The organism is [Phormidium] sp. LEGE 05292, assembly GCF_015207735.1.
Classification (GTDB): Bacteria; Cyanobacteriota; Cyanobacteriia; order Cyanobacteriales; family Aerosakkonemataceae; genus Floridanema.
The window spans coordinates 1-52949 of record NZ_JADEWG010000038.1 but is presented as its reverse complement, the minus strand read 5'-3'; the positions used below and the strand labels follow the sequence as shown (position 1 = coordinate 52949).

58 protein-coding genes are annotated in these 52949 nt (G+C 42.2%); 34 read left to right on the top strand and 24 right to left on the bottom strand.

Translation table 11 applies throughout. The features are described from left to right. A complete protein-coding gene (locus IQ264_RS13205; protein WP_413470325.1) occupies window positions 1-114 on the top strand; it encodes a transposase in 114 nt (37 codons plus the stop codon). Here the strand turns inward: IQ264_RS13205 and IQ264_RS13200 are convergent. Genes IQ264_RS13200 through IQ264_RS13190 form a run of 3 tightly spaced genes read right to left on the bottom strand, consistent with a single transcriptional unit; the run spans window position 95 to window position 2769 of the window. Then, entirely contained in the window at window positions 95-589 is a 495-nt protein-coding gene (locus IQ264_RS13200; RefSeq protein WP_193981242.1) for a pentapeptide repeat-containing protein, read from the bottom strand. The two genes, IQ264_RS13205 and IQ264_RS13200, sit on opposite strands and share 20 nt — an antisense overlap. Before the next feature lie 24 nt (window positions 590-613). Beyond that, window positions 614-1771, bottom strand: coding sequence for a DUF2201 family putative metallopeptidase (locus IQ264_RS13195; RefSeq protein ID WP_193981241.1), 1158 nt, complete (start codon window positions 1769-1771; stop codon window positions 614-616). Next, window positions 1768-2769 carry an AAA family ATPase gene (locus IQ264_RS13190; RefSeq protein WP_193981240.1) on the bottom strand — a complete coding sequence of 334 codons (1002 nt, stop codon included), beginning with the start codon at window positions 2767-2769 and terminating at the stop codon, window positions 1768-1770. Before IQ264_RS13190 ends, IQ264_RS13195 begins: the two co-directional genes overlap by 4 nt. A 161-nt stretch (window positions 2770-2930) precedes the next feature. Here IQ264_RS13190 and IQ264_RS13185 point away from each other — a divergent pair, with 161 nt between their 5' ends. From IQ264_RS13185 to IQ264_RS13165, 5 genes are all read left to right on the top strand, one after another. Next, window positions 2931-5654: a leucine-rich repeat domain-containing protein gene (locus IQ264_RS13185; protein WP_193981239.1), complete on the top strand. Its 2724-nt coding sequence runs from the start codon at window positions 2931-2933 to the stop codon at window positions 5652-5654. Between the two features lie 27 nt (window positions 5655-5681). Continuing rightward, the gene (locus IQ264_RS13180) at window positions 5682-6050 is read left to right on the top strand and encodes a hypothetical protein (protein ID WP_193981238.1); all 369 of its coding nucleotides are present in this window, start codon (window positions 5682-5684) and stop codon (window positions 6048-6050) included. 127 nt (window positions 6051-6177) lie between these two features. Beyond that, entirely contained in the window at window positions 6178-7125 is a 948-nt protein-coding gene (locus tag IQ264_RS13175) for a DNA polymerase beta superfamily protein (protein ID WP_193981237.1), read from the top strand. A gap of 62 nt (window positions 7126-7187) precedes the next feature. Next, on the top strand, window positions 7188-7943 hold the full coding sequence (locus IQ264_RS13170; protein ID WP_193981236.1) for a DNA polymerase beta superfamily protein: 756 nt from the start codon (window positions 7188-7190) through the stop codon (window positions 7941-7943). Between the two features lie 22 nt (window positions 7944-7965). Beyond that, on the top strand, window positions 7966-8502 hold the full coding sequence (locus tag IQ264_RS13165; RefSeq protein ID WP_193981235.1) for a nucleotidyltransferase domain-containing protein: 537 nt from the start codon (window positions 7966-7968) through the stop codon (window positions 8500-8502). A gap of 14 nt (window positions 8503-8516) precedes the next feature. On the opposite strand, the gene IQ264_RS13160 is transcribed toward IQ264_RS13165, so the two are convergent. After that, complete coding sequence (locus IQ264_RS13160; protein WP_193981234.1) at window positions 8517-9425, bottom strand: SDR family oxidoreductase; 909 nt, start codon at window positions 9423-9425, stop codon at window positions 8517-8519. A 102-nt stretch (window positions 9426-9527) separates the two neighbouring features. Further along, window positions 9528-10403 (bottom strand): helix-turn-helix domain-containing protein, encoded by an 876-nt coding sequence (locus IQ264_RS13155; protein ID WP_228061509.1) that lies wholly within the window; start codon window positions 10401-10403, stop codon window positions 9528-9530. 163 nt (window positions 10404-10566) lie between these two features. On the opposite strand from IQ264_RS13155, the gene IQ264_RS13150 reads away from it, so the two are divergent. Together IQ264_RS13150 and IQ264_RS13145 are read left to right on the top strand one after the other, a co-directional pair. Further along, on the top strand, window positions 10567-11199 hold the full coding sequence (locus IQ264_RS13150; RefSeq protein WP_193981233.1) for an FMN-dependent NADH-azoreductase: 633 nt from the start codon (window positions 10567-10569) through the stop codon (window positions 11197-11199). Between the two features lie 4 nt (window positions 11200-11203). Further along, a complete protein-coding gene (locus tag IQ264_RS13145) occupies window positions 11204-11410 on the top strand; it encodes a hypothetical protein (RefSeq protein WP_193981232.1) in 207 nt (68 codons plus the stop codon). A 2-nt stretch (window positions 11411-11412) separates the two neighbouring features. On the opposite strand, the gene blaOXA is transcribed toward IQ264_RS13145, so the two are convergent. Then, window positions 11413-12282, bottom strand: coding sequence for a class D beta-lactamase (gene blaOXA / locus IQ264_RS13140; RefSeq protein WP_228061508.1), 870 nt, complete (start codon window positions 12280-12282; stop codon window positions 11413-11415). Window positions 12283-12494: 212 nt separating this feature from the next. Here blaOXA and IQ264_RS13135 point away from each other — a divergent pair, with 212 nt between their 5' ends. From IQ264_RS13135 to IQ264_RS13105, 7 genes are all read left to right on the top strand, one after another. Further along, window positions 12495-12845: an ArsR/SmtB family transcription factor gene (locus IQ264_RS13135; RefSeq protein WP_193981231.1), complete on the top strand. Its 351-nt coding sequence runs from the start codon at window positions 12495-12497 to the stop codon at window positions 12843-12845. 32 nt (window positions 12846-12877) lie between these two features. Then, window positions 12878-13390 (top strand): SRPBCC domain-containing protein, encoded by a 513-nt coding sequence (locus tag IQ264_RS13130; RefSeq protein WP_193981230.1) that lies wholly within the window; start codon window positions 12878-12880, stop codon window positions 13388-13390. Between the two features lie 60 nt (window positions 13391-13450). Continuing rightward, complete coding sequence (locus IQ264_RS13125; protein WP_193981229.1) at window positions 13451-14188, top strand: class I SAM-dependent methyltransferase; 738 nt, start codon at window positions 13451-13453, stop codon at window positions 14186-14188. A 59-nt stretch (window positions 14189-14247) separates the two neighbouring features. Then, window positions 14248-15153: a transglutaminase-like domain-containing protein gene (locus IQ264_RS13120; RefSeq protein ID WP_193981228.1), complete on the top strand. Its 906-nt coding sequence runs from the start codon at window positions 14248-14250 to the stop codon at window positions 15151-15153. Window positions 15154-15304: 151 nt separating this feature from the next. Continuing rightward, window positions 15305-15724 (top strand): VOC family protein, encoded by a 420-nt coding sequence (locus tag IQ264_RS13115; RefSeq protein WP_193981227.1) that lies wholly within the window; start codon window positions 15305-15307, stop codon window positions 15722-15724. A gap of 161 nt (window positions 15725-15885) precedes the next feature. Further along, window positions 15886-16992 carry a hypothetical protein gene (locus IQ264_RS13110; protein WP_193981226.1) on the top strand — a complete coding sequence of 369 codons (1107 nt, stop codon included), beginning with the start codon at window positions 15886-15888 and terminating at the stop codon, window positions 16990-16992. 55 nt (window positions 16993-17047) lie between these two features. After that, complete coding sequence (locus IQ264_RS13105) at window positions 17048-17581, top strand: nucleotidyltransferase domain-containing protein (RefSeq protein WP_193981225.1); 534 nt, start codon at window positions 17048-17050, stop codon at window positions 17579-17581. Window positions 17582-17641: 60 nt separating this feature from the next. On the opposite strand, the gene IQ264_RS13100 is transcribed toward IQ264_RS13105, so the two are convergent. After that, window positions 17642-18094 (bottom strand): MarR family winged helix-turn-helix transcriptional regulator, encoded by a 453-nt coding sequence (locus tag IQ264_RS13100; protein WP_193981224.1) that lies wholly within the window; start codon window positions 18092-18094, stop codon window positions 17642-17644. Window positions 18095-18294: 200 nt separating this feature from the next. Between IQ264_RS13100 and IQ264_RS13095 the strand changes: the two genes are divergently transcribed. Together IQ264_RS13095 and IQ264_RS13090 are read left to right on the top strand one after the other, a co-directional pair. Then, window positions 18295-19221: an EamA family transporter gene (locus IQ264_RS13095; protein WP_193981223.1), complete on the top strand. Its 927-nt coding sequence runs from the start codon at window positions 18295-18297 to the stop codon at window positions 19219-19221. A 23-nt stretch (window positions 19222-19244) separates the two neighbouring features. Then, the gene (locus IQ264_RS13090; RefSeq protein ID WP_193981222.1) at window positions 19245-19859 is read left to right on the top strand and encodes an FMN-dependent NADH-azoreductase; all 615 of its coding nucleotides are present in this window, start codon (window positions 19245-19247) and stop codon (window positions 19857-19859) included. Window positions 19860-19917: 58 nt separating this feature from the next. Here IQ264_RS13090 and IQ264_RS13085 read toward each other — a convergent pair whose 3' ends face one another. The 3 genes from IQ264_RS13085 to IQ264_RS33865 form a co-directional block, all read right to left on the bottom strand. Beyond that, the gene (locus IQ264_RS13085) at window positions 19918-20784 is read right to left on the bottom strand and encodes an SDR family oxidoreductase (RefSeq protein ID WP_228061507.1); all 867 of its coding nucleotides are present in this window, start codon (window positions 20782-20784) and stop codon (window positions 19918-19920) included. Between the two features lie 94 nt (window positions 20785-20878). Further along, window positions 20879-21421 carry an SDR family NAD(P)-dependent oxidoreductase gene (locus IQ264_RS13080; protein ID WP_413470349.1) on the bottom strand — a complete coding sequence of 181 codons (543 nt, stop codon included), beginning with the start codon at window positions 21419-21421 and terminating at the stop codon, window positions 20879-20881. Beyond that, the gene (locus tag IQ264_RS33865; protein ID WP_193981220.1) at window positions 21415-21669 is read right to left on the bottom strand and encodes an SDR family NAD(P)-dependent oxidoreductase; all 255 of its coding nucleotides are present in this window, start codon (window positions 21667-21669) and stop codon (window positions 21415-21417) included. The genes IQ264_RS13080 and IQ264_RS33865 overlap by 7 nt, the downstream gene beginning before the upstream one ends. A gap of 211 nt (window positions 21670-21880) precedes the next feature. Here IQ264_RS33865 and IQ264_RS13070 point away from each other — a divergent pair, with 211 nt between their 5' ends. Then, on the top strand, window positions 21881-22336 hold the full coding sequence (locus IQ264_RS13070) for an Lrp/AsnC family transcriptional regulator (protein ID WP_193981219.1): 456 nt from the start codon (window positions 21881-21883) through the stop codon (window positions 22334-22336). A gap of 6 nt (window positions 22337-22342) precedes the next feature. Here IQ264_RS13070 and IQ264_RS32965 read toward each other — a convergent pair whose 3' ends face one another. The 3 genes from IQ264_RS32965 to IQ264_RS13055 all read right to left on the bottom strand — a co-directional run bounded on the left by IQ264_RS32965 (window position 22343) and on the right by IQ264_RS13055 (window position 24637). Beyond that, on the bottom strand, window positions 22343-22819 hold the full coding sequence (locus IQ264_RS32965) for an EamA family transporter (protein ID WP_228061506.1): 477 nt from the start codon (window positions 22817-22819) through the stop codon (window positions 22343-22345). A 634-nt stretch (window positions 22820-23453) separates the two neighbouring features. Then, on the bottom strand, window positions 23454-23939 hold the full coding sequence (locus tag IQ264_RS13060) for a GNAT family N-acetyltransferase (protein WP_228061505.1): 486 nt from the start codon (window positions 23937-23939) through the stop codon (window positions 23454-23456). 26 nt (window positions 23940-23965) lie between these two features. Then, on the bottom strand, window positions 23966-24637 hold the full coding sequence (locus IQ264_RS13055; RefSeq protein WP_193981217.1) for a glutathione S-transferase: 672 nt from the start codon (window positions 24635-24637) through the stop codon (window positions 23966-23968). 226 nt (window positions 24638-24863) lie between these two features. On the opposite strand from IQ264_RS13055, the gene IQ264_RS13050 reads away from it, so the two are divergent. The 8 genes from IQ264_RS13050 (at window position 24864) to IQ264_RS13020 (ending at window position 32431) form a co-directional block, all read left to right on the top strand. Further along, window positions 24864-25421 (top strand): GNAT family N-acetyltransferase, encoded by a 558-nt coding sequence (locus IQ264_RS13050; protein ID WP_193981216.1) that lies wholly within the window; start codon window positions 24864-24866, stop codon window positions 25419-25421. Between the two features lie 259 nt (window positions 25422-25680). Then, window positions 25681-27696, top strand: coding sequence for a LuxR C-terminal-related transcriptional regulator (locus IQ264_RS13045; RefSeq protein ID WP_193981215.1), 2016 nt, complete (start codon window positions 25681-25683; stop codon window positions 27694-27696). A gap of 92 nt (window positions 27697-27788) precedes the next feature. After that, the gene (locus tag IQ264_RS13040; protein ID WP_228061504.1) at window positions 27789-28250 is read left to right on the top strand and encodes an MAPEG family protein; all 462 of its coding nucleotides are present in this window, start codon (window positions 27789-27791) and stop codon (window positions 28248-28250) included. 14 nt (window positions 28251-28264) lie between these two features. Beyond that, a complete protein-coding gene (locus IQ264_RS13035) occupies window positions 28265-28822 on the top strand; it encodes a GNAT family N-acetyltransferase (protein WP_193981214.1) in 558 nt (185 codons plus the stop codon). A 30-nt stretch (window positions 28823-28852) separates the two neighbouring features. Next, window positions 28853-29554, top strand: coding sequence for a methyltransferase family protein (locus IQ264_RS13030; protein WP_193981213.1), 702 nt, complete (start codon window positions 28853-28855; stop codon window positions 29552-29554). A 19-nt stretch (window positions 29555-29573) separates the two neighbouring features. Then, the gene (locus IQ264_RS32960) at window positions 29574-30221 is read left to right on the top strand and encodes an FAD-dependent monooxygenase (protein WP_228061503.1); all 648 of its coding nucleotides are present in this window, start codon (window positions 29574-29576) and stop codon (window positions 30219-30221) included. Further along, the gene (locus IQ264_RS32955) at window positions 30222-30587 is read left to right on the top strand and encodes an FAD-dependent monooxygenase (RefSeq protein WP_322744681.1); all 366 of its coding nucleotides are present in this window, start codon (window positions 30222-30224) and stop codon (window positions 30585-30587) included. It begins immediately after the preceding gene. A 530-nt stretch (window positions 30588-31117) separates the two neighbouring features. Beyond that, the gene (locus IQ264_RS13020; protein WP_193981212.1) at window positions 31118-32431 is read left to right on the top strand and encodes a TnsA endonuclease N-terminal domain-containing protein; all 1314 of its coding nucleotides are present in this window, start codon (window positions 31118-31120) and stop codon (window positions 32429-32431) included. Between the two features lie 204 nt (window positions 32432-32635). On the opposite strand, the gene IQ264_RS13015 is transcribed toward IQ264_RS13020, so the two are convergent. The 5 genes from IQ264_RS13015 to rsgA all read right to left on the bottom strand — a co-directional run bounded on the left by IQ264_RS13015 (window position 32636) and on the right by rsgA (window position 40165). Next, window positions 32636-34354 carry an IS1634 family transposase gene (locus IQ264_RS13015; RefSeq protein ID WP_193981211.1) on the bottom strand — a complete coding sequence of 573 codons (1719 nt, stop codon included), beginning with the start codon at window positions 34352-34354 and terminating at the stop codon, window positions 32636-32638. Between the two features lie 116 nt (window positions 34355-34470). Then, window positions 34471-34980 carry a DegT/DnrJ/EryC1/StrS family aminotransferase gene (locus IQ264_RS13010; RefSeq protein WP_228061502.1) on the bottom strand — a complete coding sequence of 170 codons (510 nt, stop codon included), beginning with the start codon at window positions 34978-34980 and terminating at the stop codon, window positions 34471-34473. Between the two features lie 7 nt (window positions 34981-34987). Beyond that, window positions 34988-35827 carry an SWIM zinc finger family protein gene (locus tag IQ264_RS13005; protein WP_193981209.1) on the bottom strand — a complete coding sequence of 280 codons (840 nt, stop codon included), beginning with the start codon at window positions 35825-35827 and terminating at the stop codon, window positions 34988-34990. Between the two features lie 16 nt (window positions 35828-35843). Continuing rightward, the gene (locus tag IQ264_RS13000; RefSeq protein WP_193981208.1) at window positions 35844-39017 is read right to left on the bottom strand and encodes a DEAD/DEAH box helicase; all 3174 of its coding nucleotides are present in this window, start codon (window positions 39015-39017) and stop codon (window positions 35844-35846) included. Between the two features lie 92 nt (window positions 39018-39109). Continuing rightward, entirely contained in the window at window positions 39110-40165 is a 1056-nt protein-coding gene (gene rsgA, locus IQ264_RS12995; RefSeq protein ID WP_193981207.1) for a ribosome small subunit-dependent GTPase A, read from the bottom strand. A 405-nt stretch (window positions 40166-40570) separates the two neighbouring features. Between rsgA and IQ264_RS12990 the strand changes: the two genes are divergently transcribed. From IQ264_RS12990 to IQ264_RS12970, 5 genes are all read left to right on the top strand, one after another. After that, on the top strand, window positions 40571-41545 hold the full coding sequence (locus IQ264_RS12990) for a CobW family GTP-binding protein (protein ID WP_193981206.1): 975 nt from the start codon (window positions 40571-40573) through the stop codon (window positions 41543-41545). 86 nt (window positions 41546-41631) lie between these two features. After that, entirely contained in the window at window positions 41632-42378 is a 747-nt protein-coding gene (gene nthB / locus IQ264_RS12985) for a nitrile hydratase subunit beta (protein WP_193981205.1), read from the top strand. 28 nt (window positions 42379-42406) lie between these two features. After that, window positions 42407-43027 carry a nitrile hydratase subunit alpha gene (gene nthA / locus IQ264_RS12980; protein ID WP_193981204.1) on the top strand — a complete coding sequence of 207 codons (621 nt, stop codon included), beginning with the start codon at window positions 42407-42409 and terminating at the stop codon, window positions 43025-43027. Between the two features lie 45 nt (window positions 43028-43072). Beyond that, a complete protein-coding gene (locus IQ264_RS12975; protein WP_193981203.1) occupies window positions 43073-43414 on the top strand; it encodes a nitrile hydratase accessory protein in 342 nt (113 codons plus the stop codon). A 185-nt stretch (window positions 43415-43599) separates the two neighbouring features. After that, window positions 43600-44145, top strand: a complete 546-nt coding sequence (locus IQ264_RS12970) for a HEAT repeat domain-containing protein (RefSeq protein ID WP_193981202.1) — start codon at window positions 43600-43602, stop codon at window positions 44143-44145. A 10-nt stretch (window positions 44146-44155) separates the two neighbouring features. Here the strand turns inward: IQ264_RS12970 and IQ264_RS12965 are convergent, their stop codons facing one another. Together IQ264_RS12965 and IQ264_RS33860 are read right to left on the bottom strand one after the other, a co-directional pair. Then, window positions 44156-44446, bottom strand: coding sequence for a hypothetical protein (locus tag IQ264_RS12965; protein ID WP_193981201.1), 291 nt, complete (start codon window positions 44444-44446; stop codon window positions 44156-44158). Continuing rightward, window positions 44406-44558 carry a hypothetical protein gene (locus IQ264_RS33860; RefSeq protein ID WP_413470348.1) on the bottom strand — a complete coding sequence of 51 codons (153 nt, stop codon included), beginning with the start codon at window positions 44556-44558 and terminating at the stop codon, window positions 44406-44408. Before IQ264_RS33860 ends, IQ264_RS12965 begins: the two co-directional genes overlap by 41 nt. A gap of 132 nt (window positions 44559-44690) precedes the next feature. On the opposite strand from IQ264_RS33860, the gene IQ264_RS12955 reads away from it, so the two are divergent. From IQ264_RS12955 to glnT, 3 genes are read left to right on the top strand one after another with little or no spacing between them, the layout of a single operon-like run. Next, on the top strand, window positions 44691-45671 hold the full coding sequence (locus IQ264_RS12955) for a fatty acid desaturase family protein (RefSeq protein WP_193981200.1): 981 nt from the start codon (window positions 44691-44693) through the stop codon (window positions 45669-45671). Continuing rightward, window positions 45668-46684 (top strand): alpha/beta fold hydrolase, encoded by a 1017-nt coding sequence (locus IQ264_RS12950; protein ID WP_193981199.1) that lies wholly within the window; start codon window positions 45668-45670, stop codon window positions 46682-46684. Before IQ264_RS12955 ends, IQ264_RS12950 begins: the two co-directional genes overlap by 4 nt. Further along, window positions 46638-48023: a type III glutamate--ammonia ligase gene (gene glnT, locus IQ264_RS12945; protein WP_228061501.1), complete on the top strand. Its 1386-nt coding sequence runs from the start codon at window positions 46638-46640 to the stop codon at window positions 48021-48023. Before IQ264_RS12950 ends, glnT begins: the two co-directional genes overlap by 47 nt. Window positions 48024-48131: 108 nt before the next feature. On the opposite strand, the gene IQ264_RS12940 is transcribed toward glnT, so the two are convergent. The 4 genes from IQ264_RS12940 to IQ264_RS12925 are packed head-to-tail and all read right to left on the bottom strand — an operon-like array spanning window position 48132 to window position 52655. Continuing rightward, window positions 48132-48911, bottom strand: a complete 780-nt coding sequence (locus tag IQ264_RS12940) for a DNA polymerase beta superfamily protein (RefSeq protein ID WP_193981198.1) — start codon at window positions 48909-48911, stop codon at window positions 48132-48134. A 15-nt stretch (window positions 48912-48926) separates the two neighbouring features. Next, window positions 48927-49670, bottom strand: a complete 744-nt coding sequence (locus IQ264_RS12935; RefSeq protein WP_193981197.1) for a tRNA(His) guanylyltransferase Thg1 family protein — start codon at window positions 49668-49670, stop codon at window positions 48927-48929. After that, entirely contained in the window at window positions 49663-50673 is a 1011-nt protein-coding gene (locus IQ264_RS12930) for a DNA polymerase beta superfamily protein (RefSeq protein WP_228061500.1), read from the bottom strand. The genes IQ264_RS12935 and IQ264_RS12930 overlap by 8 nt, the downstream gene beginning before the upstream one ends. A 44-nt stretch (window positions 50674-50717) precedes the next feature. Then, window positions 50718-52655, bottom strand: coding sequence for a DNA methyltransferase (locus tag IQ264_RS12925; RefSeq protein WP_265583034.1), 1938 nt, complete (start codon window positions 52653-52655; stop codon window positions 50718-50720). Between the last annotated feature and the right edge of the window lie 294 nt (window positions 52656-52949).

Below are 52949 nucleotides of genomic sequence, written 5' to 3'. Positions count from 1 at the left end.
ATTAATAATAAATTGAAATTACTCAAACGTTGTGGATTTGGCTTTAGGAATTTCCGCAATTTTGAATTAAGAGCTTTATTGTTCTGGCACTTCCCTAATAATTTAGCACAGTAAGTACGGAAGAACCATAGAACTTAACCTTAGTTAGGTTGGAATGGCAGAAGTTAACCCCACGCAGACAAGTACCGCTAAAATCGTACTCACTCAGGTCTGTTCGACTCAGGTTGGCTTGTTCTAACCTGGCTCCAGCAAAGTTAACTTTCTTCAAAACAGCACCATTCAAGTTAGCTTTGTAGAGGTTTGCGCCACTTAAGTTTGCGCCTCGTAGATTGGCGCGATAAAGCTTGGCTTCGCTTAAATCTGCGCCGCTCAAATTGGCACCCTGCAAGTTACAATCTCGAAAATTTACCCGACGTAAATCAGCACCCTGTAAGTCGATCGCTTGTAATGATGGTTTCTCCTTGTCATTAACTATCCCCTTTTCTTTGGAGGTACTCAAACGCTGATAGTCGATCGCTCGCCTTTCATTCCAGGCGGACACTCCTAATGCTAAAAGTTTCAGACAATCGGCAGAAGATAGTTGGGACATAAGGGTGCTGTTAGAGTATTTCTGTTACCTAGACAAAAGTCTAACTGCTTCTCCAAAGGGAAACTGTTTTAAGTCTAATCCACCCGGAGTCACCACCCACAACACAGGAAGTTCAGGTATATCGGTGGGAAAACTGCCGTAACCATCTGTAAGATACACACAAATACCTGTTTGGTACTCAAACTGCTGTCGATTCTTCACCTGCTGAAAAAAGGGGATAAAAGAGGTGCCACCACCACCGAGAGGTTTAGGTATGGCGCTGTCTGAATCCAGTTTATACGGGCCGTAAGCATCGGCATCGGCGTAGTAGAGTTCTCCTACTAGATGGGGATAAGATTGGAGGATTCCCCGCACTTCGCCTAGAAATAAGCGCAACTCTCGATCGCCCACAGAACCACTAGTATCAACAGCAATATAAACTTTAACGGACTCTCCCTCTAATGCCTCTAGATAAAGTTTTCGACCGATGAAACGGCGATCGAATCCAGTAAAATCTGTAGGCGTTCTGACAAGATAGCGCCAAAGATAGGTACGCCAATCAATTTGGGGTTGAGTTAGGTAGCTCAACTCTCGCCCAAAGCCCGCTGGAATGCTTCCCTGATTTTGGCTAGACTGGGCAATGGTTATGGCTTGCTGCATGGCATCACGCCAGTGCGTTTCTAAAGCCGTCTTTCTGTTGCTCCCTAAGCAGTCTCTATTGCTTCCTAAGCAGTCTTCTCCATCATCTGAAGACTCCCATAAGTCTAGAAGCGTTAAAGAATGGGGGCAAGAATGTTTTTGAAGGATTTCATAAATCTCTTCAACGCTGAGGAGTTCTAATTTTGGATCTCGAATGCTGCCTTTGGGAAGCGTCATTCCTTCTTGTTGTGCCACCATGCCATTGACAACAATATCAGCAGCAATATTCCACAACTGATATTCCCGTGCTTGACGACGCACAACATGGAGCAATGCGGCATGGAGGACTTCATGCAATAGTAAGCCATCGAGGTCGGAGCTAGAAAGCGAGCGCACAAATTTCGAGTTAATAAAGATATCCTGCCCATCCGTAGCAGCAATGGGAACTTGTTCTGTAATGCGGATATGGGTAAACAGTGCTAGTGTTGCAAAAAAGGGAGACCTAGTTTGCAAGCGGAGTAAAGAAGCACTAATCCGTTTCTCTAATTCTATTTCTTTACTCATGCTGCCGTTAGCTCTTGAAAATCTTTGAGAAATTTTTGCAGTTCGGGATCTTTTTGGATGAGTATGGCTATTTCCGCTATTTGTTTTTTGCGCCGCATACTACGGAACATATCAACGGCAAACAGTTGTACCCATTCGGCACCAGCAACGTTAGTTAACCAGCGGAAAGCTTCATAAGCTTGGGTGGCATCTGCGGCGCGTACTGCTAGAGCGATCGTAGTGGCATAACGCACAGAAGGTTCTTTAGGAAAGTCAATTGATTTACCTTCACCCGTCAAAATCTGGGCGATATTGGGCAAGTTTGCATAGAGTTTCAAAAAGGCAGCAAACTCAGCTGCTGCTCCTTTGCCGATCGCGGGAGCAACATCAAGCTTGATTCTATGCAACTGACTTGCCATCATCCAAGAACGGGGCGAACACCAAGCAACTTCTTGGGGATCGGGCTTGTGCAAAAGCGTGCTACGAAAAGACAAAAATGCCAGAATTTGCTCGTGGATGCCATTTTCTAAGGCGTAGCTCTTAAAGCTGTCAAAATCAGACTCTACCTCCAGATGAAGAAATCGATTTGCTAAGGGTGCAGGCATTTCAAAAACGGCGGCGCGGTCTTCCTTACGGTTTCCGGCTGCCCAAACAAACCAACCCGGTGGGACAATATATGAGCCGACACGCCGATCGAGAATTAACTGTTGCGCCACCCCTTGCATTGCAGGTGGAGCCATATTAAGTTCATCAAGGAATAAAATTCCTTGCCCATCGCGTGGCAAAAATTCCGGTGGATACCATTTGGAGATGCCGTCCTCTGCCACTGGTAGCCCGCGCAAGTCAGTAGGTGCCAGCTGAGAAAGCCGAACATCAATGCAAGCGATTTCCTGCTGGTGGGACACTTGAGCCACAATACTGGATTTTCCAATGCCTGGTGGCCCCCAAATCATTGTACTGAGTTTGATATTTTTGCTCACTAAATTTTCAAGGTAGCGTTGCAGTTCTGTTGGGGTCATGATAATTGGATTAAATTTTAGTATAAATATTCAGTATTATAATTGTAGTATGTATTATTACGTTTGTCAAACCAGCAAGTTATTGTTGAACATTAATACTACACAATGTAGTATTAATGGAGAGGATGATATCCCACCTTGGAGAAAAGTAGGCTACCGCAATGAATGACGAACTTGATTGCTCCATGTTTACCCGCTTCACTGATTGGTGTCGCGCCAAAGATAGCCTACCACCAGAAGCGAAGCGTACCGTTGAGGCATTGAAAGAAACGATTGAATTGGGATATTTATTGAATTGGACACCTGGAGAAGTCGAGACAGAAGAGCAGCGTGTAGTTACAGAAAGTATCTTTTTAGCCTGCACAGAATTAGGTCTTAGGGACTACTATGACGAATTTCCCTTGGCGGAGGTATGGAGTTTGATACCTGATGAAGTCAGGACAGAACTAGAAATTGAGATTACAGAAAGCATCCTTTTAGCTAGTACAAAATTAGATCTTAGCGACATTTGCGGGTATTCCTTTCAGCTTACCGATCTGCGCCCATTGGCATCGTTCACCCATCTAACGAGCCTGGATCTGAGGGGCGCTTTTAAGGATCAGGATCGCAGCAAATTGTCCGACATTAGTATTCTTTCAACCTTCACAAATCTCACTGAACTCAATTTGAGCAGTAACAGCATTACCGATCTCAGTCCTTTGTCCACCTTGACTGAGTTGAGGGAGTTAAATCTCTCACGAAATTTCATCACCGATCTAACGCCTCTCAAAGCTTTGAAGAATTTGACCGTGCTTAGTCTTTCTGGCGATTTCGGCGATCGCGCTTATCGACTAACAGAATCAATCGATTTGAGCCCTTTGCTTGCCTTGACTCAATTGAAAGACCTCGATCTGTCGAGCAATGAGATTAGCGATCGCTCCTTAGAAACGATCGCCCAACTTACCACACTGGAAAGGCTATGGATTAGCTACAACCGAATTACTGACATCAGCCCTCTGGCAACCTTGCAGAACTTGAAATACTTAAGTATTCATGACAACGACATTACTGATTTAAGTACCTTAGAGCGCCTTCCCTGTTTGGACAAGCAGCAGTATAAGCCAGAGCCTCAACTCACGATCCGACAGCCTGCGGATTTAGAGCGGTTAGCCACCTTAACTAATTTGAACTCCTTAAAACTTGCGATCGACTATTCAGTTAAGAATGAACCCTGGCTCGATTTAACGCCTCTGAGTCGGCTGACTCGGTTGACTCGTCTGGATCTGCGTGGCTATGAAATTGGCGATTTAAGTCCGCTACAAACGCTAACTCGTTTGACTCGGCTGGAACTGGATGGCTGTGGAATTAATGATTTGACTCCGTTGCAAACGCTAACCGAGTTAACCTATCTTCAGATTGGAAGTAAATGTCTCGCAGATTTGAGTCCACTGAAGTTTCTCATCAATCTGACTGAATTACAAATCTGGGGTCGGGAAACCTCGATTACTGATTTGAGTCCGCTTGCCTCCTTAACGAAACTCACGAAGTTGTATCTTTCAAGTGGATTAATTTCAGATCTGAGTCCGTTGCAAAGGCTAACTGAACTGACTTATATAGATTGTCGAAGTGCAAAAATTACCGATGTTAGTCCCCTAGCATCTCTAACTAAGCTAGAACACTTGAATTTAGTTGGCAATCAAATTACTGACATCAGTCCCTTGCGATCGCTGGTGAATCTGCGCGACTTGTACATCAACAACAATCCGATCGAAGATACCAGTCCTTTACTCTTTTTACCCAAACTGGAGTATTGTTCGGTCAGAATCCAGCGCCTCACCGTTTTTGCCCCAACTCACGACCCCGCTAACCCTCTGACACCACTCCCGATATTGCAACAGCAATATCGGGAGTTGTTAACCCAACCAATAGATCGCTCTCAAGCTACTGCTGCCGTAACATCAATGTATGCAGCGATGGGACTGCCAAGCCCTGAAATTTACTTCTTTGAAAGTCCCTTAGCAGGTGTAGAACGGTACGATCGGGAGCAGAAAACTCAAATTCCTCAAGATGCTTTAGGCGATGCGATCGTGGCGCAGTTGGTGCAGTCTGCCATGCCAGTCGGGTCAGCAGCCTGGAAAGCTGGGTGGCAGATGATGCAGTTCCAACCCGGAGAGGCCATTCGCGCCAGTTTGGGCAGTCAAATTTGGCAAGATGCCGCCCAAACCTATCTATGGCTTTATGTTCATGAATCTAAGCAGATGGTGGCTTGTGGGTCAGATTTTGATGCCATCAAAGGACGGGCGTACCTGACTCCAGAAGATCTGGTTGAGTTAATCAGTGTCAGCCAGATGTATGTAGAGCAAGAAGCGTCTCACTATGCTGCTCAAGAAGCGATGCAACAACTACTAGCAACTTGTGGCTGGATTATTCCTTACGAAAAAGTCTGCATAGTTTGCGATCGCCCCCGCCATGTTCGCTTGGATGAGGAGAATCAACTTCATGGGATTAACGAACCTGCGATTGAGTTTGCCGACGGTTGGCACAGTGGCTATTACCAGCATGGGCAACAGTTACCGCCTGAAGCGATTGCCATTATCAAAGGCTGGCGTTTGCTTGAAGAACATAACTACAGCACGGCTTTGTCCCATTGCCAGGACTGTATTGCAAAATTCTCCAAGCAATCTGGGTTTTTCACGATTCGCGGTGTTGCTCTGATGAAACTAGGATCGCTTGAGTCGGCAATGGCAGCCTTCGATGAAGCCATTCAATTGGAGCGAAACGACGCGAATGCTTGGTATAACCGCGCTTGTTTGCGTGTTGATTTAGCTGACAGTTTGTTGTCTGATACTGATACTAGTGGCAAAATCTCAACTGAGGAGTTATTACGATTGATTCAAGAAAGTTAGTTTTTCTGGGTTGATGTGGTAAAAAATATGAAATTATCCGATTTGTCCGATGAGACTTTGAATAAGATTAAATCCCGGCGCTGGGACAGAATTATTGAGAAGCATGAAGGCCCAGAAGACTGGAAATGGGTATTGGAATATGAAAACCCTGAATTCTTGGAAATTGAGGGGCGTTGGGTACTTTTACCAGTAGCAGGCGAACAGCATTCAAACATTACTATTTTACGCACAATTTGGAGTGCAGATGGTAATTCGCTAACGCTGTTTTTGAAGGATACAACATTTGGTGATGGGAAATTTTTAGCTGGATTTATGGCTGTATGCGATCGACTTAAAGGAGAGGAATTTTTTCTAGCAATTTTGTATCATGAATGGTTCATAATTAAACCCGAATGAGTTTTGGCTTCATGAACTAATTAAGGATTTAACAACTTTCTGGGCTACTTGCTTTTCCGGTGGTATTAGCGATATTGTATTATATGTACTACAATAGTAAAAATGGGAATACAGGAGCAATGCCAGCTTGAAACAGATAACCAACTACAACTTAATCTTGCCAGTAGGTACGCAGGTAGTGACTCGTGTGGAAGTCAAAACTTCTAATTGTGAGGTTTCCTGTTTACGAGGAGCAGTAGGTGAAATTGTGCGCTCGCCAACAGATAATTCGCATACTTATCAAATTCAATTGCCGACAGGAGTGCAGGTTAATTTGCGGCGACATGAATTTAGTATTCGCAAACATTATCAACGGGAAGGATTGGAGCAATCCCATCTGTTAGCTGATTATAATTTATATGATTCAGTGATTTATCGTTGTGTCGTCGGTTCTAGAGCTTATGGATTAGAGAATGAGGATTCAGATGTCGATCGCAGAGGGATTTATCTACCACCAGCAGATTTACATTGGTCGCTTTATGGAGTTCCAGAACAATTGGAAAATAATGCTACCCAAGAGTGCTATTGGGAGTTGCAAAAGTTTATTGTTTTGGCATTAAAAGCAAATCCTAATGTATTGGAATGTCTGTATACACCCTTAGTAGAAACAGCGACACCATTAGCTAAAGAGTTGTTAGAACTACGTCATATTTTCCTCTCACAATTGGTGTATCAAACCTACAATAGCTATGTGTTATCTCAGTTTAAAAAGATGGAGCAAGATTTGCGAAATCAAGGTGAAGTTCGCTCCAAACACGCCATGCACTTAATCCGGTTATTATTATCAGGGATTACGATTTTAGAAGCTGGGTTTGTGCCAGTGCGAGTAGAAGAATATCGGACTAAATTATTGGCGATTCGTAATCAAGGAATGAGTTGGGAAGAAGTAAATGAATGGCGATTGAGTTTGCATCAAAAGTTCGATTCTGCTTTTGCTAATACTTCGTTACCTGAAAGACCAAATTACGAAAAAGCGAATGCTTTTTTACTGCGGGCTCGTCGTTTCATGGTTAGTAATGAGATGAAAGATGGATAATCAAGATGAAAGAAGAATATCGGGAATTTATTGCTCAATTCCTTTAATTGGTGTTTATGGTTATGGATACGATTAATACTCAACTTTTATTGATCGTTCAAAATCAACCTTACCCCCTATTGTTTGCAACAATTAGTGGTTCGCATTTGTATGGTTTTCCTTCTGCTGATTCTGATTACGATTTGCGGGGAGTACATATTTTACCGCTTCCAGATGTAATTGGATTGATTGAAGGGGAGGAAACAATTGAATGCTCGCAAATCCAAAATGGTTTACAACTGGATTTAGTAACTCATGATATCAAGAAGTTTTTTGGGTTATTACTTAAGAAAAATGGTTATGTTTTAGAGCAACTTTACTCGCCGCTAGTTGTGTATACTACGCCGGAATATGAAGAGTTAAAGCAAATTGCTCGAGGTTGTATTACACGGTTTCATGCTCATCATTATCAAGGTTTTGCTCAGACGCAGTGGCAATTATTCCAGAAAGAGCAACCCCCACGAGTGAAGCCGTTGCTTTATTTTTATCGAGTTTTATTAACGGGAATTTATTTGATGCAAACGGGAGAAGTTCAAGCGAATTTAGTAACTTTGAATCAGCATCTTCAGTTAACACAAATTCCTGATTTGATTGCTTGTAAATTAGCTGGTGCAGAGAAATCTGCTCTCACGGATAGTGATTTGGCGTTTCATGAACAAGAGTATCAGCGGTTGTTTCAGGAATTAGAACAAGCAAGTAACAACAGCCATTTGCCTGATACACCTTCTGCAAAAGATGCTTTACATCAGTTGTTGGTAAGAGTACGGTTAGCAATTTAATAATTTTAAATTGATCTGAACTATGTATGATGTTCAAATTGAATTGATCCACCAGTTATTTTTGGAAGCAGACAAGATCGATCTGCCACTGTGGTTGCAGGGTGGTTGGGCGATCGATGCTAAATTAAATCGAATTACCCGTAAACATGAAGATATTGATATTGTCTATCCGAGCGATCGCACTACAGATTTCCTAACATTACTACATTCTCTTGGTGGCGCAATTACTGAACAAACGAATTATGGTTTTTTAGCACAGATGCAGGGGGTTCTCCTAGACTGCGAACCGTGCATTCGGGTTGGAGAAAGTTACGAGTTAGAAGACTTACCACCAGGAACTTGTCCGTTAGAACCTACGGGAAGTCTTGGTGGTAAACTGCTTCGTTGCACAAGTTGGGAAGCCATACTTTGGGATTATTTTTACTACATTGAAGAAGTTCCACAAAGTCAATGGCGAGCGAAAGACTTTTCTAGTTTTGCTCTTGCCAAAGAGTCGTTTGGGGAAAGTGCAACACAAGAGTTACATGAGCAATTCAAACGACAGTATACAGTTGAATAACGTTATTGGTAATCTCATCTGTATCCGGTCGTATCAGCAGGTTTACCCATCTCTGTTATCTCCTGGATGTAGCGCCAAGCATCCGGTTGCGAACCATCGAGATCTGTAAACCCGTAAACCTTGGCAAGTTGACCACTGGAGAGAGATTGACCGTTCCAGCGAGTCACATCTGGATCGCTAGCTAAATGGGCAACAGCACGCCCAACATAACGTGGGGTTTCAGAAATGATAAAATGCGGTTCTGTAGCTGTGGCATCCTGCCAATTGGCTTCACTCACGCCAAAACTATCGAGCATCATTTCTGAGCGTAACCAGCCTGGAGTCAGGCACACAGCCGTACAGTGATGGGGTTGGAGCTCTTGTGCTAATGCCCACGCCATGCGAATGATGGAATTCTTTGCCAGATCGTAGATCAATGCTTGCCGATAGTGTCGATTATTATAATCAGCGGTTCCATCGGTGAGTTCAACGACTAATCCTCCAGGTTTTTGAATCAGCAATGGAAGGGCAAAGTGGCTGGTGATTAGATGAGTGTCGATCGCTAATCGTAACAAGCGTAGCCCCCGCTCCAAATCAACTTCCCAAATGGGTTTATCAAACTCTGCAAAATGTTCTGCACCAATATCATTAATCAAAATATCTAACTGTCCTTGCTCTCGCTCCACACGAGCAACGAGCGAGAGCACCTGTTCTGGATCTAAATGATCCACTTGTACTGCAATTCCCTTTCCGCCTGCTTGATTGACTAATTCCGCTGTTTTTTCAATGGTTTCCGGGCGATTGTATTCCGAGCGCTCAGTAGATGTGGTGCGTCCTGTCACGTAAACGGTTGCTCCGGCTGCACCCAGTTCTACCGCAATGCCTCGACCTGCGCCGCGAGTTCCTCCGGCAACGATCGCAATCTTATCCTTTAATGGTTGCATAATTGCCTCCCAAAATCATTCTAAATAGGGATAAATCGAGAGTTAATTCCTAATTCATCTATTTGTTATATTCCAACAGTAGTTCCGATTAGACTTCTTTTATTAATGCAGTCTATAAACTCTTGGTGTCATTCCGGTAAGCTGACGAAATTGTTTACTCAAATGACTATGACTATTAAACCCACACATTAAGGCAATGTCTGTAATTGAACGATTAGTTTGTTTTAATAATTGCTTTGCCCGTTCGATTCTTTGTTGCAGTAAATATTGATAAGGAGTCGTGCCGAGCGCTAACTTAAATTGATGGCTAAAATGAAATTGACTCATCCCCAGTAAAGCCGCTAAATCAGCAAGTGTAATTTCTTGATGCAGATGTTCATTAATGTAATCTAAAACTGGCAAAACTTGACGCTGTGTTAATCCCCCTTGATAAATCGTCACTACAGGTTTATCTACTGCGTAATTTCTGAGTAAATGCACCGCCAAAACATTTGCCAAAGATTCAATATAAAGTTTGTTCCCTGTATTTCCCTGTTTTAATTCTGTTAGTAACATCATACCGATCGCTTCCAGTTGTGGATCGCGAGTTTTAAATTCAGGAAGTAGTTCCAACCGATCTGGATTCATGGACAATGCAAGTTGTGCAACTTGTTGAATAAATCGAGAAGTAATGCGAATTTGCAAATAATTATCTTCTGCATCCCAACGGGCGAAAAATGGCACTTGAGCAGGTGTAATCGAAATATCTCCTTTCCCGTAAAGTCCGGTATAAGTTTTACCTCCCCGGATTTGCAACAAGCGCACTGGACGAGGTGCTAAAGACAGACAAATTGTGTGTTCATTACTGTAATGACAACTTCCTTCTCCAGGCGGATGTTGAAATTGTTCAACCAATATGTTTTCCCAACCTTGCGCTTCACTTGACAAGATAGGTAAGTTCAGAGTTTCAACTTGATGGGTAGTGGGATTTTTCATCATGCTTTTCTGGAGAGCATCTTGTTTTGATTGTATTCACTTTCGGATTGTAGGTAACAAAAAGCCGGAAAACTGAGCGCAAGATTTTGATAGTTGCACAAGAATCAGATAGTTTCATCCCTTGAACTTCCCTAAGCTGAAAGGGTAATTGATTCAAGGGGGAACTATGGCTCATCTATTGCACATTGATTCTAGTCCGCGTGGTCAAAGGTCGCACTCTCGCCGCCTCAGTAGAGAATTTGTGGAACAATGGAAACAAACTCATCCTGGTGATATTGTTACCTACCGAGATGTTGGGCGCAATCCGGTTCCTCATGTCGATGAACCTTGGATTGCAGCGGCATTTACTCCACCCGAACAACGTACACCCGAATTGTGGGAAGCTATTAGGATTAGCGATCGCTTAGTAGACGAATTCCTAGCAGCTGATATCTACGTTATTGGCGTTCCCATGTACAATTTCAGCGTTCCTAGTACCTTTAAAGCTTACATAGATCAAATTGTACGACTCGGACGAACTTTTGCCTTTGAACCAGATGATTCTGCACATCCTTATAAACCGCTGGTGCAAGGTAAGAAAATGTATATCATTGAAGCACGAGGAGATTCCGGTTTTCAACCTGGTGGACGCTACGAAAAAATGAATCATCATGACCCTTATCTTGTTACCGTTTTTGGATTTATTGGAATTACAGATATCACCTTTGTTCATGTAGAAAATGATGAGTATGGGGGACAAAAATTAGCCGATTCGATCGCTGAAGCTCGGACTCAAATTGTGCAATTAGTTGGAGGATAAGCCGATGTTTGCATTAAAGCTGTTCTCAGCGATCGGTTGCGGATTAATTGCTGGAGTTTTCTTTGCCTTTTCAACTTTTGTCATGAATGCCTTGAGCCGACTTGGGCCCCTCAAAGATTGGACATTTTGGAATCATATTCGGACAGTTGCAGCACTTGTGGCAGCAGTATTGTTGACTTTTGCTTTGTGCGATCGATCTTTAAAACTGTAAGCTTAAAGTAACCCCAATGCTTTGAGACTGCGACGAGTAATTTCTAATCTTTTAGGAGCATCATTAGCACTCGACATGGCAAGGTTTGTAGCAAAGAAATAAACGTTATTATTTTGCTGCAAATAACCGACAAACCAGCCAATGTTCGGGTTAACACTATTAGCCCAACCTGTTTTCCCCCTTAAAGTATATGTTGGTGTGCGCTCGACAATCATGATATCTTTGACTAAATCCAAAGTGCGTTCTGAAAAGGGAAGATTGTTACCTTCCAATTGTTGCAGAAATTCGATTTCTTGTTTTGGTGTAATTTGCAAAGGGCCTTCTAACCAAAAGCGATCGATCTTTTCTTCTATCCCAATTTGGCGATTACCATATCCTACTCTATCAATAAATTGCAGCATTCGCTGATCACCAATTTTCCGAGCTAAAATTTGGTAAAACCAAACAGTTGAATCCTTAAATGCTTGGCGCAAATTTGTATCTCGATTCCAAGCTGGTATTTCACGTTTAATTCCATCCCAGGTTAAAACTGCAACATCATCTGGAATTACACCAGTTTCTAGTGACACCAGTGCATTGAAGATTTTAAATGTGGAAGCGGGGAGAAAAGGTGTTGTATTCCGAGATGGGTTGTGTTCGTAGAAACGGGCATTATTTTTGTCATAAATTAAGATTGAACCATCAACACCTAAATCTCGAAATGATTGTCCCAAATCAATCTGTTGAGCTATCTTTAAATCTGATGAGGCTGAATGTATCGGCATTCTGTATCCACTGACGATTAGTAGAACAAAGCAGACTAAAATCACCATTAAATTTCTCAGCAAACTTTTCGAGAATTGTTGCCGAAATTTACGAATGATTGACCCCATAAATCATCTCCTCACCAAAATATCCGCAAGAACCTGTGGTAATACAAACTGAACCACGAGCGTTTCGGAAAATCTGCCCCCATAACCCGATCGCTCCCAGATGGTTCTAATTTCTTGCCCTCTCCACCTCAATTAGTACTTGACATTTCCCACTAGTACATTTAACCTAGTGGTTAATTAACTGCGCGGTTAAATACAATTCTCATTCCAAAATGTCCACCGATCGATTAAGCGTCACCCTAGCTGCCCTTGCAGATCCGACGCGGCGTGCCATCCTCGCTCAACTCAGACAAGGCGAAGCATCAGTCACAGAGTTAGCCCAGCCTTTCGGAATGAGCCTACCCGCCATTTCCAAACATCTCAAGGTGCTAGAGCGTGCTGGATTGATCGTCAAAAGTCGAGAAGCGCAATGGCGACCCTGCCAAATCAAAGCTGAACCGCTCAAGGAGGTAGCAGACTGGCTGGAGCAATATCGCCAATTTTGGGAGGAGAGTTTCGATCGCTTGGACGACTATCTACAACAACTACAAGCCGAAGAAAATCAACAAGATACTGAGAATTAGCCTGCAATCGCTACATTTACAGGAGAAATACAATGTTGAAACCACAGGGTTACAGTCAAACAGGGTCCGATCGCGAAATCATCATCACTCGCATCTTCAACGCACCAAGAGAACTGGTGTTTCAAGCATGGACTCAAGCAGAACATATCGAGCAATGGTGGGGTCCCAAAGGCTTTACCACTCGTGTCACGGAACTAGACTTGCGTCTGGGTGGTCGATCGCGCTATGTCATGATTAGCCCAGATGGTACAGAGTATCCAGTTAAAGGAGTTTTTCGTGAAGTCTTGCCACCAGAACGCATTGTTAGCACTGATGAATTTGATGAAGGTTTCGAGCAGGTGAGCAACTTTGACTTACCACAGGGAATTGTGATTACAGTATTATTTGAAGATCTCAACGGCAAGACTAAACTCACCCTTGAAATTGTGCATGAGTCGGCACAAGAACGCCGCAAGCATGAAGAAATGGGTGTTGTTGCTGGATGGAATTCTACCTTCGATTGCCTTGAGGAGTTTCTGGCAAAGCAAGTTGAAGATCGACACTGAACCGTCTCGAAGAACTCCTGCAATCAGTAACATGATAGTGTTGGGCTGATTGGGAAAAGAATGCCTGGAAACCAAGAGTTTTTCGACAACCCAGAAGTGTTAGCTAGGTATCTTGCACATCGCGATCGACCTGATAACCCCAATGATACGCTCGAACGTCCAATATTTTTGGGACTAGCAGGAAATCTCAGCAATCTAGACATTGTTGACCTGGGATGTGGGAATGCTGACTTTGGTAAACAAGCTCTGCTTCAAGGGGCGCACTCTTACACAGGTATCGAAGTTTCTAGGGCAATGGTTAATCTTGCCCTAGAAACACTAGCAAACACATCAGGAAAAGTACATCACCAAAGTATAGAAACATGGAAAGCGCAGAGCGAACAAGCTGATTTGGTATCGTCGCGGTTAGCTTTGAACTACGTTGAACACCTCAAACCCGTGTTTCAACAAATGTATCAGGCACTTCGTCCGGGTGGGCGATTAGTTATCTCGGTAGAGCATCCTGCAATTACCTCTAACTTTGCCAGTTTAGCCGAAGGTCGCCGTACTAACTGGTTAATAGATAATTATTTTCGACCGGGTGCTAGAGTACACACTTGGCTGGGACAGGAAATTACCAAGTATCACCGTACTTTAGAAGAGTATTTTGATTTGGTAATAGACACTGGTTTTGAGCTAGTGCGTATCCGAGAATCACGTCCTCAAAAAGACAATTTCTGGAGTGAGTCAGAATATCAGCGACGCTTACGCATTCCGCTATTTCTGTTTATTTCGGCACGTAAACATAAGGCAAATTAATTGCACAATGAAAACTAAAACGAAGTATATCTATCAAATCCAATGGTAGAAGAAAAGCCATGAAGCAAATTGGTACAACAACACCACCACAAATTCTCGACTACTATTCCTGTCCTACGGCAATGACATCTGTTGGCAAGTACGCTGCTTTATTTGATGAGTTGCCATGCGATGTTGGCGAACTAACTCAGATAATTCAAGGTATTGTCATATATGAATATGTGGCATCTGACTTTTACGGCTTCACTATTCCAGATGAGCGCCAGCATGAAACCCATATTCGCCCAGTAGCGCAGATGTTAGATTGTTTAATTGCGATCGACGATCAACCACTTTCGATCGCTCGACCCGTCAATCAACGTCTAATCGGGATTTGTCATCACTTTGCGCTGTTGCTCGTAGCAATGTTACGTGCTAAAGGTATTCCGGCTCGATACCGTTGTGGATTCGGTTCTTATTTCAATCCGCCTTACTTTGAAGAGCACGTTGTCTGCGAGTATTGGAATGCTGCACAAGCAAGTTGGGCGATCGTCGATCCTCAATTTGATGCAGTTTGGCGAGAAAAATTGAAAATTGCCCATGATGTCCTGAATGTGCCGCGCGATCGCTTCATCATTGCAGGTGATGCCTGGATAAAATGCCGCACTGGTGTTTCCGATCCATCCAAGTTTGGTATTTTTAAAGGTGAGTTGCGTGGACTTTGGTTTATTGCTGGGGAAATAATTCGCGATCTGGCTGCACTCAACAAAATGGAAATGCTGCCTTGGGATATTTGGGGAGCTATTCCCCGTTCTAACGAACCGCTCAGTGATGAGCAACTGATGTTCTTTGATCGACTTGCCGCACTCACGCGATCGCCTGATACCTCATTTTCAGAACTGCTTTCGCTTTATGAAAATGACGATCATCTGCGCGTACCTACAACGGTCTTCAATGGCGTATTGAACACTTTAGAAACGCTTTAACAAATTCATTGTACTTTCTAATCTTTCTTAAGATGGATTTTGTCAGTCAAAAACTTTAGTATATTTGTACTATTGAGAACTAGTGACTTGGCATAACGACTAGCTTTTCGCACTAATCGCATTCCTGAATAATTCACTCAAGGAGTAGATCATGCAACTGAATCCTTACTTGATGTTCAATGGTCAATGTGAAGAAGCTTTTAAGTTTTATGAACAATGTTTGGGTGGAAAAATCACAGATATGATGACTTACGCAGAGTCACCAGAGCCAGCAACCGAAGAAGAGATTCCATCTGATTGGCACAATAAAATTATGCACACTAGCTTAATGATTGGCAACCAAGAGTTGATGGGTTCTGATAGCCCTCCAAAATACCATCAAGAAACAAAAGGTTTTTCCGTAACCATTACTCTTGACGATCCGCTAGAAGCCGATCGCATCTTTCACACTTTGGCAGAAAACGGCAAGGTGCAAATGCCTTTTGAGAAAACTTTTTGGGCTTACCGTTTCGGAATGTTGATCGATCGCTTTGGTATTCCTTGGATGATTAACTGTAATCAAGCTGCATAAGTTCGATCCCTGTTTCCTCTTGTGATCTAAAATGTTTTTTCATTTAGCGATCGCTTCTCCAAAACCAAGTCAGGAATCGAAACAGGGATTGATACGCCAGCACTACATCACTTATTTAACATAGTTAATAAACCTCCGATTGCAATTTTGGTCAGAAATTAATGTCTAACAATTCTATAGAAGTTAGAAGAAAGAAATACTTCCATCTTAGTTCCCAAATTGCTCAATTGGATAATACACAATTGCATTCTCTGTTTGACAATAGTGGGTCGAATGAGTCCACAGGTGGGGCAACGAATCAAGTTATCATTCTTGGTCAATCTCAGGTTTTTGTCAAGCATATCCCAGTTACAAACATTGAGTATGAAAACCTTTTTTCCACTAGAAATTTCTATAACCTGCCGACTAATTATAATTACGGCTGTGGTTCCATTGCTTTAGGGGTTTTCCGCGAACTCATCACCCATATCAAGACAACTAATTGGGTATTGGAGGGAGTAATTGCCACTTTCCCATTGATGTATCATTATCGAATTATTCCCTTGTCTGGGCGACGTATAAATATAGATCTGGATTTGCAGCACTGGGGAAATAATCCCAACGTCAGAAACTATGTGTTAGATAAAGCTCATGCTAATTATGAGTTGGTTTTATTTTTAGAGTATATTCCAAATCTTCTGGAAACATGGCTGCGGGAAAATCTTAATCAACTGGAAAAATCTCTTAATGAGTTATGGAGGACGATCGCCTTTTTAGGAGAAAAGGGAATCATCCATTTTGACGCGCATTTTCGCAACATTCTCACCGATGGTAAGCAAATCTATTTGACTGACTTTGGTTTGGTACTCGACAAGAGTTTTGCCTTAACTAAAGAAGAAGAGTCTTTTTTTGAGCAAAACAGGTTTTACGACTACGGAGAAGTTATGCGGAATCTGGGACACCCAATTCGATGGTTGTATGATTCTTGCTCGGAACTGGAGCAACGCCGAATTAAGGAAAAATATGGCATCAAAGAAGGTTTACCACCTTTTGAATTAAGGTCAATATTACTCGATAATATTGAGCAGATATATGATGACAGGGACATGAATTTAGATCGGTTTTATGTTGCTATTATTGTCAAATACCGTAAAATTATTGCGCTGATGTCTAACTTCTTTTTTGATATGTGCGCCAATAGCCAGAAAGCTCCGAAATTTCCTCACAAAGAACTACAATTGCTACTCAAAGAAACCGGATTCCTTCCTATTCAGGATACAGGAGTTTGAGCTTTGTGTTGCCTAATTTCGAGGAAAGCTTTAAATATATCGGAATGGCTTTTTTATGAACGATCTTCACATTGAGTTGATCCATCAGTTATTTGGAGAAGCAGATAAGATAAATATGCCTCTGTGGTTGCAGGGCGGTTGGGCGATCGATGCTAAATTGAATCGAATTACCCGTGAGCATGAGGATATTGATATTGCCTATCCAGGCGATCGCACTACAGATTTTCTGGCATTGTTATACTCTCTTAACGGCGTGATTACTGAACAAACGAATTATGGTTTTCTAGCCGATATACGTGGTATTCTCTTGGATTGTGAACCCTGTATTCGGATGGGAGAAAATTATGAGTTAGAAAGCTTACCTCCAGGAAGCTGTCCATTAAAACCTACAGGTATTCTTGGTGATAAATTACTTCGTTGCACAAGTTGGGAAGCTATCCTTTGGGATTATTTTTACTACATGGCAGAGGTTCCACAAAATCAATGGCGACCAAAAGACTTTTTAAGTTTTGCTCTCGCTAAAGAGTCGTTTGGTGATAGTGCAACACAACACTTACATGAACAATTCAAACGACAACACACCAGTTGAATGACAATATTGGTAATTTCATCTGGGCAACCACACGCCCAACATCGGGCAAGGTAAGCTTTAGGATTGCTCATCCAATGCCGTCAGCATTGAGGTCAAAGCTTTCGTAAAAACAACAGTATCTTTCTGGGTTAAGTGACGGCTAAAGTATTGAGCGATGCTCTGAGAATAGACCGTCCACATTTTCTGCTGCATCTCTAGTCCCGCTTTCGTCAAAACGGCAAACGCACCTCGTCGATCGTCTTTGCACACTTTTCGTTGAATCAACCCCGCGTTCTCCAGGCGATCGGCAAGGCGGGTAACATTGGTGCGGTTCACTAGTAGCTCCTGTGCCAATTCACTTAACCGCATTTGTTGGTCAGGAGCTTGTTTTAATGCTATCAGCACATCATACCACTCGAATGGGGGCAATCCCGCCTGCTTAAAGTCTTGCTCTACTCGGTTAACCAGACGAGTATGCGCCATCAGAAAGATTTTCCAGAGGGAGTTTTGAGCCGAATCAAGCTGAGTCATCCGATCTCCACTATTAATTCTTATTGTAATAATTGCAATTGTAATTAATTAGTGCTATATCTTAAAGTAGTTACAAATGTAATTATACCAACTGTAACTACTGTGTTTTAAAATCAGTCCGATACCCCTTGATTAGTAGTGGGGCGATTGTTGAATCGTTTCCGCTCTCCTACCTTCGTCCACTTCCTGGAGGCATCATCATGCTAGACATTCCTCCTGTCAAGTCAATAAGCTTTTCCCATAATTTACTAGGACTCATTGCCATTCTCCTGACGGTTCTGTGTTGGGCGATCGCTGCTAACGTTGCCTTCGATTTGTTTAGGGCTGGTATTGAGCCGTTGGAATTAGCAGGAGCCAGTGCAATGATTGCAACTTTTGGTTTAGCAATTCTCCATAGTTTTTGCGGACGTGGACAGGTTAAACCCATGAGCCTAAAACAGTTTGCACTAGGGCTGGTTATGGTCTTTCTCGTTGCCGCAGATTACGTTGCGATTCAACAATTACCCGTTGCGATCGCGATCGTTCTACTCTTTACGGCTCCCATGCTGGTGGTTTTGTGGACGGCATTAGCAACTCGTCGCCCTCTATCCCGATCGGTTCTGGGTGCCCTGGCATTGTCGATGCTGGGAGTTATCCTGGTCTCAAAACTCCTGGAAAGCAGCCTGGAGCAGGTTAATTGGTTTGGCATTGGAATTGGTTTAACCACTGCACTCTGTTTTGCTGCCTACATTATCTTAAGTGAGCAATTGGCAGGAACAAATGAATCCATTGAAATTCTGCTAAAAACTTATGCGATCGCCAGCTTGTTCTGGTTGGCATACCAGTTTACGCAAGGATTACCCACCACCCTGTTAACTGCTGAACACTTCTCAAACGTATTAATCGTGGGAATCGTCGGAAATTTGTGGCCCTACCTGCTGTTTTTGTGGAGTATGCAACGAGTTCCTGCCGAGCGAGTTGCGATCGTTGCCACCTTAGAACCTTTGGTTGCGGCAATACTGGCATGGCTCTGGTTTGGACAAACGTTAACGCCGTTGCAAATCATCGGTGGCGTTCTCATTATCGTTGCCGTTACAACCCTGCAACTGCAAGGAACTCGACTTTTTCAACATAAATCCCTGAATTAGATAAAATCTTGTGAAGGTTTCCTATGACTCACATATTGCATATCGACACAAGCCCACGCCTTGAACGCTCACATTCCCGCTCTCTGGCAAGAGAATTTTTAGAGCAATGGAAACAGCATCATCCAGAAGCAACTGTGACGTATCGGGATCTGGCACTCAACCCTGTTCCTTATATTGACGAAACCTGGGTGAGAGCAAAGTTTACCCCGGAGGATGACTATACGCCTGAACTGGAAAATGCGATCGCTCTTTCTGACCAATTAGTTGATGAGTTTTTGGCAGCCGATCGCTATGTATTGTCTGCACCCATGTACAACTTTAGTATCCCGGCTGTTCTCAAGTCTTACATTGACTATATTGTGCGCCCCAGACGAACCTTTGCCGTCACCCAGAATGGATTTCAAGGTTTAGTAACCGATCGCAAAATGCTTTTGGTTCAGGCAAGAGGCAGCGATTTTCGTCCTGGCTCTGCATACGATGCAGTGAACTTTCAAGAACCCTATCTCAAGACCGTTTTTGGCTTTATTGGTATCACTGACATTGAGACAATTAATGCCAACGGACTCAATATTGAACTGCGCGATCGGGAAATTGCTGCTGCCAAATCTACGATTCAAACTCTTGCTGCCACTTGGTAAGAACTCTGTCATTTATACCCTGATGAGCCGTCTCACCAGGGTTTCTGTCTTGGATGGTTTAGCCTCCGATCGCACTGACTGCTGCACCTTCAAACGCAGTGTTAATTGATATATCCCTCCAAGCCGCCAAATCTGCCTCGAAAGCCTCCATTTTGCCATGAACTGCATCCAGGGTATCTGCTCCCAGTACTAACCGTAATGGAGGATGGGAATGATTCACCACTTGAATCATGGCAAGGGCTGCCTTGTGAGGATCGCCAGGTTGTTGCCCGTTCATCTGTTGGAGCCATTGCAGCATTTGTCCGCTGGTTGCAGCATAATCATCGATCGCTTGAGTTGGAGAAACCAACTTGCCATTGAAGGCTGTGCGAAATGCACCAGGTTCAACAATAGTAACGTGGATGCCCAGCGGTGCAACTTCCTTTGCTAAAGCTTCTGACCAACCCTCCAAAGCAAATTTTGAAGCACAGTAAATGCCTGCCCCTGCAAAGCCAATGAAGCCACCACTGGAGGAGATGTTGAGAATATGTCCTGAACGTTGACGACGCAGATGAGGTAGAACAGCACGAGTCACACCCAATGCGCCATATACATTCGTTTCAAACTGTCGCCGCACATCGGTATCGCTCACTTCTTCTACGGCTCCAAATACACCGTATCCAGCATTATTTACCAGCACATCAATCCGTCCAAAGGTAGCAATAGTTTGATTCACAGCCATTTGAATATCAGCGGATTGGGTAACATCTAGAGACAAAGACAGGATGCGATCTCTATATTGTTCTATCAAATCATTTAGCTTATCAGGTTGCCGAGCCGTTGCAATCACAATTTCACCACGCTCTAACACGGCTTGGGTTAAAGCACGTCCAAATCCTGTTGAACAACCTGTAATAAACCATACACGAGGTTGTTGTGTTGTCATAATCATTCTCCCGTTGTTTGTCAGTTGATCGATGGAAGAAATGTTTGATTAGTCACTTGTAGAATGACCAGTGACTAATGACTAAGAGCAAAGTCTAGATACTTGCAACAGAACCTCCATCAACCCGTAAATTCGTACCTACGATAAATGAGGCGGCTTCGGATGCGAGGAATACAACGGCTGCGGCAACTTCACGAGAAGTTCCGCCTCGTCTTAATTCGATATGAGGTCGGTTCTCTTTTAAGAAATAGGTCTCAGCCTCTTCAACGGTGAATTCTTTTTCTTGGGCAATTTGAGCCAGCATTGCTTCTACCATTGGTGTTTTGATAAAGGCGGGGGAGACACTATTCACCAAAACCCCGTGTTGCCCATAGGCTTTAGACAAGCTTTTTGTCAGGTTTAGAAGTGCTGCCTTGGTAGCGCTGTAATGAGGCATTACAGCATCAGGCTGCAACCCACTTTCAGATGACAAATTGATCACCCGTCCCCATTTCTGTTGGGTCATGTAGGGTACAATTGCACGAGTCAGTTTTACGACAGAAAAAAGATTAAGGTTGAAGACTTGTAACCATTCATCATCGGTGAGGTCTTCAAAGGATGAAATGCTGCCTAAAATGCCAGCATTATTGACTAACACATGGATTGTGCCAAATTGCTGAATTGCCTGAGAAACAACTCGTTCAATTTCATCAGTTTTGCGATCGCCAAAACCTCTGCCGCACCTTTCTCTGTTGCATCCGCTGCAACTTGCTCCAGTTCGCTTTGGGTACGTGCGACCAAAACAAGCTTACTCTTTTCTTCACCAAATGCCAGAGCGATCGCGGCTCCTAAGCCTTTGCTGGCACCTGTCACCAACACAACTTTATCACTTAGTCCCAGTTCCATTGTCCGATCTCTTGAACCTTGCTGTAGCAGGATTGATTCTTCTAGCCTAAACAAAATTTCCTAAAAATTACAGACAAAATATCAAGTATTTTAGCTTTTTTGTTTAACTATTCAAAAAATAAAAGCAATTTAACCTGATAAAGTAAAGTACTTCCTGTAAAGTGCTTGAATGAATAGAATAGCAGTAAGTAGAGTAGTTTGAGAGGTCAGTATGGGAGCCGTAGCAAATCTGGATGAAGTAGACTGGCAAATTCTTTCTATCTTGCAAACAGAGGCAAGGATTTCGTTTAAGGAACTGGGTCAGCGGATTGGGTTAACGGGAACCGCGATCGCAGAACGAGTCCGAAAACTAGAGGATGAAGGCATCATTGAAGGCTACAAGATTAAAGTCAATCGAGAGAAAATAGGTTTACCCATAACAGCATTTTTTAAGTTGCGGGTGCAGATTGAACACTGTCAACGATTGCGAGAATTGGCGATCGCTCTGCCTGAAGTGATTGAGGCACATCGCGTTGTAGGCAACGAATATTACATTTTGAAAGCAGTTCTCCCTTCCATGCAGCACCTGGAAGCGATGATGGAGCGATTTTTGCAACTGGGAGCGGTCGAAGTTTCCATTGTTTTATCTACAGTTGTGGCTGACAAAGCAATTCAAAAACAATTCTGACAAATCTTAAGGATCGATTGGATGGGGTTGACGGGGCGCAAAATAAGATGAGCCTGCCGCTGCCAGAGCGATCGCCAGGATAGCCACGATCGCCTGTGGTGAAAGCTCTTCGTTAAGAATCAATAACGCTGCCAGGGCTGCCGCTACGGGTTCTAGACTCAGCAGAATGCCAAAGACCTGCACAGAGAGTCCGCGTAAGGCTGCTAATTCAAGCGAATAGGGAATGGCAGAGGAAAGCAGCGCCACGCCAAAACCCGTCAGCATTAAATGTGGTTGGAGCAAGGCTGCGCCCTCTGTAAACACGCCAAGGGGTAACAGAAGTAGGGCAGCGATCGCCATTGCCCAGGCTAACCCTTCACCACCCTCCAACGCCTGCCCGATGCGTGCTGAAAGCAGAATGTAGGCAGCCCAACAGGTGCCAGCTACCAGCGCCAGTCCAATACCTATTAGATCGAGCGTCACCCCTACAAAGGGCGTTAGCAAGAGGATGCCAGTACCTGCTAATAGCACCCACAGCCCGTCGAGCCATCGTCGCGAGTGGGCAAGTGCGACACCCAGAGGTCCCATAAACTCAAGCGCCACAGCTATCCCAAGCGGAATCCGCTCGATCGCATAATAAAACGAGAGATTCATTACTGCTAGAGCGCATCCGAAGGCAACCAGCAGCCAACGAATGGCGTAGATACGATGGCTTAAACGCGGTCGCCATAGACCAAACAGCACGAGCGCGGCAAATCCCACTCGCAAAAGGACAATGCCTGCCGGACTGCTTTGGGCTAAAAGGGACTTAGCGATCGCCGATCCCAGTTGAGCGGAGCCAATAGAGAATAGCACCAGTCCGGTTGGTGGGACTGGTATACCAACTGTGAGTTTCTTCATGGGTTAGCCTGTTTCCTGCCTTTTTGAAATGTCTCTTCAAAAGTTTTGAGTTAACAAGAGCCTTAAGACAGAGGATTGAAATAAGGACGCACTCAATTGTTCGACGTTTCTCCAATTAGATATTTTTCTTTTTTCGGGCTTAAGCCCAAGGCGTAGAGACCAATTGCGGAGTTATTCATCTCAACTCAAAACTAAGAACTCAAAACTCAAAACTCCGCGTAGCGGTGAATAATCTAGGCTAGAGCTTCTTGAAGTATCGGGCGATCGGCAATAGTCTAAAACCGAGTTTTTCATAAGTGCGACGGGCGGGAGCATGACCTGGATCGCCGCCAGTTTCGACCATTGCAATCGACATTCGGGCCTCTTTCATCCAATCAAGGGCGAATTGCGTCAGAGCGCTGCCAATACCACGACCTTGAAAATCTGGATCGACCGCAACCATATAGATTTCACCCATGCGAATCTCTGCATCGAGTTTCACAGCAACAAAACCTGTGATTGAGCCAGCATCCAGCGCCACCCATACATTGCTATCTTCAGCAGTACAGACTGCTTCAACCGCCTTTTGCTGGCTCACACGCCAATCATTGGGATAGAGTTCCCGGTAAACATCAAGATCCATCACGTTCTGAATCGACTCAAAAACCGGAGTCCAAGCTCGAAGGGAAAGACGAATAATTGTATCTAGTTGTTTAGCTTCGTAAGGTTCAATCTGTATCTCCATTGGAACTTCCAAAATCAATCATCCAACTAACTGGCAAGTTGATATACACCACCACGCTCTAAGGCTCGTTTGTATGCTGGGCGAGAATGGATGCGATCGCAAAATTCCATCAATCGTGGACGACTGGCATTCAATCCACCCCGCGTTACCGCTGCTTCAATGGGAAAGCTCATCTGAATATCAGCAGCCGTAAATTCCTTTCCAGCGAACCAGGGAGTTTTCCCCAGTTCTGATTCGAGATAATTCAAATGTTGTGTAATTTGAGGATTAATGAATGTCTCTTTAGTGCTGCTTGTAATCATGTGTGCGATCGGTTTGACGAAGAACGGCATCGGTTGCTGTTCAATGCGATCGAACACTAGCTTGAGTAGCAAAGGCGGCATCGCTGAACCTTCGGCATAATGCAACCAGTACGTATAGCGCCATCGTTCTGGTGTACCGGGTGAAGGTGCCAATCGTCCTTCACCGTATTGCTCTACCAGGTATTCAATGATGGCTCCCGACTCTGCCAGTGTCAGCGTTCCATCAGTGATGACAGGCGATTTACCCAAAGGGTGTACCTGCTGTAACGATACGGGGGCTAACAGTGTTTTGGGGTCACGTTTGTAGTACTTGATGTCATACTCTAAACCCAGTTCCTCCAGTAGCCAAAGGATACGCTGGGAACGCGAATTATTTAAGTGATGGACAGTAATCATTTGATTTCTCCATCTGTTGTCAATATTACTATTGGAGTTATTTACAGGATGAAGCAGCAATACCTTTGGCAAGCCATTTCCGTAAGCCAATACTATTGGTTTTCCTATCCTGATAACTCTTTCTAAAGTAGAGAAATTATTTACGGCTGAATTAGGACTTTACAATCAGTAAAATGGAAATCCAAGAACTTCAGACACAGCAAGAATGCCAAGAGCTTTTCATGTTATGCGTGAGCTTCACCGTGATTTAAACGCTCCTAAAGTATTTATAACGGAAAGGCTGATTTTACGCCGCTCTCGTCTTTGGGATGCGGCAGCAATTTTTGAATACGCCAGCGATCCTAAAGTCATTCATTACATGGATTATTGCCCCCGTACTGATGTTAGTGAGGTTGTGAAATTTCTTGAGGAGCAGTCTCAACAGTGGAAATCAGGCAGCTTTTCCTGGGTTCTTACAGTCAAACCTGACGATCGACCCATTGGTACGATCGCCTGTTGGTTAGAAGATCATAAAGCTGGTTTTGGTTATCTACTACATCAGCAATATTGGGGACAAGGTTATGCAACAGAAGCGGCGCGTGTTGTAGTGGAGTGGGCGATCGGTCTACCAAACATCTATCGGGTTTGGGCAACTTGTGATACTGAAAACGCTGCTTCAATAAGAGTTCTAGAAAAATGTGGTTTGGTTTTTGAAGGGAGATTACGCTGTTATTCAGTTCGTCCCAACATTTCAGCAATTCCTAGAGATGTATTGATGTATGCAAAGGTACGTGACAGAAGCTAAAACATTTGGGTCTTCCAGAAGCTATCTTTATCTATGGCAATGGTTATCTCTACTAAAAGAACTTGGACATGGAAATTCAGATTGAATGATTCAATTCGTTACCCTAAAGAAAGGATTCGCATATTGGTTCGGCTCAATATGGTTGGTTCTTTGCTTATAACCAAGCTGCATCTTCCATCGTTGCGATCGCTCTTAGTGCAGCGAAATAGCAACTCTGCAAACCCAAACTGAAGGTTGGATTGCCGGATTACAGTTAGCTATGCTCTCGTTGAGAGATAGTACCAATCCTGCCAAATTGATTGATTCATTTGGCGGCAATCAGCGATATATTCTAGATTATCTAATAGAAGAAGTTTTAGAGAGTCAATCCCCATTGGTACAATCTTTCCTTTTACACACTTCTATTCTTAGACAAATGTGCGCTTCTTTGTGTGAAGCAGTTGTAGGAGAGAATTCGGTTAATGGAGCCGATATTTTAGAACAACTGGAACGTCAAAAATTGTTTGTTGTGCCATTGGATGAAAATCGCACTTGGTATCGATATCATCATTTATTTGCCGAATCATTACTTCATATTTTACATCGAACTCAAGCCGATCGCCTTTTAAAATCCCATTTTTTGGCTGCTCAATGGTACGAACAGCAGGGAATGATTACAGAAGCAATTCAACACGCTATTGCTGCCAAAGCTTTTGAGTATGCAGTCAGTTTAATTGAGCGAGAAATTCAGACTAGCGAAAATCCGGGTTTTGATGTAATAACTTTACGAAATGCCCTCAAAGAATTACCCAATGAACTAACTCAAACTCGCCCTTGGTTGGTAGTAGTAAAAGCCTGGGTAGGATTTATGTCTTCTCAGTTTAACGAGGCGATTTCTGCTATTCAAACTCTTGAACAGTTACTTAATCAGAACAATCAAATAACAGAAAACACTGAACAACTTTGGGGATTAATCATTGCCCTAAAAGGAATGCTTGCTCGTCAACAGGGAAACACTTCTGAATCAGTGGCATTGATGGAAAAAGCATTACAATTATTGCCACAAAATAATTCTTGGTTGCGATCGCTCGTCTCACTCAATCTCGGTGTCACATACTTTGTTGCAGATAACTATGAAGCTGCTAAACAATTATTACCTCAAGTTAGTCGGATTGGCAAGGAGCGAGGTGCTGCCGATTCAGCGATCGCCGGACTATATTTACAAGCACAATTTTTGACATTGCGAGGTTGTATAAATGAAGCTACATTACTCTGTCAGCAAGGTTTGGATTTAGCAACCTCACGTCATTGGTTAGCAACATACGCTGGAGTATTAGTAGAGGTAGCATTAGCTGATTTGTTACGCGAACAAAATCAATTAGAAACTGCTGCTCAACACTTAATTCAAAGTATCGATCGCGCTATCCAAAACCACCAACCCGGATTAATGATGGGCTACATTACACTAGCACGAGTGCGTCAAGCACAAGGAGATTTTCCAGCAGCTAGAACTGCTATTGAAGCAGCCCAAAATTGTCAAACTTGGCTTTGGCCTACTATCCTTTCTGTAGAAGCTTGTCAAGTTAGGTTGGATTTGGCTCAAGGGAATTTAGATGAGGCGATCACTTGGGTTCAAAATAGTGGTTTGAGCGTCGAGGGTGAATTACAATATAGTCCAACCGAACATTTTCCTCAAGGTTCTGAACTCAATTATTTAACATATAGCCGAGTTTTACTAGCCTACGGTCAATATAAATCAACACCGTCCTATTTACAAGATGCCCTGCAATTATTAACTCGATTATATGAATTTGCTAAATCTGGAGGACGAACAATTCGGGTTATGGAAATTCTGCTGTTACAGGCGTTAGTTTTCCAAGCTCAAGGTGATAGAGAAAGAGCGATAAATTACCTGAATCAAGCATTAAATATTTCTCGTTACGGCAATTATATTCGTCTGTTTTTAGATGAAGGAAAACCAATGGTTCAGTTATTACAATATGCTGTTTCAAAAAATATTCATTCGCCAGAAGTGAATCGTTTATTATCTGCATTTAGTTCAGTAGAGGAAAAGAAACCTGCTGCCATTCAATCATTAATTGAACCGTTGAGTACTCGCGAACTGGAAGTATTGCATTATTTAGCAACTGGAATGTCGAATCAGGCGATTGCAGAACAACTATTCGTTAGTTTAGCAGCAGTCAAATGGCACGCTCGAAATATTTATGGCAAATTGGAAGTGAACAATCGCACTCAAGCAGTAGCCAAAGCTAGGGAATTAGGGATTTTATCATAGTTAAACCGCAACTTCTAAGACCTATCCTTTTGGCTAGTGAAAGTGTATAGCGATCGCGCCACACTGGAATCAAACACTAATTCAATAGATTAATGCTAACTCAACAGATAGCGGGAATAATGCTCGCACTCACCCGACAAGTACCCACCAACTTAGTGAGTGAAATGACTTTTCCTCTCTGGGGTTTAGTGATTTTTATTTTGTGGACAATCGTTGTCGTTATCCTTTTACTCACTGTGAGAATTCGGCATCTAGCTGCGGGTGGATCTGTCAAAGATTTCGCTACTCCAAACGACGAAAGTTTGCTTTGGCGACTATTTCGAGTTCAAGCGAACTTAATAGAAAACTTGCCTTTGTATTTAGGAGTGGTCTTTCTCCTGACAGTTCGGGGTGTTTCTGGAATAGTAGTAGATGTGCTGATTGTGGTGTATATCGCATTTCGGATTATACACTCACTAATTCACATTTTTGGTATCGATCCAAAGTTCCGGCTTTTAAGTTTAGCGATTCAATTAACTTGCTTAGTTACTTTAATTACCTTGGCAATTTTTTAGTTGAGATACTGACAATGGAGATCGTCACTAAAAGATTTCTTCTCAGAGATTTTAACAAGGAAGACGAACCTGCATTTTTCGCCTATCATGCCGATCCAAAGTATGCTCAATTCTGTACACCAGAAGAACTAGCACCCAGCCATACCCGCGAACTTCTCAGGCTTTTTGAGCAGTGGGCAACCGAACTTCCCCGTCTTAATTATCAGCTGGCTATTGTCGATCGACGTTCCGCTGGAGAACTAATTGGCTGTGCTGGATTACGCTGTCAGGGGAACAATGCTTTTTGGGCAGAATTAGGCATTGAATTAGCACCTCAATTCTGGGGGCGTTACGCATACACAATTGAGATTGGGAAAGCTCTAATTGAGTTTGGATTTCAAGAATTAGGCTTAAAAGAGATCCGAGGTGTTTCTGTTAGCGCAAATGTGCGTGTGATTCGTTTAGCACAACGGTACGGGTTCATTGCTGTTGGCACAAAACCTGGTTCCGATTGGATAAGTGAGCGAGGATGGCATCAAATTGAATGGCAGCTTACCAGGGAGTTCTGGGAGAGTTTATCAGCAATTACTTAGTGAAGTAATTATTGGCAGGAAGGTCTAATTATGATTTCAGAAAACAACAAACTATCAGCAGTTCAGATTATACTGGGTATAGTTTATCTTATAATGATTCCGGTATTAACTCTCTTTCTTTCCGGTGATTGGTTGTGGGTGGAAGGATGGATTTTTGGAATTTGGTTAATTGTTATTTCGGGAATAACTCTAACTTATTTAGTTCAAAAAGACCCAGAATTACTCAGAGAAAGGTTTAAGCAGCCCGGATCTGACAACCAGAAAGAATGGGATAAATATTTTATCTATGCACTTGAATTGCTATTTTTGGCTTGGATTGTCATCATGCCCCTAGATGCCAAAAGATATGAATGGACGATCGACTTTCCGTTCTGGTTAAAGCTTTTGGGAGGCATTGAATTATTAATGTCCTTTTTCTTTTTGTACCGCTCCTTTACAGATAACACCTTTTTATCACCGATGGTCAGAATCCAAACTGAACGAAAACATCACGTTGTTTCCACAGGTGTTTATGGTTTGGTTAGACATCCAATGTATTTAGGAGCGATATTTTTATTTATTGGCACACCACTATTGTTGAATTCCCAATATGGTCTGCTAATTGGTGTAGTAACTTCACTTCTTCTAATTGCCAGAATTTTTGGAGAAGAAAAGATGTTAGTTGAAGAATTAGATGGATATGAAGATTACAAAAATCGCGTTAAATATAGATTGATTCCTTTAGTTTGGTAACGTTTTGGAGTCTTAAAAGATGACACCTAACTCTATTTCCGATCGAGAATCCTCTACCAAAGAGCATGAGCAAACATCACATTCTATTATTGATGATGCACGGGTTGATTGCTGTATTGTGGGTGGAGGTCCTGCGGGTACAGTTTTATCATTGTTGTTAGCGCGATTTGGTATTAATGTAATGTTACTGGAAGCGCATCGAGATTTCGAGCGCGACTTTCGCGGCGATACCCTGCAACCCTCTGCAATGGAAATTATGGCTCAGATGGGATTAGCCGAGGGTTTACTACAATTACCTCATACTAAACTGCGAAGCATTACCCTCAGAGGGATTGGTGGCAAGGTAATTTTTTCTCCCAGCTTTTCTGGTCTAAAAACTGATTTTCCTTACGTCACTGTCATGCCTCAAGTACGCTTCCTTGATTTCATTGTGGCAGAAGCGAAACAGTATCCTAGCTTCCAATTGGTTTTAGGGGCAAATGTGCAGGAGTTGATTGAAGAAGATGGTGTGATTCGGGGTGTTAGATATCGGGGACATGGGGGTTGGCATGAAGTCCGGGCACAGGTGACAATTGGGGCAGATGGTCGTCATTCTCGACTGCGAGAACTGGCAGGATTAGAAGCGATTCCTACTTCAGCACCGATGGATGTTTTGTGGTTTCGTTAAATCGCTTTTCTTTCGGTAGAATCCAGCTATGTTCGTCGCTGGTATCGTCCGGGACTACTGCTGATAGGGGATGCAGCGCACGTCATGTCTCCCGTCGGCGGAGTGGGTATTAACTATGCGATTCAAGATGCGGTAGTCACTGCAAATCACCTCAGTCAACCATTAAAGAACAAGCAGGTAAAAGTCAGTGATTTGGCAGCAGTTCAGCGACAACGGCAGTTACCAACTCGCTTTATTCAATTCTTTCAATCCTTAGTGCAACAAAACCTGATTAAGAGTGCGTTGAATAATCAGCCGTTGCAATTACCTGCATTCCTAAAAATGCCAATTTTTGTCCTTTTACCCAAAAAGTGGCGTAGTTTGTGAATCAAAACTTGGCGAAACAGCAACGAATTTGCGTCGTTTCTGTTACTTAAATCAAAAGATGGCCGGTTTTTAACCAAAAGATGGCCGCAGTTTGAAAGTCAGGCTGTATCTTAATTTGAGAGCGCTTGTACTCCTGATTGATCTGAGTACAGACAACGAAAAATGTGACTTAAGGGAAAAGTTGGCAGCAGTGGCAAGCTTTTCCTTTAAAATTATCGATAATTAAACCTATTAATGTTATAAAGTACGAAAAATCAACCACCCAAGCTGGACTCGTTCTAACTTTCGGCACGCTTATGCCTGAAAAAAGAACGAACGGCAAAATTATACTAAAAATATGGCTAGTACCGACACAAATGCACTCAGGATAAAGTAAGCAGACTTCACTGGCTACAGGCAAAAGGTGGAATGTCAATCATTATAAAAGTGCGATCGTCTCCGGCACAGCCGCAATTAAATGGTAAAGTTGCCGAAAGTCCATTATTTAAGGAAAAGCCTGCCGAAAATCCATTCTAGGTAGGTAGAAAAATATGCTAAGTAGCCAAGAATTTGATGGCTGGTGCTACCGCCTAAATTTACCAGAGGTGGCTAGAATCACTATTTCTCAAATCCGTTCTACAGAACCAGTCAGACAAGTAAAAGCGATGGGAGGTAATGTTAGTGGCCACTACTGTAGCCAGAAAATGGGCAAAACGCTGCAATTCGAGTCCCACAAAGTTGAACTACCAGGCATCGAAGAGTATGAATCTGACTCAGATGTATTGGAATTTTATGACCAACCTTATCGATTAACCCTAAAATTTCCCACCAAAAAAGGGCAGGTAGTTACCATAACGCACATACCAGATTTTTTCGTCATTAGGCAACAATCGGCTGGTTTTGAGGAGTGGAAAACTCAAGCCAAATTGGAGAAATTAGCTATTTTACAACCCAATCGATACATTAAAAACCAAAATGGGCAATGGACTTGTCCTCCTGGAGAAGAATCTGCCCAAGGCTTAGGTTGTTACTACCGAATTCGTTCTGATGCAGAAATTGATTGGATTAAGTATAGAAACCGTCAATTCCTCAAAAGCTATACCGAACAAACATACCAAATCAATTCCGAAGTAGGAAACTATATCAAAAACTTAGTAAAATCTCAACCGGGGATTACCTATCTCAAACTCCTTCAATATCCGCAAGTCAGCCCAGATGATATTAATGCTCTAATAGCTACAGAAGAATTATACATTGATTTAAGCGCTGCCCCTCTAACCGAACCGTCAAAAGTCCAGATATTTTGTTATGAACAAACAGCCCAATCTTATCCTTTAATTAACGTTGCTAAAATTTCTCCCATAACTGATTCATTACAAATCATTGATGTCACAGCTGGAAGCTGTCTAGCTTGGGACGGAAGACCACTAACAGTAGTGCAAAAAGGGGAGACTAAAATTGTCTTGCGTTCGGAAGATTCCCTCCTCAATTTAACCCATGATGAATTTGATAAATTAGTACAGCAAGGGGAAATCGTTGGATTAAAAGCTTCCGAAAAAATAGGAATTCATCCAGAAGCAGTAGCGCGTTTTCTCAAAGCTAGTCCAGAAGCATTAGCAGAAGCTAACCATCGCTACCAAGTAATTGAACCTTACCTTCATGGGGATAAGCGAGAGATTGAAACAGTACCCATACGCACCATTAGAAACTGGAAAACTAAATATCGAACCGCCGAACAAAAATATAATTGGGGCTATATCGGGCTACTGAATAATCACGCAGCTAAAGGGAATCGTCTTCCTAAAATCTCACCAGATACTTACGGTTCGCTCATTTGTTTGGGAGTTAGAGAAATTGAACTATAAGAAACATTTATTGGAGGCAGAGAGTTTTTTTTAGAAAAACTCTCTGCCTCCGGTAATCAAAAAGATTGCTATGGATAGGAAAATTATTCTTAATAGTAAAAAGATAGTAAACAGGTGCAAGCAAAATTACATCAAGTCATCTTGATGCCTGGAAAAAAGTTTTCTATTAACTTTTAATCAGTCAAAACTCAACCTTTATCCCAACTACGGAACAGCATCATCAATAGAAAGTTGAGTATAAATCTCTAGCGTCAAACACAACAGAGATAAAATCCTTTGTTGCAGAGGCGATAAAGGAGTCAGATGTACGTAAGTGCGGTCAGGGGCATCAATCAGTAGTAAAGTAATATCGTCAAAAGCTGCCAGTAGTTGTTCAGCAGTAGGATTTGCGGTAGCACGCTTCGGATTAGCTGCGTATAAACCCGCTAACTTCTGTTTTTGCGCGGCTAAATTGCGACGCACAGAAAATTCCAATAGAGTCAGGATACGCAAACCAATCGAGAGTAGACGCATTAAACCAATTACATGGTCTTCGCGCTGCAAGTACATCGGACTCAAAGATAAGGGAAAGCCTTTGAAGCGCCCAAATCCTCTTTCTATCAAATACTCCTGCCGATAAGCTATCACCGCATCAGCTAGAGATAACTGTTGTGCTGGTTGATTAGTCACATAAACTCGCCACCCTAATAAATTGATTTGTCGATTGAGTGCAGGATCATTTACTCTAACAACCAAGCGGATTTGGGATTCACTTACAATGCGCGGATTTCGCTGGCGATAGCCTCTGACTAACCGCTTAGTATGACTAACCTGATAATCTAATTGCAGTAATCCTTGCACATGGTAGGATTGGACAATCGCAGATGCGGCTTCTTGCCACGATAGCAGATTGGTAAGACGCTTTTTCCCCCGTTTTGGCTGATGTAACTGTGCTAAAGCTAATTGTGCTTTTTCTAATCGGGACAACAGGGCTTTTTCTCCCGATGCGGCGACGGCTGTGGAACGAACAAATAACAGCCGTTCTGTCCAACTGACAACTTGACCGTTAACTGTTGTACTACGAGTTACTGGAGTTTCATAACCAACGGCAATTTGTTTAGTGCTGCCATCAGCATAATCATAATCAATCGATGTTAATGCTTGCTGCCCAGAAGATACCGGAGAAAGGTAATTTTCCAGTTCAAGAGCCGCCAGTTGAGTAACAGACAGGGGGCATAAATAATAATCCTGGTTGGCCACCACTACCCCACGAGTAGAGAGGGCGGCCATTTTACAATCCCCAATGTAGAGTAAGCCAGATTGATTCAATGTCGAGCGTACTCGTTCAATCGCTGGTATATATAAGGGGTCATCGGCTTTATTCCCTGGTAATACTTCTGTAGCAATTGGCATTCCCAAGGGATCTAATGTTGATAACATCAGCTTGACTTGTGCCAAGTCGGGGCGATGATCTTTACTATGACCGTACTGAAATAATCCATCGGGATTGATTCCACAGTAGGTACTGGCACTGGTACTATCTAGACGGGCAGTTCGTGGTTTGAGATCGTACACTTGTACTAGGTGGCTGCCTAATTCTCGCTCAAATGCTGACCACGCACCATCGTCACTTAGGTAGCGCAGCACTGCTTGTAGTCGGTCATCTGTTAAATCTAAAGCTCGCAGTGTATCCGTTGTACACCCCCGCAGTGTTTCTAATCGTTTTTCTGCCCAGGGTTGTACGTGACTTAAACGATGGTCAGCTTGAGAGAGAATGTAACTTAACCAGACTACTGCTACCCATCCCAAACTCAAACCTTGCCAGTTGCCGTGCGTGGGGAAGTGTTGATCTAGCAGCGATTGGACTCCCATCTGCTTGAAGAATGCACAAAGCAGAGGGATATCGTCTACTCGTTTGTTGATGACATTTAGGTTTTTGCTCATAGCTTTGTACCCTACACGATCTGGAGTGGTGAGAGTTGGGTGCAACCCCAACTCTCACCACTCCCCTCTCCCTTCCCTTTGGTGGTATGGCTTTCATGTTCAATTGTCCAATTTCTCTAACTCCCGAACAAATGAGCGAACCGTAAGTAATTAGTCCCACAAAATGCTTGAGCGCAGTCTTCAACTAAAAGAATTTGATGCTTTTGGCAAATCTCAACTATTGGTTCTAAATCAATAATTGAACCAAATAAATGAGCCACTACGAAAACACGGCTTTTTGGCGAAATCAAACTTCCTAATAACTCAATATTAGGTGCTAGAGTATCCAAATTAATATCAACAGGAACTGGAATTAACCCATGATTTTTCACGATTTCCTGCATATCTCGAATATTAATAGCACTCATCAAAACTTCTGTTCCTTTGGGGAGATTGAGTGCTTGTAACCATAAATCGAAAGCTGTGCGAACCGAAAGTGTTACCAAAACTTGTTTGTGATTTTGGCTAAAATATTGAAGAATAGATGGACTTTTTACCAATGATTTATTGAGCCGATAAAATAAGCCAAAGGCGAGGTCAGCAAAACTAATATCTAAACTCAATCGCGGATAAAGATAGCGTTTCATCAACAATTCAAAAAATATCCTTATTTTTAGTTCTCACCCGTTCATACAACTCTTCCATCACTTGAATAAAAGAAACATCTTCATGCCAAAAAGCCGGAAAATCCCCCTGTTTCTTAATCAAAATAGCTGGCAAACTAGATGAAGAAATAGGCTCAACTCTTGCAGGTAATCGCTTACTCCCCAACCAAAATTCCCGCGAATTAATCTCCTGCATCATCTCTACCTTTTCCAAAGTTGTAAAGTAAGAACTAGCAGCAGACAAAGAAGTTTCTTTAACAGTAATTTCTTCAGATAACACCCTTCCCAAAGGAGACTTAGATAACTCCCTTTGTAAATCCTCCCCAGACAAACCCCGTAACTCAAATAATAAGAAAGGATTATGGTCAAGTTGAGAAGCCACCAGATAATATACCCCAGCAATATGTTTACAAGGATTCGCCCAATCAGGACAAGAACAATTAGTTTTAAAATCCCGTTCACTATAGGGAAGAAGATGCAAACCTAACTCAGAAAATACCGACTCGATATTATCTGGAACCTCATTCATTAACAACTTAGAAACAAAACTCGCTCGCGAAGACAAAACCTTAATTACCTGCGACCATTGAGTAGCCTTAATCGCCTTAATTTCAATTGTAGTTAAATATCTAGGCTCTTTATGAATCCCATAATAGTGATTAATAGAACCTCTCACAGTCGCAATAATCTTATTCTTATTTACTTGATAATCCAGAATTTTACCCCCACTAGCATAAGAACGTCCCCTTCCCAATCTAGCTGGGTCGCTAAACTTCTCTAAAGCAGCAATAAAACGTTTACCCCACCATGTCCGACTAAACTGAGCCATAATTTCAATCTTCCTTTTAATCTAAAATAGCCGCCTTATTTAAACTAATCAACTGCTTGAATGACTCATTATCCAACTCAGTTAACCAAGATTCATCAGCACCAACAACCGCAGAAGACAACTTCTTTTTATCCTCAATCATTTGGTCAATCCGTTCCTCCAAAGTTCCAATAGCTACAAACTTATGCACAAAAACATTCTTCTTTTGACCAATCCGAAAAGCGCGGTCAGTAGCTTGGTCTTCCACCGCTGGATTCCACCAACGGTCAAAATGAAACACATGATTCGCTTTAGTCAGTGTAATTCCCACACCTCCAGCTTTTAAAGATAAAATAAACACTGAAGGTTCAGTTTCTTCTGCTTGAAACTCTGCTATCATTTGTTCGCGTTTCACTCGATTAGTTCCGCCATGAATGTAATAAGTATTGTAATGACAAGTTTGTTTAAAATATCTTGATAAACTATCACAAATTTCTTTGAACTGACTAAAAATTAACAAACTCTCCCCTTCTGAAATAGCTTCTTCAACCATTTCAATTAATCGACTTAATTTATGAGAACGTTCCCCAGAAAACTCACTTCCATCCTGCAAAAATTGGGCGGGATGATTACAAATTTGCTTAAGTTTCAATAAAGTTGATAAAATTAATCCTTTACGCTCAATCCCTTCAGAATCTTTAATTTTCTCAGTAACATCTTTCACTAAAGCCTCATAAAGAGAAGCTTGTTCTTTAGTTAAATTACAATAAACCTTTTGTTCAACTTTGTCTGGTAAATCATTAATAATAGTCGGGTCAGTTTTGACGCGCCGTAAAATAAAAGGTTCCACTAACTTCTTTAAAGTAGCTGATTTAATCTGGTCATTCTCCTTTTGAATTGGAATTTCAAACAGTTTACGAAACTGTGCTTCTTTTCCTAAATATCCGGGATTGAGAAAATTAAAAATTGACCATAAATCTAATAAACGATTCTCTACTGGCGTTCCGGTTAAAGCTAGTTTATGTGGTGCTTCTAACTTTAAAATGGCGCGAGTTTGCGCCGCTTTAGGATTTTTGATATTTTGTGCTTCATCAACGACAATACGCTGCCATTTTACAGCTGCTAATAGTTTCTCATCTTTCCTCGCTAAAGTAAAGGAAGTAATCACCACATCATGCTGCAAACAAGTAGCTTTAAATTCCTCGCTTCCTTGAATTCGTTTATTACCATGATGTACTATTGTTCGCAGATGAGGAGCAAACTTTTCAATTTCTTTTTGCCAATTTCCTACCACTGAAGTAGGCGCAATTAATAGTGTGGGGAAAGGAGAATCTTTTTCGGCTTTTTCATTGACTAATCGAGCAATAACCTGTACCGATTTACCTAAACCCATATCATCGGCTAAACAGCCATTTAATCCCAAATCTTCTAAATATTGCAACCAAGATACACCCCGTTTTTGATAATCGCGCAAATTCCCTTTTAACCCCGAAGGATTTTCGATAAGTTGTAGTTTACTTTTATCTTGTAACTTGCTAATCATCTCCGACAAAGTTTGCTCATGTTCAACTTCCAACTCATCTTCTGATTCAGCAATTAATTTCATTAATTCTATCAGCGTCATAGTTGGCTTTTCTTGAGCATGAGTTCGCCAAAATTCCAACATTTGTTGCATTTTTTCTGGGTCTAGTTCCATCCATTGACCACGAAATTGAATTAAGGGAGTTTTAGCGTTAACTAGTTGTTCCCATTCTTTGGGAGTGATAACTTGACCACCAATAGATAATTGGTATTGATATTCAATTAAAGCATCTAAACTGAAGTATCCTTGATTATTAGCAGCTTTCTTTGTTGAGCTAGAAGAAGTTTTTAAACGTAACTTAGCACGACGACGACCTTCGGGTGTCCACCAAGCTGGTACAATTACTTTATATCCTGCATCTTCTAGTATCCAAGCACTTTCTTTGAGAAACTCAAAGGCTTCTATTAGATTTAACTGTAATCCTGTAGGTTGGTCAGTTTCTAATCCTTGCCAAAGTTTAGGATACATTTTCGCTGCATATCCTAAATTTAGTAATAAATGAGTTTCTAAATTTTTCCCTAATTGCTTTTGTAATGCGTTTTTATCTTTTTGATTGAGTTGCCAATATTCGCTTAAAAACAGTTTGAAAGATGGGTCTTGTTTAGCTGTAATTACAAAGTGGATTTGCCATTTATCTGTTTGAGTACTTGCTTCTTGTAATTGAAACCCTAAGTCAAAATTACTAGCAGATGAACTGCGAGTTAGTTTTTCTTTCCAAACTGACCATTGTTGATATTCTTCTAAGGCTTGGTTGCTGGTTCTAGGTTGATTTGAATCACCAAAAAAACAATGGTAAACTAAAGTATCTTTGATTTGTTGGTCAAATTTGGCTGTGGAGGGAGTGTGGGTGACAATATCATGTAATAGACATTCGGAAAAATGCTTTAATAAGCTGTCTTTAGAGTAGAATTCAATTCGTTTATTAGCTGTAGTGGAACCAGCGGTGCACACTTGGGGCATATAATCAGTATATTGCGCCACCAATTCTGTATATTTTCTCGAAATTATTTCCCAGGCTGCATAAATTTCAAAATTTTTACTGACTGTTTTTTTTCTAGTTTTGTTACTTATGACTTCTCGATATTTTAAAGCTGGGATATATTGATCTTTGAGGATGATTTCTTTAAAGGATTGGGTGTAATGATACCAAAATAAAAGGTCGGAGCCAATGACAATTTCTGCTAAATTATTTTGTGCTAGGAAGTGTAAGTCGTTGAGTAGTTTAATTACATTGTTAGCTTTGGCATAAGAATAGGTTCCAGTTTTGACTTCTGTAGCTAGTTCGTAGGTTGTAATTTCCCAATATGTAAATTCACTCGGTTCAGTTTCTATTTCGGTTTCTAAATATTTGGCTAGTTCTGGTGAAGGTAGGGGTTGAGAGTTGGCGGTGGGGAGAGCGAAATATTTAGGGGAGATTTGTCGATTTATTTGCTCAGGAGATGAGTTACTAATTCCTAGTTCTTTGTGTAAGAATGTGGCTAAGCCTGGTTGGGAAAGTTGACGGGGATGGATGTTCTTTTTATTCGGTTTTGTTGGTGAAATATCAGTTTCTACCCAGAGGTTAAATGCACCCTTTTGGATGAAATCGCTGTTTGATTGAGGAATCCAGGTTCCGTGAAGGATTTTCATCGCTCGCTACTGGATAATACTTTAGGAGATTGGTGTTTGATTCTGCAAGTATACAGCTTATTGTGGATAACTAGAATTAAAAAATGTGGAAACTATTGTTTCTTACGGATAGATTTAGCGATCTTTTTCCACTTTTCCTTCTGGACTAACGACGCTTTTTGGTCTTGTTTGAGATCGAGATAATCGAGTTCTTTTTGCAACTTTTGGTAACTTAGGAAACGCTGGTAGTCGAGAGTGCCGTCTTTAAGTGCCTGTTGTACGGCACAACCCGGTTCTTCGTCGTGTTGGCAGTCGCGAAACCGACATTGAGAAGCTATGGCATTAATGTCGGCAAAGGTATCCTGTAAACTGTCATCGCCTGCCCAAATTTGAAGTTCTCGCATTCCAGGCGTATCAATGAGCAAACCGCCTGATGGCAGTAAAATTAATTTTCGACGGGTGGTAGTGTGTCGCCCGCGGTCATCTCCCTGCCGAACTTCTCCAACCGCTTGCACGAATTTACCCACTAATTGATTAGTCAGAGTTGACTTGCCGACACCAGAGGAACCCAACAAAGCAACCGTTTGTCCCGGTTTAAGGTAAGGTTTTAGGGAGTCAATTCCTTCGTTTTTGGCAGCACTTAAAACTACGATTGGTACACCCAAAGCGATCGCTTCCACCTCTTGTCGCCGCCCTTGAGCATCATCGCACAAGTCGGCTTTATTCAGGACGATGACCGGATTTGCACCGCTTTCCCAGACCTGAAGCAGATAGCGTTCCAAGCGGCGGAGATTGAAGTCGCCATCTAATCCGGCAACTAAAAATGCTGTATCAATGTTGGTAGCAATGATTTGTTGTTCAGTTTTACTCCCGGCAATTTTCCGAGAAAATTTGCTTTTCCGGGGAAAAATGGCATGAATTGTGGCTTTCTGTTTCCCATCTCCGAGACTGATTGCCACCCAATCACCTACGGCGGGAAAGTCTTGATATCCGCTTGCTTGGTATCGAAGTTTACCTGTAACTTTGGCGGGGAGTTCGCCTTGTTCGGTGTAGAGAATGTAGGTGGTTTTATGTTCCCGTGCAACTCGACCAACGGTGTAGCCGTCCCAATTTTGGCGAGCGAAGTTGTGGGCAAAAAACTCGCTCCAGCCTAATAATTCTAAATTCATTGGTTTCCTCAATATGTGTTGTTAGTCAAGACCCTGGCACACAGAGGAATTTTGTAGTCAGTTCTTTATGATGTACGAGCGGACAAAAAACTCTGTAACTGCCTTGGGCTGCGTTTTTAAGGTTGTGGAAGTTGCGAGTGCTACAATCTCAGCCATAGTTTTTCTCCTTTTACTTTGGTAAGTCTTGAGAATGAATAACTCCATCATACTACAACGAGGTTACAAACTGCTCGTCTTGGATTCCGGTTAGTTAAGGATACTCCCAAGCTAATAACCTGAGACTAAGTTGTAGTTCAAGTCAAAGCATTATGTAGCATAAATAACATTTTTCCGTCCACCAGTTCTCTTACATACAGAAGAGGGAGGTCGAGAGCAAACCTCATTACTCAAATTAGGAGTAGTTCCATGCCCAAACGAGCATCAAATTCTATACCCGTAACAATTCTCACAGGCTATTTAGGGGCAGGTAAAACTACCCTGCTCAACCGGATTCTGACTAATCAACATGGCAAAAGAGTCGCGGTAATTGTGAATGAATTTGGGGAAATTGGCATTGACTCTCAGCTGGTAATTAACGCCGATGAAGAAATCTTAGAAATGAATAACGGTTGCATCTGCTGTACAGTACGTGGCGATTTAATTCGTATTTTTAGCGACTTGATGCTCAAGCGGGAAAAATTCGATTATTTGGTAATCGAAACAACTGGGTTGGCAGATCCGGCTCCTGTAATTGGGTCTTTTTTTATGGATGACGTGATGCGTCAGCAAACCCAATTAGATGCAGTAGTAACAGTTGTGGATGCTCTTCATATTTGGGAACATTGGGATGCTCAAGAAGCACAGGAACAAATTGCCTTTGCTGATGTAATTTTACTCAACAAAATCGATCTGGTTTCCCGTGAGCAGTTAGATGAACTAGAGCATCGCATTCGCAGCATGACAGCATTTGCTAAAATTTATCGGACTCAGAATTGTGACATTAATATAGATGCTGTATTAGGAATTAAAGCATTTGACTTGAAGCAATTATTGAGCATTGACCCAGAATTTCTTCAAGAAGATACTCACGAGCATGACGAATCTGTTTACTCAGTATCGATCGCCCAACCAGGCATAGTCAGTGGTGACAAACTAAATCGTTGGTTAAATCAATTAATTCAACTTAAAGGAACCGATATTTTCAGGATGAAAGGCATTTTAGATGTCGATGCACAAGAAAGGCGCTTTGTCTTTCAAGGTGTTCACATGATACTCGATGGCAGGCCGGGTCGTCCTTGGCAACCTGGAGAAGAACGCAAAAATGAAATAGTGTTTATCGGGCGTAACTTAGATGCCGCCCAACTCAAACAAGAATTTCGAGCTTGCTTAGTTGAAGTGTGAATGTAACAAGAAAACTAAGATACAAAATGCACTCTGTAACCTGAAATACACTATTGAGGATCGTTCACCACAACTGGAGAAACCGGATGAAATTACAGCATTACTTAGGTGGGCTAGAAGGTATAGATACTGAACCCTTAAATTTTGAGAAACGGGTGTTTGTCGAACCTTGGGAAACCCGGATTTTCGGCATTCATGTGGCGATGATGGGTTTGAGCAAACACCTGAACAAAGCTCTGCCACAATATCCGATCGAAAACGTACCGACAAAATTTAACAGTATTTGGACTTGGGCAGACCTCCGCAAAGGTGCAGAAGCAATGAACCCGTTTGATTACTTTCGGTTTCGCTACTACGAAAAGTGGTTGGGCGGTATTTCTAGCTTTTTTGTGCAATCGGGCTACATCACACAGGAAGAACTGGATGCGCGAACAGCGACCTATTTAGAAAAGACAGATGCTCCTAACCCGAGTATGTTTGAACCTGCTATCGATGACCAAGTTATCGATTATCTACATCGTGGCGATCCTGCCATTCGAGAGGTCGATCGTCAACCGAAGTTTAATGTAGGTCAAAAAGTTTTGGTAAAGGATGTCCCAACGACAGAACATACTCGCTTACCTGGATATCTACGCAATAAAACTGGCATTGTTGATGAAGTTTATCAAGGTGCTTATGCCTATCTTTGTTCTACGGGAGCAGATGGACTAGGAGAACCAATGTATGTATATAGCGTCAAGTTTGACCCGAAAGATATTTGGAGTGACATAACCCAAAGCAATTCTTGGGTTTATGCTGACCTATTTGAAGTATATGTGGAAGCCGCTGAATAATTGCAGAATTTATTGAGGAGAACTTGCTGTGAGTGAACGTTTTAGTTACAGAGACGATCGAGAAGCTTATAATGCTGCTAGAGTTAAAGCTTTAGAGTCATTGCTAATAGAAAAAGGCATCATTAGCAGTGAAACTGTTGATAAAGTACTGGGTTTTTTTGAAACAGATTTCGGTCCCTTCAATGGTGCGAAACTAGTTGCTAAAGCATGGGCCGATCCAGAATTTAAAGCTCGTCTACTTTCTGATACACCAGCAGCGATCGCACAGATGGACTTCCCACTTGGAATGGCTGGAGCCGAAGGGGAATATATGAAAGTGGTAGAAAACACCCCCAAGGTTCATAACCTCATTGTTTGTACTCTTTGTTCTTGCTATCCTTGGCCTATGCTGGGATTGCCACCTTACTGGTACAAAGACCCAACTTTTCGTTCCCGTGCTGTCAAAGAACCGCGTAAAGTTCTTCAGGAATTTGGGCTGGAATTAGATGAATCGAAAGAAGTGCGGGTATGGGATAGTAGCGCTCAAATTCGTTGGTTTGTGCTTCCAGAACGTCCAATTGGAACAGAAGATATGAGTGAAGCAGAACTCGCCGCGTTGGTGACTCCAGAAGCGATGATGGGTGTTGCTCAAGTCAAGGTTCCTGCGTAGTGGAATTGTTAGATAAAGCGATCGTCAATTGAGGAGATAATAACCGTGCAACTTCGATTTGAACATTTTGCTGTCACTTCCATGATGGGTAGCGAAACTTCTCCCCCGCGTGATTATGGAACATTGAAATTTGAGCGATTTTGGGAAGAACGCGCCTTTGGGATTGCCCTTGCCTTATCTAAGAAGGGACATTATGAATGGGAAGACTTTCGGCAGGAGTTAATCGCTGCGATCGCTCAATGGGAAGCAACGCATTGTAAAGACGATCCCAGTTGGGACTATTACCAGCGATGGCTTCAAGCTTTAGAGCAGTTAGTTTTTGAATCTAATTTGATTGATGTAGATGAATGGGAAAAACGCACAATTGAATTGATGAAACAGGAGTAATATCAGATGATTTAATCAACCCAATTTAAACTTTTCTCCTCACAGTATTCTGGCAATTGTGGGAGTATTTTATGACTATTCACTAACCCGGATTTGGGATTAGAGCGATCGCATAACCATCTTGGCGATCGAGGAGCTATTATTGCAAACTTGAGATACTCAGACTTGTATTTCTCGCTCAAAGAATGAAAGAAATTCAGACATCGATCGCGCAACTTGCTTCTAGCGACATTGAAGAACGTTTTTTGGCAGCTAGAGCTTTAGTACGATATGGTTCAGATGCAGAGGCGGCAATTCCAGCATTGATTGAAGCACTCACAGATCCAAGTTTGCCAGTTCGAGATTCTGTTGTTTGGGCTCTGGGTGCAATTGGAGAAGCAGCCATTGAGCCACTTGCTAATACATCTGGTAAAGGGGAATTAGCTACTCGCGAACAGGCACTATGGGCGCTAGCAAGGTACACTAGCTTTGCACAAAGGAAAATAGCCATTTTCCTGGAAGCTCTTTGGGACGATAATACTTGCATTCGACAAACAGCAGCATCTGCTATAAGTACACTGGGTAAAAGGATTGGTATGAAGGCGAATGGTAGCCTAGACTTGCTGGATGATGATGAACAGAAGGTACTCCCAAAATTATTGGAGACTTTGCGGAAGATTCATCAGGACGATCGTTTAAATGATCCGCCATATACAGAACAAGCACTCAAGTCGATCGAGTCTATTAGGTGAGCCGATGATGTCAATTTCTCTCTTCACCCGATGGAATCTCTTTCGCTAACCGTACTCTTACCAATAAGTCATGCAAAGCATCTTTTGCAGAAGGTGTATCAGGTAAATAGCTGTTGTTACTCGCTTCTTCTAATTCCTGAAACAACCGCTGATACTCTTGTTCATGAAAAGCCAAATCACTATCCGCGATAGCAGACTTCTCTACACCAGCTAATTTACAAGCGATCAAACCAGGAATTTGCGGTAACTGAAAATGCTGATTAAGCGTTACCAAATTTGCTTGAACTTCTCCCGTTTGCATAACTATAAATTCCCGTTAAGAAGAGCATCCAAATTGCCGCCAAGTCTGTGGCTTTATCGCCTGCTGTTATATCTCCCCAATCAATAATGCCTGTGATTACCCCATTTTCCACTAAAAAAAGCCTGGGATTTCGAGGGAAAAATAGTAACGTAAATTACAAAGGAAGGTCAAGTGCAGAGATATATTAATACCAATGTCAAGAAAGCTTGATATCCTTTTGTATTGCTCAATTTTGAGGTTTTAAATGTCCAGCAGCGATCGGTCTGTTAGTAATCCAGTCTCTTCACTAGAGTCCACCGATACCATTGATTGGGAAAACAGTAGACCCAATCAAATTTTCTCCACCCAAGAACTGAGCGTATTGAATGTGCGTTCTGACTACAAGGGATTAGTGCAACTCGCTGGACATTTAGTTGTAATGGTTGTCAGTGGCTATCTATGGATCAACTATTTTAATTATTTGCCGCTCTCCATACCAGCTTTAATTGTCTATGGCTTTAGCTTCGCTACCATGTTTGCACCAATGCACGAATGCGTTCATCGCACTGCATTTGCCAATCATCGCTTAAATGATATAGTTGCTTGGTTTGCCGGACTACTATCGTTCTATAACAGCACCTTTTACCGTCGCTATCATAAATGGCACCATCGCTACACATTGATTCCCGGCAAAGACCCCGAACTGACCGACCTGAAGCCGACCAATTTGTGGGAGTATCTTTTAGTAATTAGTGGTTTATTGTGGTGGTGGGGTAAATTAGAGACATATTTTCGCATTACTACAAATCAATTAGAGGACTATCCATTCATTGCCGAAACAGCACGAGATGAAGTGATGCGTTCCGTGCGGCTGCAAATGGGAGTTTATGCAGGAGCGATCGCAGTTTCCATCGCTTTTCAACAACCTTGGTTTTTCATGTACTGGTTACTACCTTTAATTGTCGGACAACCGATTTTACGAATGATTTTACTAGCCGAACACACTGGTTGTACGAATGACGCTAACTATCTGACCAATACCCGCACCACTCTAACCATTGCACCAATTCGCTTTTTGATGTGGAATATGTCTTTCCACGCCGAACATCATCTCTATGCGTCCATTCCTTTCCATGCTTTGCCTAACGCTCACGCCAAACTCAGTCCTCACTTGGCTCATGTAGATTCAGGCTATCTAAATGTCAACCGTAACTTAATCGCCCAATTCGGGCAGGCTAACTCATGAACCGTTCTCCTGGTTGTTTTATTTTGGAGAACTTCTCCCTACAATGCCAAGCAGTGCTGCCTCAGGCTAAGTTAATTTATCAGACTTATGGAGAATTGGCAAGCGATCGCTCCAACGTCATCCTCTATCCCACATCCTACGGCGCACAGCACACAGACATCGACTGGCTAATTCGTCCTGATGGCATTCTCGATCCCACCCGCTGGTTTATCATTATCCCCAATATGTTTGGCAACGGGCTTTCCACTTCCCCCAGCAATTGCCAGGACTGTAAACTAAGCGAGCAAGGATTCTGGTTTAGCCACCTCGATAACGTGCTAGCCCAAGAGCAATTATTACGCCAAGTTTTCCAAATCGAGCGTTTAGCACTGGTTTATGGTTGGTCGATGGGCGCACAACAAGCTTATCATTGGGGCGTATTATTTCCCGATCGCACCGAACGCATTGCCGCTATTTGCGGTACAGCACGCACCACCGACCACAATCGGATTTTCCTGGAAAGCCTGCGGACTGCATTAACAGCTGACTCAACTTGGACGGGTACTCATTTTGAAGAGATTCCAGAACGAGGCTTCCGCACCTTTGCCCGTATTTATGCTAGTTGGGCAGCTTCTCAAGCTTTTTACCGAGAGAAAATTTATTACCAACATGGTTACAAATCCTTAGAAGATTACCTTTTACGGTTTTGGGAAGCTAACTACCGCAAACGCGACCCGCATAATTTGCTGGCAATGATTGATACTTGGTTGTGCTGCGATATCAGTAATAACCCAACTTATCAAGGCGATTACCAACGTGCCCTGGCTGCCATTCAAGCCAAAACCCTGGTCATGCCTGCAACGACAGATTTGTATTTTACGCCGGAAGATTGCGCTGCGGAAGCGGCGCTGATTCCTCATGCACAATACCGAGCGATTCCCTCTATTTGGGGTCATCGGGCTGGCAATCCTTACCAGAATCCTGACGATGCAGCCTTCATCCGCAAGGCAGTCTGGGAATTACTGGCTAACTAAAACTAACTTTATCCCATTTGAGGCTAACCTGATGAGTGCTCTGCTTTCTGATATCGCCCGCGAAAAAGGAATCCGTTATTTTCTGATCTGCTTTACCGATTTGTTTGGCGTACAACGTGCCAAACTAGTACCCGCCCAAGCGATCGATACTATGGCAAATGGTGCCGGATTTGCTGGGTTTGCGGCTTGGTTAGATATGACACCCGCCGATCCCGATGTCCTAGCAATTCCCGATCCTAACAGTTTGTTCCAACTTCCCTGGCAACCCGAAGTTGCTTGGATGCCTGCCGACCTCTATACGATGGATGGACAACCTGTGGCACAAACTCCCCGTCTGGTTTTGAAGCGAGTTTTGCAGCAAGCACAGGACTTGGGTTACAGCGTTCGTACTGGGGTGGAGTGCGAGTATTTTCTGCTGTCGCCCGATGGAGAGCAAATTTCTGATGGACGCGATCGCGCCAGTAAACCCTGCTACGATCAGCAATCTTTAATGCGCCGTTTTGATGTGATCTCCCAAATCTGCAATGCCATGCTGGAACTTGGTTGGGGGGCTTATCAAAATGACCACGAGGATGCTAACGGTCAGTTTGAGATGAACTGGATGTATGCCGATGCTCTAGTGACAGCCGATCGCCATGCTTTTTTTAAGTATATGGTGAAGGCGATCGCTGAAAAACACGGCTACCGAGCTACGTTTATGCCCAAGCCTTTTCGGAACCTCACCGGAAACGGCTGCCATACCCATATTTCGGTTTGGGATAATGCCGGAATTGCAAACCTTTTCCACGATCCCCAAGGAGAATTGGGGCTTTCAACCTTAGCTTATGAATTCATCGGTGGAGTGTTGCATTCGGCAGAAGCTTTGTGTGCCCTCACCAATCCTACCGTCAATTCTTACAAGCGCCTTCACGCACCTGTGACCGCTTCCGGTGCTACCTGGTCGCCTAATACTGTTAGCTACGGAGGTAACAATCGCACCCATGCCATCCGTATTCCCGATTCAGGGCGCTTCGAGTTGCGTCTGGCTGATGGGGCAGCAAATCCTTACCTTTTACCTGCTGCCTTAATTGCAGTCGGTCTGGATGGGATGGCTCAAAAACGTGACCCTGGCCGACGTTATGACAATAACAATTACACCCATCCTCTGCCGCCTGGAACGGTTAAATTGTTACCGACCAATTTGCTCGATGCACTCCGATGTTTGGAAGGAAATACTGTATTATCTCAGGCTCTCGGTCAGGATTTTGTCGCTTCCTATTTAAAGTTGAAGCACCAAGAATGGCATGATTACAGCACTTTTATTAGTTCTTGGGAGTTAGAAAATACCCTTGATTGTTAGAAAGCTAGAGAAGTTTGTTGGGTCTTGCGGCATCATGGGGTGAAATGTAGTGATAACTACATTTCACCCATTAAGAGCGATATTAATATGTGCTTTATGAACTCAATTTCAACGCTGTGGTGGCTCAATATAACACTGCGCTAACCGTACTCTTACCAACAACTGATGTAAAGTATCTTTCGCAGAAGATGTATCAGGTAAATGGCTATTATTAGAAGCCTCTTCTAATACCTGAGACAACCTCTGATACTCCTGTTGATGAAATGCTAAATCACTATCCGTGAGAGCAGATTTCTCTGCACCAGCTAATTTACAAGCAATCAAATCAGGAATTTGTGTTAACTGAAAATGCTGATTCAAAGTTACTAAATTCGCTTGAACTTCTCCCGTTTGCATTAGGTAGATTCCCGTTAATAAAACTCGATAAACATAAAGCAACGGCTTCACTTGCGGAGGATGTTCCTTTTGGAATAATCGCCACTGCGTTTGAGCAAAACCTTGATAATGATGAGCATGAAACCGTGTTATACAACCCTGAGCAATCTGCTTTAACTCTTCATGCTCTGGTGTAGCATACACAACTAGCGGCGAGTACAGTTGCTCTAAAACATAACCATTTTTCTTAAGTAATAACCCAAAAAACTTCTTGATATCATGAGTTACTAAATCCAGTTGTAAATCATTTTGGATTTGTGAGCATTCAACTGTTTCCTCTCCTTCAACCAATCCAATCACATCAGGAAGCGGTAAAATATGTACTCCCCGCAAATCGTAATCAGAATCAGCCGAAGGAAAACCATACAAATGCGAACCACTAACTGTGGCGAACAATAGCGGGTAAGGTTGATTTTGAACGATCGATAATAGTTGATTGTTAATTGTATCCATAACGATAAACACCAATTAAAGGAATTGAGCAATAAATTCCCGATATTCTTCTTTCATCGGCAACTCGCGATCGACTTTAATTCGCCGACGTTGAGTGGTAACTGTTTGTTGATTAATCGGGTTATAACCTTCTTTAAGATAATTTTCCCAATACAAACCAGTTCCGCGCCTTTGCCAGGTTGGTAAATCATTAAAATTAATGCCAATTTGAAACAAAAACTCATTCTTAAATGCTTCTGATTGATGGTCTAATTTTGCAGTTGCTTGAGATGCACTTAACCCAAGTTTTCGCATCGTCCAATAACACCAACCATTCAAAGCGCAACGAGTAGCATCAGCTTGTCGCCAGCTAAAATAATCAGTAACTTGAACAGCATTCACACCTAACCAAACTCGGCTATCAAAACAAACAAAAGTGCTAGTTGCATGAGTCATAGTCGCACTAGCAATACTAGCAGAAATCGAGACAATTTTTTCTAAACTCCGACCAAAAAAATCCCAATCAGGAAGAAACAACACCGAAATTTCGTCGCTTTCTGTGTAAGCGTAAACTCCTTGCATTTCTTCAAGTAATGCTTGCGCTGTTTTCGCCATCATTTGATGAAATTGAAAGTCAAATGGCTTTTCAAAACGACTTTCTGTAAATCGAGAAAAACTGCGACCATCTACTCTCACCACAACCCAAGCACCTGGTAAAAGACGCAAATTATGAAAATACTCCAACTCGCGCATTCGATTCTCAAAGCTTTGATTATCCATCTTTCACCTCATTACTAACCATGAAGCGACGAGCACGCAATAAAAAAGCATTCGCTTGTTCATAATTTGGTCTTTCAGGTAATGAAGTATTAGCAAAAGCAGAATCGAACTTTTGATGCAAACTCAATCGCCATTCATTTACCTCTTCCCAACTAATCTCTTGATTACGAATTGCCAATAGTTGAGTCCGATATTCTTCTACTCGCACTGGCACAAATCCAGCTTCTAAAATCATAATACCTGATAATAGTAACCGAATTAAGTGCATCGCGTGTTTGGAGCGAATTTCACCTTGATTTCGTAAATCCTGCTCCATCTTTTTAAACTGAGATAACACATAGCTATTGTAGGTTTGATACACTAATTGTGAGAGGAAAATCTGCCTTACTTGCAGCAATTCCTCTGCTAATGGTGTCGCTGTTTCTACTAAAGGTGTATACAGGCATTCCAATACATTCGGGTTTGCCTTTAATGCCAAAACAATAAACTTTTGCAACTCCCAATAACACTCCTGAGTAGCGTTATTTTCTAGTTGTTCTGGAACTCCATAAAGCGACCAATGTAAATCTGCTGGTGGTAGATAAATCCCTCTGCGATCGACATCTGAACTCTCATTCTCTAACCCATAAGCTCTAGAACCGACCACACAACGATAAATAATTGAATCATACAAATTATAATCTGCTAACAGATGGGATTGCTCCAATCCTTCCCGTTGATAATGCTTGCGAATACTAAATTCATGTCGCCGCAGATTAACTTGCACTCCTGTGGGCAATTGAATTTCATACGTATGCGAATTATCCGTTGGCGATCGCACAATTTCACCCACTGCTCCTCGTAAACAGGAAATTTCACCTGTAGAAGTTTTTAGTTCCACACGAGTTACTACCTGCGTACCTACTGGCAAGATTAAGTTGTAGTTGGTTATCTGTTTCAAGCTGGCATTGCTCCTGTGATTCTCTTCTTCACCATTGTAGTATGTGTAGTATAAAAGTGCCAATACCAAATTGGATTCTACCTGTTCGATAAAGGTGCTGTCTTTAATTATTTTGATTTCACCGATTGATTAGAGAAAGTTTGTTGATTATATATATCCTCAACATATTGCTGAATTTGGCTACGTTTTGCTTCAAGCCAGTTTAGGGCTATTTCTAAATTTGGATGCACAGACAACAGTTTCAGAAGTTGCGCCATAAAAACAACCAACACATCATTTCGACTCAAATGCCGCTGATAAACGTTAAACCTTTGAACTTGAAGAGCAGTTTTTTGTGTTGCAGCCGACAAAGCATCTACCAAACTATCATTTAACTCTACCTTAACTCGGTGATGGCAAACAATAATTACATCGATATCAATTGGCTCTTTAGCTTGGCTTTTTGGAGTCGCCACAGACATCTCCGACTTGATAGGATGAGTAGCAACAATTGCAAATCCCGCCTTAACTAAAGCAGTTAAAATAGCCTGCCATCCATCCGCTTTTGAATGGTGATAAGTAAATACCATTAACCCATCTAGTTTCAAAACCCGATGACACTCAGAAAATACCCGTTGCAAACGGTCAGTAAAAATTGAAACTTCTTTGGATTGAACTTCATTTGGATGGCGCGTTGTTTCCTTAGAATTAACACTTTCTGAGGTTAAATAGCACTGCCAAACGTGAAAAAAATCAGCTAACTGTGAATAATGAACATTATCAAAAAATGGAGGGTCAGTAATAACTGCATCAATACTTTCTGTTGGTATATCCGTAAATGCTGAATCTCCACAGGAAAGATAAACTGGTTTTAATTCACTTAATTCATCAAAAACTCCAGCTATTTCCGAATCAATAGCAGGTGACAACCCATAAATTTTTTCGGTTTCAACTTTACCTTTACGACAAACAGGTTTGATTTCAAACGGTTGAGTGCAATAGTCGATCGCTTTGAGAATACGGCTTTCAAACAGCGTAGAAAACGAACCAGAACTTTTGAGCGTTCCCCAAACATTTGCCTCCAATGGCGTGCGTTCTGGCTTCAAAATATGATGAGAAAACAGATGACGTACTGCTCCTGTTCCCTCACCTTTAAACGAAGCAAACATATTATTAAATTCCAAAGTTCCAGAAAAAAGGCAGATAAATAAATCTCGAAGCTTTCGATTATCTATTTGCTTAATTTCTCCTGCTAACATACTCAAACTTAATAACTGACGTTCATTAAACATTTCATGCCAGTAATGGTAACAATAATTGAGTATTTGGTCAGTATTGTAACCAGATTCTATAGCAACAACAGGGTAAGCGTTGGGACGGATGCTTAATTCTTTCTTCGCTTCTTCATACAGGTTTCGGTCATACTGATTAATGGGTAAATACTGCTTTGAACCATCTTTGATTAGCACCAACTTAGCGTACATTCGGTGTGCTGGTGGCTTCCCCGTTTTCTGTACTGACTTAACAATTGAAAAAGTATGATGGCAATGGTTGCAAGTTGCTTTTTGACCTTTAACAGCACCTATTTGAGGATTAAAAACAAATTGACAGCTTTGGCAAGTTATCTGACGAGCCGCATAATGAACTGTATTAATGTTTTTACATTGTGGGCAGATAACTTGAGCCTGTGGGAACTTGTGAGGATAGGCGTGTTTTGAGAAGATGTAGGATGAGAATAAATCAACCGAATGGTTGCAGGCTGGACATGACAAGTATTTCACCCAAAAATAGTAAAGAACAGTAGCAGGCTCTCCATTATCTAGGATAGTTGTGTAGTAATATTGAATTTGAGCAGCTACAGCCTTTTTTAGCTCTTCAAATATGGCGATAACTCTTGATTTATCTAACTTAACTAAAGCATTTTTGACTAGAAAATAGGCTACAGGATTAATATCTTTACCAATTGCTGTAGCACCCAGTTTGATAGCTTCTCCAACAGTTGTCCCACTTCCCATAAAGGGATCGAAAACTTTAACTCTTTTTAAATTACAAGGTTGATAAAACAAACTAAGGATATCAGAACCTTGAGAAGCAAAGGTAGAGAGAATAATAGCACGAAAGACCGAACCGAGTCGTCTACCCCACCATTTATGGATATAGTAAATGGGTCGGTTAATTTCCTTGCGCCAGCTTTCTAGTTCAGCGATTATACTCAGTTGCTCAAAAGGAAAACGGTTCTTCCGTACTTACTGTGCTAAATTATTAGGGAAGTGTTAAGCATCAAAGAGATGAAGAATAGATTACTGACTAAGTTGCTAAACCTACCAGGAGTTATAGTAGAAGAAAGTCAAGAAACAGAA

Coding starts and splice junctions, on each gene's coding strand:
- IQ264_RS13200 (WP_193981242.1), bottom strand. CDS start 589: ATGTCCCAACTATCTTCTGCCGATTGTCTGAAACTTTTAGCATTAGGA.
- IQ264_RS13195 (WP_193981241.1), bottom strand. CDS start 1,771: ATGAGTAAAGAAATAGAATTAGAGAAACGGATTAGTGCTTCTTTACTC.
- IQ264_RS13190 (WP_193981240.1), bottom strand. CDS start 2,769: ATGACCCCAACAGAACTGCAACGCTACCTTGAAAATTTAGTGAGCAAA.
- IQ264_RS13185 (WP_193981239.1), top strand. CDS start 2,931: ATGAATGACGAACTTGATTGCTCCATGTTTACCCGCTTCACTGATTGG.
- IQ264_RS13180 (WP_193981238.1), top strand. CDS start 5,682: ATGAAATTATCCGATTTGTCCGATGAGACTTTGAATAAGATTAAATCC.
- IQ264_RS13170 (WP_193981236.1), top strand. CDS start 7,188: ATGGATACGATTAATACTCAACTTTTATTGATCGTTCAAAATCAACCT.
- IQ264_RS13165 (WP_193981235.1), top strand. CDS start 7,966: ATGTATGATGTTCAAATTGAATTGATCCACCAGTTATTTTTGGAAGCA.
- IQ264_RS13160 (WP_193981234.1), bottom strand. CDS start 9,425: ATGCAACCATTAAAGGATAAGATTGCGATCGTTGCCGGAGGAACTCGC.
- IQ264_RS13155 (WP_228061509.1), bottom strand. CDS start 10,403: ATGATGAAAAATCCCACTACCCATCAAGTTGAAACTCTGAACTTACCT.
- IQ264_RS13150 (WP_193981233.1), top strand. CDS start 10,567: ATGGCTCATCTATTGCACATTGATTCTAGTCCGCGTGGTCAAAGGTCG.
- IQ264_RS13145 (WP_193981232.1), top strand. CDS start 11,204: ATGTTTGCATTAAAGCTGTTCTCAGCGATCGGTTGCGGATTAATTGCT.
- blaOXA (WP_228061508.1), bottom strand. CDS start 12,282: ATGGGGTCAATCATTCGTAAATTTCGGCAACAATTCTCGAAAAGTTTG.
- IQ264_RS13135 (WP_193981231.1), top strand. CDS start 12,495: ATGTCCACCGATCGATTAAGCGTCACCCTAGCTGCCCTTGCAGATCCG.
- IQ264_RS13130 (WP_193981230.1), top strand. CDS start 12,878: ATGTTGAAACCACAGGGTTACAGTCAAACAGGGTCCGATCGCGAAATC.
- IQ264_RS13125 (WP_193981229.1), top strand. CDS start 13,451: ATGCCTGGAAACCAAGAGTTTTTCGACAACCCAGAAGTGTTAGCTAGG.
- IQ264_RS13120 (WP_193981228.1), top strand. CDS start 14,248: ATGAAGCAAATTGGTACAACAACACCACCACAAATTCTCGACTACTAT.
- IQ264_RS13115 (WP_193981227.1), top strand. CDS start 15,305: ATGCAACTGAATCCTTACTTGATGTTCAATGGTCAATGTGAAGAAGCT.
- IQ264_RS13110 (WP_193981226.1), top strand. CDS start 15,886: ATGTCTAACAATTCTATAGAAGTTAGAAGAAAGAAATACTTCCATCTT.
- IQ264_RS13105 (WP_193981225.1), top strand. CDS start 17,048: ATGAACGATCTTCACATTGAGTTGATCCATCAGTTATTTGGAGAAGCA.
- IQ264_RS13100 (WP_193981224.1), bottom strand. CDS start 18,094: ATGACTCAGCTTGATTCGGCTCAAAACTCCCTCTGGAAAATCTTTCTG.
- IQ264_RS13095 (WP_193981223.1), top strand. CDS start 18,295: ATGCTAGACATTCCTCCTGTCAAGTCAATAAGCTTTTCCCATAATTTA.
- IQ264_RS13090 (WP_193981222.1), top strand. CDS start 19,245: ATGACTCACATATTGCATATCGACACAAGCCCACGCCTTGAACGCTCA.
- IQ264_RS13085 (WP_228061507.1), bottom strand. CDS start 20,784: ATGACAACACAACAACCTCGTGTATGGTTTATTACAGGTTGTTCAACA.
- IQ264_RS33865 (WP_193981220.1), bottom strand. CDS start 21,669: ATGGAACTGGGACTAAGTGATAAAGTTGTGTTGGTGACAGGTGCCAGC.
- IQ264_RS13070 (WP_193981219.1), top strand. CDS start 21,881: ATGGGAGCCGTAGCAAATCTGGATGAAGTAGACTGGCAAATTCTTTCT.
- IQ264_RS13060 (WP_228061505.1), bottom strand. CDS start 23,939: ATGGAGATACAGATTGAACCTTACGAAGCTAAACAACTAGATACAATT.
- IQ264_RS13055 (WP_193981217.1), bottom strand. CDS start 24,637: ATGATTACTGTCCATCACTTAAATAATTCGCGTTCCCAGCGTATCCTT.
- IQ264_RS13050 (WP_193981216.1), top strand. CDS start 24,864: ATGCGTGAGCTTCACCGTGATTTAAACGCTCCTAAAGTATTTATAACG.
- IQ264_RS13045 (WP_193981215.1), top strand. CDS start 25,681: ATGCTCTCGTTGAGAGATAGTACCAATCCTGCCAAATTGATTGATTCA.
- IQ264_RS13040 (WP_228061504.1), top strand. CDS start 27,789: ATGCTAACTCAACAGATAGCGGGAATAATGCTCGCACTCACCCGACAA.
- IQ264_RS13035 (WP_193981214.1), top strand. CDS start 28,265: ATGGAGATCGTCACTAAAAGATTTCTTCTCAGAGATTTTAACAAGGAA.
- IQ264_RS13030 (WP_193981213.1), top strand. CDS start 28,853: ATGATTTCAGAAAACAACAAACTATCAGCAGTTCAGATTATACTGGGT.
- IQ264_RS32960 (WP_228061503.1), top strand. CDS start 29,574: ATGACACCTAACTCTATTTCCGATCGAGAATCCTCTACCAAAGAGCAT.
- IQ264_RS13020 (WP_193981212.1), top strand. CDS start 31,118: ATGCTAAGTAGCCAAGAATTTGATGGCTGGTGCTACCGCCTAAATTTA.
- IQ264_RS13015 (WP_193981211.1), bottom strand. CDS start 34,354: ATGAGCAAAAACCTAAATGTCATCAACAAACGAGTAGACGATATCCCT.
- IQ264_RS13010 (WP_228061502.1), bottom strand. CDS start 34,980: ATGAAACGCTATCTTTATCCGCGATTGAGTTTAGATATTAGTTTTGCT.
- IQ264_RS13005 (WP_193981209.1), bottom strand. CDS start 35,827: ATGGCTCAGTTTAGTCGGACATGGTGGGGTAAACGTTTTATTGCTGCT.
- IQ264_RS13000 (WP_193981208.1), bottom strand. CDS start 39,017: ATGAAAATCCTTCACGGAACCTGGATTCCTCAATCAAACAGCGATTTC.
- rsgA (WP_193981207.1), bottom strand. CDS start 40,165: ATGAATTTAGAATTATTAGGCTGGAGCGAGTTTTTTGCCCACAACTTC.
- IQ264_RS12990 (WP_193981206.1), top strand. CDS start 40,571: ATGCCCAAACGAGCATCAAATTCTATACCCGTAACAATTCTCACAGGC.
- nthB (WP_193981205.1), top strand. CDS start 41,632: ATGAAATTACAGCATTACTTAGGTGGGCTAGAAGGTATAGATACTGAA.
- IQ264_RS12970 (WP_193981202.1), top strand. CDS start 43,600: ATGAAAGAAATTCAGACATCGATCGCGCAACTTGCTTCTAGCGACATT.
- IQ264_RS12965 (WP_193981201.1), bottom strand. CDS start 44,446: ATGCAAACGGGAGAAGTTCAAGCAAATTTGGTAACGCTTAATCAGCAT.
- IQ264_RS12955 (WP_193981200.1), top strand. CDS start 44,691: ATGTCCAGCAGCGATCGGTCTGTTAGTAATCCAGTCTCTTCACTAGAG.
- IQ264_RS12950 (WP_193981199.1), top strand. CDS start 45,668: ATGAACCGTTCTCCTGGTTGTTTTATTTTGGAGAACTTCTCCCTACAA.
- glnT (WP_228061501.1), top strand. CDS start 46,638: ATGCAGCCTTCATCCGCAAGGCAGTCTGGGAATTACTGGCTAACTAAA.
- IQ264_RS12940 (WP_193981198.1), bottom strand. CDS start 48,911: ATGGATACAATTAACAATCAACTATTATCGATCGTTCAAAATCAACCT.
- IQ264_RS12935 (WP_193981197.1), bottom strand. CDS start 49,670: ATGGATAATCAAAGCTTTGAGAATCGAATGCGCGAGTTGGAGTATTTT.